Source organism: Burkholderia sp. WP42 (assembly GCF_000745665.1).
GTDB lineage: Bacteria > Pseudomonadota > Gammaproteobacteria > Burkholderiales > Burkholderiaceae > Burkholderia > Burkholderia vietnamiensis.
In genome coordinates, this window is sequence record NZ_JQJT01000011.1 from 167,323 (window position 1) to 223,144 (window position 55,822).

The 55,822-nt window shown below is 68.6% G+C and carries 54 protein-coding genes and 1 riboswitch (2 of these 55 running past the window's edge); of the genes, 32 read left to right on the plus strand and 22 right to left on the minus strand.

What is annotated here, in order from left to right; translation table 11 throughout:
• Positions 1 to 611: the 5' portion of a precorrin-8X methylmutase gene (locus EX20_RS07495; protein WP_014723034.1), read on the minus strand. Its footprint begins 16 nt before the window's first position; only the first 611 of its 627 coding nucleotides appear in the window; its start codon is at positions 609 to 611; its stop codon lies beyond the left edge, outside the window.
• The gene (gene cobG / locus EX20_RS07500; RefSeq protein ID WP_081350640.1) at positions 604 to 2,004 is read right to left on the minus strand and encodes a precorrin-3B synthase; all 1,401 of its coding nucleotides are present in this window, start codon (positions 2,002 to 2,004) and stop codon (positions 604 to 606) included. Before cobG ends, EX20_RS07495 begins: the two co-directional genes overlap by 8 nt.
• A gap of 106 nt (positions 2,005 to 2,110) precedes the next feature.
• Positions 2,111 to 2,299, minus strand: a riboswitch (cobalamin riboswitch).
• Positions 2,300 to 2,505: 206 nt separating this feature from the next.
• On the opposite strand from cobG, the gene EX20_RS07505 reads away from it, so the two are divergent.
• From EX20_RS07505 to EX20_RS07525, 5 genes are all read left to right on the plus strand, one after another.
• Positions 2,506 to 3,723: a bifunctional cobalt-precorrin-7 (C(5))-methyltransferase/cobalt-precorrin-6B (C(15))-methyltransferase gene (locus EX20_RS07505; RefSeq protein ID WP_011884847.1), complete on the plus strand. Its 1,218-nt coding sequence runs from the start codon at positions 2,506 to 2,508 to the stop codon at positions 3,721 to 3,723.
• Positions 3,723 to 4,811, plus strand: a complete 1,089-nt coding sequence (locus EX20_RS07510) for a cobalt-precorrin-5B (C(1))-methyltransferase (protein WP_011884849.1) — start codon at positions 3,723 to 3,725, stop codon at positions 4,809 to 4,811. Before EX20_RS07505 ends, EX20_RS07510 begins: the two co-directional genes overlap by 1 nt.
• Positions 4,808 to 5,566: a cobalt-precorrin-6A reductase gene (locus tag EX20_RS07515; RefSeq protein WP_034193130.1), complete on the plus strand. Its 759-nt coding sequence runs from the start codon at positions 4,808 to 4,810 to the stop codon at positions 5,564 to 5,566. Before EX20_RS07510 ends, EX20_RS07515 begins: the two co-directional genes overlap by 4 nt.
• Positions 5,567 to 5,579: 13 nt before the next feature.
• Positions 5,580 to 6,308 (plus strand): precorrin-4 C(11)-methyltransferase, encoded by a 729-nt coding sequence (gene cobM, locus EX20_RS07520; protein WP_034193131.1) that lies wholly within the window; start codon positions 5,580 to 5,582, stop codon positions 6,306 to 6,308.
• Between the two features lie 61 nt (positions 6,309 to 6,369).
• Entirely contained in the window at positions 6,370 to 7,230 is an 861-nt protein-coding gene (locus EX20_RS07525; RefSeq protein ID WP_034193132.1) for a hypothetical protein, read from the plus strand.
• Positions 7,231 to 7,307: 77 nt separating this feature from the next.
• Here the strand turns inward: EX20_RS07525 and EX20_RS07530 are convergent, their stop codons facing one another.
• A complete protein-coding gene (locus tag EX20_RS07530; protein ID WP_014723039.1) occupies positions 7,308 to 8,492 on the minus strand; it encodes an MFS transporter in 1,185 nt (394 codons plus the stop codon).
• 131 nt (positions 8,493 to 8,623) lie between these two features.
• Between EX20_RS07530 and EX20_RS07535 the strand changes: the two genes are divergently transcribed.
• Positions 8,624 to 9,136, plus strand: a complete 513-nt coding sequence (locus EX20_RS07535) for a MarR family winged helix-turn-helix transcriptional regulator (protein ID WP_034193133.1) — start codon at positions 8,624 to 8,626, stop codon at positions 9,134 to 9,136.
• Positions 9,137 to 9,316: 180 nt separating this feature from the next.
• Here the strand turns inward: EX20_RS07535 and EX20_RS07540 are convergent, their stop codons facing one another.
• Positions 9,317 to 10,021: a glutathione S-transferase N-terminal domain-containing protein gene (locus tag EX20_RS07540; RefSeq protein WP_014723040.1), complete on the minus strand. Its 705-nt coding sequence runs from the start codon at positions 10,019 to 10,021 to the stop codon at positions 9,317 to 9,319.
• A 412-nt stretch (positions 10,022 to 10,433) separates the two neighbouring features.
• Here EX20_RS07540 and EX20_RS07545 point away from each other — a divergent pair, with 412 nt between their 5' ends.
• Both EX20_RS07545 and EX20_RS07550 read left to right on the plus strand, forming a co-directional pair.
• Positions 10,434 to 10,871, plus strand: coding sequence for a hypothetical protein (locus EX20_RS07545; protein ID WP_034193134.1), 438 nt, complete (start codon positions 10,434 to 10,436; stop codon positions 10,869 to 10,871).
• Between the two features lie 120 nt (positions 10,872 to 10,991).
• Positions 10,992 to 11,204, plus strand: coding sequence for a hypothetical protein (locus EX20_RS07550; protein ID WP_011884867.1), 213 nt, complete (start codon positions 10,992 to 10,994; stop codon positions 11,202 to 11,204).
• 175 nt (positions 11,205 to 11,379) lie between these two features.
• Here the strand turns inward: EX20_RS07550 and EX20_RS07555 are convergent, their stop codons facing one another.
• On the minus strand, positions 11,380 to 12,528 hold the full coding sequence (locus EX20_RS07555; protein ID WP_034193196.1) for a hypothetical protein: 1,149 nt from the start codon (positions 12,526 to 12,528) through the stop codon (positions 11,380 to 11,382).
• A gap of 358 nt (positions 12,529 to 12,886) precedes the next feature.
• On the opposite strand from EX20_RS07555, the gene EX20_RS07560 reads away from it, so the two are divergent.
• Positions 12,887 to 13,987 carry an NAD(P)H-dependent flavin oxidoreductase gene (locus tag EX20_RS07560; protein ID WP_034193135.1) on the plus strand — a complete coding sequence of 367 codons (1,101 nt, stop codon included), beginning with the start codon at positions 12,887 to 12,889 and terminating at the stop codon, positions 13,985 to 13,987.
• A gap of 156 nt (positions 13,988 to 14,143) precedes the next feature.
• Positions 14,144 to 14,515: a GFA family protein gene (locus EX20_RS07565; RefSeq protein ID WP_011884872.1), complete on the plus strand. Its 372-nt coding sequence runs from the start codon at positions 14,144 to 14,146 to the stop codon at positions 14,513 to 14,515.
• Positions 14,516 to 14,599: 84 nt separating this feature from the next.
• On the opposite strand, the gene EX20_RS31775 is transcribed toward EX20_RS07565, so the two are convergent.
• The gene (locus tag EX20_RS31775; RefSeq protein ID WP_155121854.1) at positions 14,600 to 14,884 is read right to left on the minus strand and encodes a hypothetical protein; all 285 of its coding nucleotides are present in this window, start codon (positions 14,882 to 14,884) and stop codon (positions 14,600 to 14,602) included.
• A gap of 109 nt (positions 14,885 to 14,993) precedes the next feature.
• Positions 14,994 to 15,812, minus strand: coding sequence for a response regulator transcription factor (locus tag EX20_RS07570; protein WP_011884874.1), 819 nt, complete (start codon positions 15,810 to 15,812; stop codon positions 14,994 to 14,996).
• Positions 15,813 to 15,980: 168 nt separating this feature from the next.
• Here EX20_RS07570 and EX20_RS07575 point away from each other — a divergent pair, with 168 nt between their 5' ends.
• Together EX20_RS07575 and EX20_RS07580 are read left to right on the plus strand one after the other, a co-directional pair.
• Positions 15,981 to 16,826, plus strand: coding sequence for a carbon-nitrogen hydrolase family protein (locus tag EX20_RS07575; RefSeq protein WP_034193136.1), 846 nt, complete (start codon positions 15,981 to 15,983; stop codon positions 16,824 to 16,826).
• 136 nt (positions 16,827 to 16,962) lie between these two features.
• Positions 16,963 to 18,303: an APC family permease gene (locus tag EX20_RS07580; protein ID WP_011884877.1), complete on the plus strand. Its 1,341-nt coding sequence runs from the start codon at positions 16,963 to 16,965 to the stop codon at positions 18,301 to 18,303.
• A 503-nt stretch (positions 18,304 to 18,806) separates the two neighbouring features.
• Here the strand turns inward: EX20_RS07580 and EX20_RS07585 are convergent.
• A complete protein-coding gene (locus EX20_RS07585; protein WP_011884880.1) occupies positions 18,807 to 19,733 on the minus strand; it encodes a LysR family transcriptional regulator in 927 nt (308 codons plus the stop codon).
• 297 nt (positions 19,734 to 20,030) lie between these two features.
• Between EX20_RS07585 and EX20_RS07590 the strand changes: the two genes are divergently transcribed.
• From EX20_RS07590 to EX20_RS07635, 10 genes are read left to right on the plus strand one after another with little or no spacing between them, the layout of a single operon-like run.
• Positions 20,031 to 20,945: a SphA family protein gene (locus EX20_RS07590; protein ID WP_011884882.1), complete on the plus strand. Its 915-nt coding sequence runs from the start codon at positions 20,031 to 20,033 to the stop codon at positions 20,943 to 20,945.
• Positions 20,946 to 20,996: 51 nt separating this feature from the next.
• A complete protein-coding gene (locus EX20_RS07595) occupies positions 20,997 to 22,160 on the plus strand; it encodes an alpha/beta hydrolase family protein (RefSeq protein ID WP_034193137.1) in 1,164 nt (387 codons plus the stop codon).
• A 26-nt stretch (positions 22,161 to 22,186) separates the two neighbouring features.
• Positions 22,187 to 23,137, plus strand: coding sequence for a VOC family protein (locus EX20_RS07600; protein ID WP_034193138.1), 951 nt, complete (start codon positions 22,187 to 22,189; stop codon positions 23,135 to 23,137).
• Between the two features lie 12 nt (positions 23,138 to 23,149).
• Positions 23,150 to 23,521 carry a Rieske (2Fe-2S) protein gene (locus EX20_RS07605; RefSeq protein ID WP_034193139.1) on the plus strand — a complete coding sequence of 124 codons (372 nt, stop codon included), beginning with the start codon at positions 23,150 to 23,152 and terminating at the stop codon, positions 23,519 to 23,521.
• A 19-nt stretch (positions 23,522 to 23,540) separates the two neighbouring features.
• Positions 23,541 to 24,671 carry an FAD-dependent oxidoreductase gene (locus EX20_RS07610; protein WP_034193140.1) on the plus strand — a complete coding sequence of 377 codons (1,131 nt, stop codon included), beginning with the start codon at positions 23,541 to 23,543 and terminating at the stop codon, positions 24,669 to 24,671.
• A 14-nt stretch (positions 24,672 to 24,685) separates the two neighbouring features.
• Complete coding sequence (locus EX20_RS07615; RefSeq protein ID WP_034193141.1) at positions 24,686 to 25,912, plus strand: MFS transporter; 1,227 nt, start codon at positions 24,686 to 24,688, stop codon at positions 25,910 to 25,912.
• On the plus strand, positions 25,909 to 26,724 hold the full coding sequence (locus EX20_RS07620) for a cyclase family protein (RefSeq protein WP_034193142.1): 816 nt from the start codon (positions 25,909 to 25,911) through the stop codon (positions 26,722 to 26,724). The genes EX20_RS07615 and EX20_RS07620 overlap by 4 nt, the downstream gene beginning before the upstream one ends.
• The gene (locus EX20_RS07625) at positions 26,721 to 27,317 is read left to right on the plus strand and encodes a cupin domain-containing protein (protein ID WP_034193143.1); all 597 of its coding nucleotides are present in this window, start codon (positions 26,721 to 26,723) and stop codon (positions 27,315 to 27,317) included. Before EX20_RS07620 ends, EX20_RS07625 begins: the two co-directional genes overlap by 4 nt.
• Positions 27,314 to 28,354 carry a fumarylacetoacetate hydrolase family protein gene (locus tag EX20_RS07630; RefSeq protein WP_034193144.1) on the plus strand — a complete coding sequence of 347 codons (1,041 nt, stop codon included), beginning with the start codon at positions 27,314 to 27,316 and terminating at the stop codon, positions 28,352 to 28,354. The genes EX20_RS07625 and EX20_RS07630 overlap by 4 nt, the downstream gene beginning before the upstream one ends.
• Positions 28,351 to 29,313: an NAD-dependent epimerase/dehydratase family protein gene (locus tag EX20_RS07635; protein WP_034193145.1), complete on the plus strand. Its 963-nt coding sequence runs from the start codon at positions 28,351 to 28,353 to the stop codon at positions 29,311 to 29,313. The genes EX20_RS07630 and EX20_RS07635 overlap by 4 nt, the downstream gene beginning before the upstream one ends.
• Positions 29,314 to 29,598: 285 nt before the next feature.
• Here EX20_RS07635 and EX20_RS07640 read toward each other — a convergent pair whose 3' ends face one another.
• Together EX20_RS07640 and EX20_RS07645 are read right to left on the minus strand one after the other, a co-directional pair.
• Positions 29,599 to 31,092: an ISNCY family transposase gene (locus EX20_RS07640; protein WP_231572247.1), complete on the minus strand. Its 1,494-nt coding sequence runs from the start codon at positions 31,090 to 31,092 to the stop codon at positions 29,599 to 29,601.
• Positions 31,093 to 31,399: 307 nt separating this feature from the next.
• The gene (locus EX20_RS07645) at positions 31,400 to 31,888 is read right to left on the minus strand and encodes an aminoacyl-tRNA deacylase (RefSeq protein WP_011884894.1); all 489 of its coding nucleotides are present in this window, start codon (positions 31,886 to 31,888) and stop codon (positions 31,400 to 31,402) included.
• Between the two features lie 459 nt (positions 31,889 to 32,347).
• On the opposite strand from EX20_RS07645, the gene EX20_RS07650 reads away from it, so the two are divergent.
• On the plus strand, positions 32,348 to 32,635 hold the full coding sequence (locus EX20_RS07650; protein WP_011884895.1) for a YciI-like protein: 288 nt from the start codon (positions 32,348 to 32,350) through the stop codon (positions 32,633 to 32,635).
• 8 nt (positions 32,636 to 32,643) lie between these two features.
• Here the strand turns inward: EX20_RS07650 and corA are convergent, their stop codons facing one another.
• A complete protein-coding gene (gene corA / locus EX20_RS07655) occupies positions 32,644 to 33,621 on the minus strand; it encodes a magnesium/cobalt transporter CorA (protein WP_034193146.1) in 978 nt (325 codons plus the stop codon).
• Between the two features lie 181 nt (positions 33,622 to 33,802).
• Here corA and cydX point away from each other — a divergent pair, with 181 nt between their 5' ends.
• Together cydX and EX20_RS07665 are read left to right on the plus strand one after the other, a co-directional pair.
• Positions 33,803 to 33,949: a cytochrome bd-I oxidase subunit CydX gene (gene cydX, locus EX20_RS30440; RefSeq protein WP_014723062.1), complete on the plus strand. Its 147-nt coding sequence runs from the start codon at positions 33,803 to 33,805 to the stop codon at positions 33,947 to 33,949.
• On the plus strand, positions 33,946 to 34,563 hold the full coding sequence (locus EX20_RS07665; RefSeq protein ID WP_011884897.1) for a P-loop nucleotide/nucleoside kinase family protein: 618 nt from the start codon (positions 33,946 to 33,948) through the stop codon (positions 34,561 to 34,563). Before cydX ends, EX20_RS07665 begins: the two co-directional genes overlap by 4 nt.
• Positions 34,564 to 34,679: 116 nt before the next feature.
• Here the strand turns inward: EX20_RS07665 and EX20_RS07670 are convergent, their stop codons facing one another.
• Both EX20_RS07670 and EX20_RS07680 read right to left on the minus strand, forming a co-directional pair.
• Entirely contained in the window at positions 34,680 to 35,780 is a 1,101-nt protein-coding gene (locus tag EX20_RS07670; protein ID WP_011884898.1) for a saccharopine dehydrogenase family protein, read from the minus strand.
• A gap of 787 nt (positions 35,781 to 36,567) precedes the next feature.
• Positions 36,568 to 37,032, minus strand: a complete 465-nt coding sequence (locus EX20_RS07680; RefSeq protein WP_034193148.1) for an Lrp/AsnC family transcriptional regulator — start codon at positions 37,030 to 37,032, stop codon at positions 36,568 to 36,570.
• 349 nt (positions 37,033 to 37,381) lie between these two features.
• Between EX20_RS07680 and EX20_RS07685 the strand changes: the two genes are divergently transcribed.
• Together EX20_RS07685 and EX20_RS07690 are read left to right on the plus strand one after the other, a co-directional pair.
• On the plus strand, positions 37,382 to 37,912 hold the full coding sequence (locus EX20_RS07685) for a Spy/CpxP family protein refolding chaperone (protein ID WP_011884900.1): 531 nt from the start codon (positions 37,382 to 37,384) through the stop codon (positions 37,910 to 37,912).
• Positions 37,913 to 38,042: 130 nt separating this feature from the next.
• Entirely contained in the window at positions 38,043 to 38,474 is a 432-nt protein-coding gene (locus EX20_RS07690; protein WP_034193149.1) for a PGDYG domain-containing protein, read from the plus strand.
• A 58-nt stretch (positions 38,475 to 38,532) separates the two neighbouring features.
• Here the strand turns inward: EX20_RS07690 and EX20_RS07695 are convergent, their stop codons facing one another.
• The 8 genes from EX20_RS07695 to EX20_RS07730 form a co-directional block, all read right to left on the minus strand.
• Positions 38,533 to 38,895, minus strand: coding sequence for a DUF3022 domain-containing protein (locus tag EX20_RS07695; protein WP_011884902.1), 363 nt, complete (start codon positions 38,893 to 38,895; stop codon positions 38,533 to 38,535).
• A gap of 13 nt (positions 38,896 to 38,908) precedes the next feature.
• Positions 38,909 to 39,697: a YhfC family intramembrane metalloprotease gene (locus EX20_RS07700; RefSeq protein WP_034193150.1), complete on the minus strand. Its 789-nt coding sequence runs from the start codon at positions 39,695 to 39,697 to the stop codon at positions 38,909 to 38,911.
• A 53-nt stretch (positions 39,698 to 39,750) separates the two neighbouring features.
• A complete protein-coding gene (locus tag EX20_RS07705) occupies positions 39,751 to 40,794 on the minus strand; it encodes a LacI family DNA-binding transcriptional regulator (protein WP_011884904.1) in 1,044 nt (347 codons plus the stop codon).
• Between the two features lie 301 nt (positions 40,795 to 41,095).
• Positions 41,096 to 42,061, minus strand: coding sequence for a bifunctional glyoxylate/hydroxypyruvate reductase B (locus EX20_RS07710; protein WP_014723068.1), 966 nt, complete (start codon positions 42,059 to 42,061; stop codon positions 41,096 to 41,098).
• A gap of 5 nt (positions 42,062 to 42,066) precedes the next feature.
• Positions 42,067 to 43,347 (minus strand): MFS transporter, encoded by a 1,281-nt coding sequence (locus tag EX20_RS07715; protein WP_011884906.1) that lies wholly within the window; start codon positions 43,345 to 43,347, stop codon positions 42,067 to 42,069.
• A gap of 163 nt (positions 43,348 to 43,510) precedes the next feature.
• On the minus strand, positions 43,511 to 44,512 hold the full coding sequence (locus EX20_RS07720) for a sugar kinase (protein ID WP_011884907.1): 1,002 nt from the start codon (positions 44,510 to 44,512) through the stop codon (positions 43,511 to 43,513).
• A gap of 28 nt (positions 44,513 to 44,540) precedes the next feature.
• The gene (locus EX20_RS07725; RefSeq protein WP_034193151.1) at positions 44,541 to 45,305 is read right to left on the minus strand and encodes a xylose isomerase; all 765 of its coding nucleotides are present in this window, start codon (positions 45,303 to 45,305) and stop codon (positions 44,541 to 44,543) included.
• Between the two features lie 254 nt (positions 45,306 to 45,559).
• Positions 45,560 to 46,453 carry a LysR family transcriptional regulator gene (locus tag EX20_RS07730; RefSeq protein ID WP_011884909.1) on the minus strand — a complete coding sequence of 298 codons (894 nt, stop codon included), beginning with the start codon at positions 46,451 to 46,453 and terminating at the stop codon, positions 45,560 to 45,562.
• 110 nt (positions 46,454 to 46,563) lie between these two features.
• On the opposite strand from EX20_RS07730, the gene EX20_RS07735 reads away from it, so the two are divergent.
• Complete coding sequence (locus EX20_RS07735) at positions 46,564 to 47,637, plus strand: YeiH family protein (RefSeq protein WP_051974406.1); 1,074 nt, start codon at positions 46,564 to 46,566, stop codon at positions 47,635 to 47,637.
• Between the two features lie 115 nt (positions 47,638 to 47,752).
• A complete protein-coding gene (locus EX20_RS07740) occupies positions 47,753 to 49,486 on the plus strand; it encodes a ClcB-like voltage-gated chloride channel protein (protein WP_034193153.1) in 1,734 nt (577 codons plus the stop codon).
• A gap of 169 nt (positions 49,487 to 49,655) precedes the next feature.
• Here the strand turns inward: EX20_RS07740 and EX20_RS07745 are convergent, their stop codons facing one another.
• Positions 49,656 to 50,276 carry a TetR/AcrR family transcriptional regulator gene (locus EX20_RS07745; protein ID WP_011884912.1) on the minus strand — a complete coding sequence of 207 codons (621 nt, stop codon included), beginning with the start codon at positions 50,274 to 50,276 and terminating at the stop codon, positions 49,656 to 49,658.
• A gap of 190 nt (positions 50,277 to 50,466) precedes the next feature.
• On the opposite strand from EX20_RS07745, the gene EX20_RS07750 reads away from it, so the two are divergent.
• The 3 genes in view from EX20_RS07750 to EX20_RS07760 are tightly spaced (at most 2 nt apart) and all read left to right on the plus strand, a layout consistent with a single transcriptional unit that may run on beyond the window.
• On the plus strand, positions 50,467 to 51,576 hold the full coding sequence (locus tag EX20_RS07750; protein WP_011884913.1) for an efflux RND transporter periplasmic adaptor subunit: 1,110 nt from the start codon (positions 50,467 to 50,469) through the stop codon (positions 51,574 to 51,576).
• A complete protein-coding gene (locus EX20_RS07755; RefSeq protein WP_011884914.1) occupies positions 51,573 to 54,722 on the plus strand; it encodes an efflux RND transporter permease subunit in 3,150 nt (1,049 codons plus the stop codon). The genes EX20_RS07750 and EX20_RS07755 overlap by 4 nt, the downstream gene beginning before the upstream one ends.
• 2 nt (positions 54,723 to 54,724) lie before the next feature.
• Positions 54,725 to 55,822, plus strand: the 5' portion of a protein-coding gene (locus EX20_RS07760) for an efflux transporter outer membrane subunit (protein WP_034193154.1). The gene runs 486 nt beyond the window's last position; only the first 1,098 of its 1,584 coding nucleotides appear in the window; it begins with the start codon at positions 54,725 to 54,727; the stop codon falls past the right edge of the window.

The window sequence follows — 55,822 nt, forward strand, 5'->3', positions numbered from 1 at the left end:
GCCAGCGCGTTGACCGCGGCCGCGGCCATCGCGCTGCCGCCGCGCCGGCCGAGCAGCGCGACGTACGGCACGCCGCGGCTGTCGGCGTCGAGCAGCGCCTTCGATTCGGCCGCGCCGATGAAGCCGACCGGAAAGCCGAGGATCAGCGCCGGGCGCGGCGCGCCGGCGTCGAGCATGTCGAGCAGATGAAACAGCGCGGTCGGCGCGTTGCCGATCACGACCACGCTGCCGGCCAGATGCGGGCGCCACAGTTCGAGCGCCGCGGCCGAGCGCGTGTTGCCGAGCTCGCGTGCGAGCGCGGGCACTTCCGGCTCGCCGAGCGTGCAGATCACGCGATTGCCGGCCGGCAGCCGCGCGCGCGTGATGCCTTCGGCGACCATTTTCGCGTCGCACAGGATCGGCGCGCCGGCCGCGAGCGCGCTGCGGCCCGCGTGGCCCGCGCCCGCGGAAAAACGCAGGTCGTACACGATGTCGATCATCCCGCACGCGTGGATCACGCGTACCGCGAGTTTCTCGAGATCGGGCGGAATCCGCGTCAGATCGGCCTCGGCGCGGATCGTCGCGAACGACTGGCGGTAGATCTCCTGCCCGTCGCGAATGTAGTCAAGCATCGGTGGTGTCCTGGCTGTGCCGCGCGCCCGTCAGTCGGGCTGCGGCCTGGTCAATCGTCAGATGGCGCGCGAGCGGGGCGCCGGGGCCCACGGTCGTATCGCGCCGGTAAAGGTCGTAGCGTGCGGGCGCCACCGCGATCAGCGTGTAGGCCGCGGGATGCGGCAGCGCGCAATGGCGCTCGCAGCCGCTCAGATGCACGTCGAGCGGCCGGCCGACGCGCGCGGCGAGCGCGAGCGCATCGCCTTTGGTATCCGCGCGCGCCTTCGCGCAGCCCGCGCTGCCGGTGCACGCGACCAGCGTCGCGAGCGGGTCGAGCGGCGTGCAGACGAGGCCCAGCGACGCGAGCGCGGCCAGCACGGCCGGCGCGCGCGCGACGCGCACGCCGTGCACGAAGACGCCTTGCCACGGCGTCATCGACAGCGTGCCGTCGCCGTCGGCGTCGGCCAGTGCGGCGAGCCGCTCCAGCAGCGCGGCATCGAGCCGGCCGAGCACGAACTGCGCGCCGACGCTGCAGCGATCGGCGTCGCGCGTCGGCCGTGCGCCGAAGCGCAGCGCGGCGTCGGCCGGCGGACGCCGCCAGCCGGCGAGCGCCGGATCGGCCGCGAGCGGGAACGGCGCGTAGTGCTGCGCGCGCGCGACGAGCGCGCGTTCACCGCCGTCGGCGAGCAGCGCCCGCATGCGCGTGACGCCGGCCGGTGCCAGATCGAGGAACGCGAGCAGCAACGCGCGCACCAGTTCGACGGCCTGGTGCGGCGCGACGTCGAACGATGCGGGCCGGTCGCCGGGCGCGACCGGCGGACAGCCGGCGAGGCCCGCGGCGATGCGCGGCGCGCCGTCGTCGCGCCGCCATGCGGCGAGCCAGATGTCGTGCGGATGATCGAGCGCCGCGACCGCTTCGCCGCCGTCCAGCTGGATCGAGAATTTCGGCGACAGCTCACCGCGGCGCGGCTCGTGCGTCAGCATGTCGAGCAGCGGGCGCGCGAGCGCGCGGCTGTCGACGAGCGCGGCGCGATCGAGCCCGGCGAGCGGGCTCAGCAGCAGGTTGCGCACGTCGTCGCTCGCGGCGAGCGCGGCGCGGGCGTCGTCGGCGTCGCTTGCACCGACCGCATCCGCGCCGGAGCGCGCACCGGAGTACGCGGCCGAGTTGGGGCCGAGGCCCGCGTCGAGCAGGGCGCCGGCGAGCGGCGCGGCCGCGCCGTCGCGAATGCCGCGCAGTTGCAGGTTCGCGCGGTTGGTCGCGTCGATCAGGCCGGAGCCGTACCGGCGCGCGGCGTCGGCGATCGCGCGCGCCTGCGCGGCGGCGAGCCGGCCGCCGGGCAGCTTGATCCGGCACAGGCCGCCGTCTGCGGCCGCGACGACGCGCATGAGCCCCGGGCACGCCGACGGGCGCACGACGGGCAACGCAGGATTCGAATCGGGGGCGGAACTCAACGGGATAGCGGGCAGTGTGGCGCCGCGGCCAACGCATCGGTACACCCCGCCCGACGCCGACTGGCACGCACGCACTTTCTGGCCGGCAGGTCTCCTGGCTGACAGGTCGGCGCCGGCTCCCGGCCTTCCCGGTGAAACCAGTGGCATGTGGCGGAGCGCGGCTCGCTGTCTACAGTTGCGGGGGCAGCCACAGCGGCGCGGCGCGCCCTGTGTTCCCTCTTCGGCCCCGAAGGGCACCGGCGAACGAACGGCCGTAGGATACCCGATTTCACCGCCGCTTCGCGACCGCCGAACGGCGGTGTGGGCCGACGCGAAAACGCTGCGCGGCGGCGCGGCCGGCGGATGGAAACGCGCGGTGGAACACGCTACCATGCCGTCTTTCGCAATGCGGATCGCCGCACCGGCGCGCGCGTGTGCGCCGCGCGCGGCGACTCGATGGAACCGGACGATGGGGAAGGGTGGATGACGGCGTGGCTGACGGTAGTGGGCATCGGCGACGACGGCTACGCGGGGCTCGGGCGCAGCGCGCGGCGCGCGCTGCTCGACGCGACGCGGATCGTCGGCGCGCGGCGGCACCTCGACATGCTGCCGGCGCGGCTGACGGCCGCGCGCGAAGCGTGGCCGTCGCCGTTCGATCTGTCGGGCCTGCTCGCGACGCGCGGCGCGCCCGTCTGCGTGCTCGCGAGCGGCGACCCGATGCTGTTCGGGGTCGGCGCGACGCTCGCGCGTGAGCTGGGCGCCGACGAATGGCGCGTGCTGCCCGCGCCGTCGTCGCTGTCGCTTGCGGCCGCGCGCCTCGGCTGGGCGTTGCAGGACGTCGGCGCCGTGTCGCTCGTCGGCCGGCCGCTCGCGACACTCGCGCGCCACCTGCTGCCGGGCCGGCGCCTGTTCGTGTTGAGCGCGGACGGCCGCACACCGGCCACGGTCGCCGCCGAACTGACGGCACGCGGCTTCGGGCCGACCCGCATCAGCGTGTTCGAGCACCTCGGCGGCCCGCTGGAGCGGCGCATCGACGGCCTCGCGCACGACTGGCGGATCGACGAAACCGCGGCGCTCAATCTCGTCGCGCTCGACTGCGTGGCCGGCGCCGATGCGCCGCGCCGCGCGCTCACACCGGGCCTGCCCGACGACGCATACCGGCACGACGGCCAGCTCACCAAGCGCGACATGCGCGCGCTGACGCTCGGGCGTCTCGCGCCCGCGCCGGGCGAGCTGCTGTGGGACGTGGGCGCGGGCAGCGGCTCGATCGGCATCGAATGGATGCGGGCGCATCCGTCGTGTCACGCCATCGCGATCGAGTCGCACGCGGAACGGCAGCGTTACATCGAACACAACCGCGACGCGCTCGGCGTGCCGGGCCTGCAACTCGTCGCCGGGCGCGCGCCCGCTGCGCTCATGGGGCTGGCGCCGCCCGACGCGATCTTCATCGGCGGCGGCGCGACCGGGGCCGGCGTGCTCGACGCGTGCTGGGCCGCGCTGAAGCCGGGCGGGCGGCTCGTCGCGAACGCGGTGACGCTGCAGGGCGAGCTCGCGCTCGCCGCGTGGCGCGACGCACACGGCGGCACGCTCACGCGCGTGTCGCTCGCGCATGCCGAGCCGCTCGGCCGCTTCGACACGTGGCGGCAGCCGCTGCCGGTCACGCTGTACGACGTGCGCAAGCCCGACGCGGGCGCTGCATGATGCGCGACGAAACGCCCGAACAGCCGGCGCCGCTGCGGTTCGGCTACACGACCGGCAGCTGCGCCACCGCGACGTCGCTCGCGGCCGCGCGCCTGCTGCTCGGCGGCCGTGCCGACGATGCGGTCGAGATCGTGTTGCCGAAGGGCCAGCGCGTGATGATGCGGCTCGAATTCTGCCGGACCACGGCGGCCGGCGCCGAAGCCGGCACGATCAAGGACGCCGGCGACGATCCCGACGTCACGCACGGCGCGCTGGTGTTTGCGCGCGTCGCGCTGTCGGCCGCGCCGGGCGTGCGCTTCCATGCGGGGCCGGGCGTCGGCACGGTGACGCGCGCGGGGCTCACGCTGCCGATCGGCGAGCCGGCGATCAACCCGGTGCCGCGCCAGATGATGACGACGCACCTCGACGCGCTCGCGGCCGAGCACGGCTATACGGGCGGATTCGACGTGACGATCGGCGTCGAGGGCGGCGAGGCGCTCGCACTGAAGACGATGAACCCGCGGCTCGGCATCGTCGGCGGCCTGTCGATCCTCGGCACGACCGGCATCGTGCGGCCGTTCTCCTGTGCGGCGTACATCGCATCGATCCATCAGGGCATCGACGTCGCGCGCGCGAACGGCATCGCGCACATCGCCGCGTGCACCGGCAACGCGAGCGAGGACGCGATGCGCGCGCACTACGGGCTACCCGACATCGCGCTGATCGAGATGGGCGATTTCGCGGGCGCGGTGCTCAAGCATCTGCGCCGGGCGCCGCTCGCGCGCGTGTCGATGTGCGGCGGTTTCGGCAAGCTCAGCAAGCTCGCGGCCGGCCATCTCGACCTGCACAGCCGCCATTCGAGCATCGACCTGCCGCTGCTCGCGCAGTGGGCGGCCGACGCCGGCGCGAGCGACGCGCTGCAGGCCGCGATGCGCGCGGCCAACACGAGCCAGGAAGCGCTGAAGCTCGCGCTCGCCGACGGCGTGCCGCTCGGCGACATCGTCTGTGCACATGCGCTGCGCGTCGCGCGCGACATCGTGCCGGCCTCGGTCGCGGTCGAGATGTTCGCGATCGATCGGCAAGGGCGCTTCGTCGGGAGTGCGCGATGAGTGCGCGCATCCTGCTGCTCGGCGGCACCGGCGACGCGTTGAAGATCGCGCGCGCCCTCGGCCCGCGACACGTGTACAGCCTCGCGGGCCTCGGCAAGGTGCCCGACGATCTGCGCTGCGCGGTGCGGGTCGGCGGCTTCGGCGGCGCGGCCGGGCTCGCCGCGTATCTGCGCGATGCCGGCATCGGCCGCGTGATCGACGCGACGCATCCGTATGCCGCGCAAATCAGCGCGAACGCGGCCGCCGCCGCGCGCGACGCGCACGTGCCGCTGTGGGCGCTGCGCCGCGCGCCGTGGACGCCCCAGCCGGGCGACGACTGGCGCATGGTCGGCGACTGGGCCGGCATCGAGGCGGCGCTCGCGCCGTTTCGGCGGCCGCTGTTCACGCTCGGCCGCGAGCCGCTCGCGCACCTCGACGCGATCCCGCCGCACCAGTTCTGGGTGGTGCGCTGTCTCGATCCGCATCCGGGCAACGCGCGCGCGCAGATCGTCGCCGCGCGCGGGCCGTACACGCTCGAAGGCGAACGCGCGCTGTTCGCGCTCGCCGGGATCGACGTCGTCGTCAGCAAGAACAGCGGCGGCGCCGCGACCGAGGCGAAGCTCGACGTCGCCCGCGAGCGGCGGCTGCCCGTCGTGATGCTCGAACGTCCGCCGCTGCCCGCCGCCGATCGCATCTTCGACTCGGTCGCCGCGCTGCTCGACGCACTCGATCCGGCCGCGCGCGCGAGACGCGCGCGCGGCCACTCAATGAATTGACGGAGAATTTTCGATGACGGTGTATTTCATCGGCGCGGGCCCCGGCGACCCGGAGCTGATCACGGTGAAGGGCCAGCGCCTCGTGCGCACGTGCCCGGTGATCCTGTACGCAGGCTCGCTCGTGCCGCCCGCCGTGCTCGACGGCCATCGCGCGGAGCAGGTCGTCAATACCGCCGACCTCGATCTCGACGCGATCGTCGCATTGCTCGCCGACGCGCATGCGAAAGGGCAGGACGTCGCGCGCGTGCATTCGGGCGATCCGTCGTTGTACGGCGCGATCGGCGAGCAGATCCGCCGGCTCGACGCGCTCGGGATCCCGTATCAAATCGTGCCGGGCGTGACGGCGACGGCCGCATGCGCTGCGACGCTCGGCGTCGAGCTGACGCTGCCCGGCGTCGCGCAGACGGTGATCCTCACGCGCTTCGCGGGCAAGACGACGATGCCGGAAGGCGAAGCGCTCGGCGCGCTCGCCGCGCATCGCGCGACGCTCGCGATCCATCTGGGCGTGCGTCACCTCGCACGCATCGTCGACGAAGTGCTGCCGCACTACGGGCCCGATTGCCCGGTCGCGGTGATCTATCGCGCGAGCTGGCCCGACGAGGAGCGCGTGACCGGCACGCTGGCCGACATCGTCGCGAAGGTCGACCGCACGGCCATCGAGCGCACCGCGCTGATCCTGATCGGCCGCGTGCTCGACGCGCACGGATTCGCCGACTCGACGCTCTATGCGAGCGCGCGGTGAGCCGCCGCGCGGCAACGCGCGGGGCGGGCGTCGCGACCGGCCGGCCACGGGACAACCTGACATGAGCATCCGAATCCGGCCGCGCGTCGTACGTTTTGCGACCGAGCTTGCAGCCGCGCTCGTCACCGTAATCGCCGCCGCGCCCGTGCTTGCCGCTGCGCCGTCGGACGAAGCCCGTGCGGTGCCGTTCGTCGAAGTCGCGAAAACCGCGGCGCCCGATCGTGACTGGCAGCGCAACCTATGCGCGCTCGTTTCGGCGAAGTGCGACGCCGATGCCGATGCGAAGCCGTCGCTGTATCGCATCAAAGGCGACGGGCCGGCCGACTACTACGCGATCCTGCCGGGCCCGCAATTGCTGAAGCTCGGCTACGCGGCAGGCTGGAAGGTGCTGCAGCGCTGGGATTTCTCCGATTACGCGCCGGCCGAGCGCGAACTCGGCGACGGCACCGCGCCGCCGCTCGATATCTATCCGGCGCTGTATCCGCTCGGCGGCGATCGCGTCGTGGTCGCGGTGCTCGCCGGTTGGTCCGAGATGTATTCGGGCGGCGGCGGTAGCTGGCAAGACGCGGACTTCGTCGAGTTGCTGCCGAACGGCGCGCATGCGAGCCGGCCACGGATCGCGACGCTGCCGTTCAGCTGCAGTAAGACGATTCGTGCGTGTTTCTCGGAGCGCGAGTACAAGCATGCGCCGCATTGCAGCGAGGACTTCGACGGGACGCTGCGGCTGCGCTTCGTGCCCGGTGCGCGGCGCGGCGAGCTCGACTGGATCGCGACCTGGAAGGAGACGCATTGGCCAGGGCTCAAGCCGCGGAGTGCGACCGAGCGCACGTCGGTGTCGGTCACGTTGCCGGCCGGGCAGGACCCGGTGGTCGCCGGCCGCGAATTGCGCGATCGGGTGTCGTTTTGCGAACCGCTCAATTGAGCTTCGCACGCCGCGCTGCATCACAGTGGCGCCGCCGCGGTGCAGGAACGGCGCGGCAAGCGAGCGCCTGACGCGCATCACGCACGCGCGACGCGCCGCGCGACCTGCGGCGCAAAACCGGCCGCGAGCGCGAACAGCACGACGCAAAGGCACGCCATCGCGACCCACGCGGGCGACAGATCGGCCAGATGCTCGCGCACGACGCCGGCCGCGAACGGAAACAGCGCGGCAATCAGATAGCCGATCCCCTGCACGAAGCCGGTCAGCGCTGCCGCGTCGGCCGGCGTCGGCGCATGGTCGACGGTCACGATCAACGACAGCGGAAACAGCGCGCCGATGCCCGCGCCGAGCAGCAGCGCGGCCGGCAGCGCCAGCGTGAGCGGCGCGGCGAGCATCACGAGCAGCCCCGCGAGCAGCGCCGCGATCGCCGCGTACAGCGCCGGACGCCGATCGGGCAGCCGATCGATCGTCGCCGACACCGCGAGCCCCGCGACGACTTCCGCAAGCGTCACGCCGCCGAGCAGACTGCCGGCCGCCGTCGGCGACCAGCCGAGCCGCATGTAGTACGGCGGCAGCCACGCGAGCACGAGCGTATACGCGCCCGTCGCGATCCCGAAGAACAGCGCGAGCCGCCACGCGCGCGGCGAGCGCGACGGCTGCAGCTGCGCGGCGTGCGGCAAACCCGTGGCGGCGCCGCGAACGTCGCCGCCACGGCTGGCGAGCGGCCAAACGAGCGCGGCAACCGCGGCCGGCAGCGCCCAGCCCGCGAGCGCCATCGGCCAATCCCAGCGCGCGGCGGCGAGCGGCGCCACCACGCTCGCCAGCACCGCGCCTCCCATGATCGACGTCGAATAGATGCCCATCGCGCCGCCGATCCGGGTCGGGAAATGCGTCTTCACGAACGCGGGCAGCAAGGCCTGCACCATCGCGATGCCGAGCCCCGCGCAGCCCGCGCTCGCCAGCAGCAGCCACGCGTGCTGCGCGCCGATGCGCGACGCGCATGCGAGCGCGATCAGCACGACGCCGAGCCACACGCCGGCCGCGCAGCCCACGGCACGCTGCAACGGCCGCGCGCCGAGCGCGCCCGCGCCCATCAGCAGGATCGGGATCGTGGTCAACAGGCTCGCCGCGCCGTCGGCGATGCCGGTCGCCCGCTGGATCATGTCGAGCAGCGGGCCGATCGCGGCCAGCGCCGGGCGCAGGTTCAGCCCGACCAGGACGATGGCGGCCAGCCGCCATCCGGGGGAAGTGAAACGATTCATCGAACGGCCCTCGAGCGTGGTGCACTGCGCAGGCGTCGGCGCGCGGTGCGTTTTCAGGTAAAGTGTCTCGACATCAAGATAAATGGCAATTTATCTCGACGTCAAGATAACTGCCGACCCGAGGAGGGTTAATGGATCGAGCCGCGCATGCGCTCGCGCAATGGCGCGCCGAGCGTCCGGATCTGGATGCAACGTCGATGCTGGTGATGGGGCGGCTGCAGGAAGCCGCGCTCGTGATCGCGCGCGACGGGCTGAATCCGCTGTTTGCACGCTACGGCCTTCAGCCGGGCGAATTCGACGTGCTGGCGACGCTGCGCCGCAGCGGCGCGCCGTTCGCGCTGACGCCGACGGCGCTGTACGACGCGCTGATGATGTCGTCGGGCGGCATGACCGCGCGCATCGATCGCCTGCAGAAGGCCGGCTGGGTCGAACGCCGGCCGAATCCGGCCGACGGCCGCGGCACGCTCGTCGCGCTGACCGACGCCGGCCGGGCGCTGATCGACGAAGCGGTGGGCGCGCACGTCGACAATCAGCGCGCGATGCTCGCCGCGTTGTCGGACGCGGAGCAGGCGCAACTGGCGGCGTTGCTGGAAAAGCTGCTGGCGGGACTCGGGGAGGGAAGTTCGGGGTCCGACGGGCAATAGCGGTCGGAAAGCGGGGGCCGAATACGACGCGGCGGCAGGTGTTCGGGTGTGCAGGTATGCAGGGGTGTACGACCGACCGCGACCCATGCACGAACCGCCACGTGAACACCCACCGCACACCGCGGCGGGCGCAATAGCCGGCAGCCGGCGGTTCCCGCCGGCGCCGGCCCGTGCCGCGCGTCAGTCGCGTGCCGGGATATTGAGCCCGCGCGCGACGGCCGGCCGCGCGACGAATGCGTCGAGCGCGCGCGCGACGTGGCGGAATTCGCCGAAGCCGACCAGGTCGCCCGCCTCGTAGAAACCGACCAGGTTCCGCACCCACGGGAAGATCGCGATGTCGGCGATCGTGTACGTATCGCCCATCATCCACGTGCGGTTCGCGAGATGCGCGTCGAGTACGCCGAGCAGGCGCTTGGACTCGGCGACGTAACGGTCGCGCGGACGCTTGTCGTCGTAGTCGCGGCCGGCGAATTTGTGGAAGAAGCCGACCTGGCCGAACATCGGCCCGATGCCGCCCATCTGGAACATCACCCACTGGATCGTCTCGTAGCGGCCCGCTGCGTCCTTCGGGATCAGCTGGCCGGTCTTGTCGGCGAGATAGAGCAGGATCGCGCCGGACTCGAACAGCGCCAGCGGCCGGCCGTCGGGGCCGTTCGGATCGATGATCGCCGGAATCTTGTTGTTCGGGTTCAGCGACAGGAACTCGGGCGACAACTGGTCGTTCGTGTCGAAGCGCACGAGATGCGGCTCGTACGGCAGGTCGGTTTCCTCGAGCATGATCGACACCTTGACGCCGTTCGGCGTGGGCAGCGAGTACAGCTGGAGGCGGTCCGGGTGCCGGGCCGGCCATTTTTTCGTGATCGGGAAGGCGGACAGATCGGGCATGGCGTTTCGCTCGTCAACGTTGAGAATCGCGCTCCGGCCGGCCGCCGCGCATCCTTGCCGCGGCGACATGGACGCGACGAACGCATCGAGAGGCGGGCGGGGCGCGCCGAAAGGAGGCCCACTGTAGCCGATCGCCGCGATCCGTGCAGACCGTGCCCGCGGCGCGCGCGTTCGTGCGCCCGGGCCCCGAGTCAGAAGTTGTGCCGCAGGCCGACCATCGCGGCCGTCGTGCCAACGCCGGGCGCGACCGCCGTTGTCGTCGACGCCGGTCGGCATTCCGACCGGCGCAATTGGTTACAAATCGACACCGTGCCCGATGCGCGGACGTTGCAGACTACGCGGCGTACCGGCTCGGCGACGCGCTCACGCGCGGCGCCGCATGCCGCCGACGGACCTCGACTCACGGACCCCGATGAAGTTTCCCACGCTCCTGATGCTCGGCTGCGGCGCCACGCTGCTGGCCGCCTGCCACCTGCTCCGCGATGGCCCGAGCGCCGCCGACGTCGACGCCGCGGTGCGCCGCGCGCTCGAAGCGGAAAACCACGGCGGCCTCAATGCGCTGTTCGGCCAGCCGCTGCCGGTGTCGGCCGACGTGATCTCGGCGAAGCCCGACGGCGACTGCAGAAAGGCCGGCGAACGCACGTATGCCTGCGACGTCGTGGTCACGTGGCGCAATACCGATTACGCGCCGTCGCGCGCGAACCTGACGTTCGTGCAGGCCGCCGACGGTTCGTGGCAAACCTCGGGCGTCGATGCGGCGATCGCGACGGGCGCCGCCAAGTCGCTGATCGACCGGATCGGCAAGGCGTGGCCAGGGAGTTCCGCGAGCGCGGCGACCGCGCGGCAATGACGGGACGAAGGGCGCTACGGGCACGCGTCCCTTCGTCGCACCATCATCCGTATTCGGGTCTGGATATAGGGAAAACCCTTAATTCGAGATATAATCGGCGGCCAGAAGAAAGGTCGAACCATGCCCGAACGTTTCCATTCCCTCGAAAAATTCGTGTTCTCGCTCGTCGTGCTGTCCGCAGTCGTCTGCTCGGCATTCCTCGCGTACGAGCGTCATCCTGAAATCAAGATCGCACTGCACGAAGGCGAAGCGCTGATGCGCGAAAGCGCGAAGTATTCGGTCGTCTGCTCGCCGTCGAAGTACGATCCTTGCGCCGAGATGTCGGCTTACTGATCGAAGTTATGGGGTAGATCGCGGAAAATCGAGCGGTCGCCCGCCATCGCGGCCCGGGCCGTCGCTCAGATTTCCCCCGGCGATTCGGCAGCACGCCGCCCGAACCACCGGGCGCGGCGACACCCTGAACAACGTGAACAACGGCCCCGCATCGAGCCATCGAGCGGGGCCGTCGTCATTGCGACGCGCACGAATCGTCGTCGACGGCCGCCGCCGATGCACCGGTGGCGGCTTCGGCCCGTGCCTGCCGCACCGTATCCGACGCCACTGCCTGCAGCCGTTGCGCGAGCTGCGGTGTAATGCCGAGCTGCGCAGCCGCTTGCTCGCGCGCGCCGAGCGTGCGCACATCGACGCCAGCGATCTGCTGGAACAGCACGAGCGCGCTCAGATAGGCGCCGGTCACGCCCGGATGCAGATAGTCGGGCCGCGAGATCGGCGGGTCGTTGTCCGCGCGGATTCCGTACCACAGCAGCGGCGCGCCGGAGCGCGCATACGGGTCGGGATCGGCGACGCCGGTCGCCCAGGCACGCAGCCATGCGCGTCCGACCGGCGCGACCGCGACGATTGCCGGGTCGCTCCGGCGCGCACGCGCGAATGCGTCGCGATACGCGGCGACGAGCTCGGTCAGCCGGGCGAGGTAGCGGCCATGAAAACCGGCGCTGCCCGGCTCGCCGGCCAGCGCTCGCGCGAGCTCGGCGCGCGGCCAGGTTTCATATAGATAGACGCGCGCGCGCGGCGCGACCGCCCGGATGCCGCGCGCGAGTTGCGCGACGCTTGCGCAGAACCGGGCCGGATCGCTCGCGGCCGCGTGCGTGAGCGCAAACGGCAACGGCTTCGCGCTCAGTTCCTGCAGCACGACCGCGTCCCAGGTCGGGCAGTCGATCACGTCCGATGCGACACGGCCGTGCTTCGCGAGACTCGTCGCGGACATCGCCTCCAGGTGAACGTCGTAGTCGAGCCCGGCTTCGGCGGCAAAGCGCGCGAAGATGCCCGGAATGCCACCCCACGGACCGCGCTCGCGTTCCGCTCGCGCGCCGGTCTGCCCGAAGTTCTCGTCGACGACGCGCGCGGTGCCGTCGACTTCCCGGCCGCCCGCGTCCATTGCACCGTACGAACGCACCGGTTCGTAGCGGCCGTGCGTGAGGCTGTCGCCGACGAACAGAATATGCAGCGGCGCTCGCTCGCGCGGCACGGCTGGCGTGCCGGGCGCGTCGCCGCCCGACGCAGCGGCGGCAGGACCGGCGATCAGCCACAGCGCGACGCACGTCAGCGCGCGATGCGCGACGCGGCGACAGGAGCATGGCACGGCGGATCGTTCGGTCATTGCGGCGTTCCGGAAAGACGCGTCGCCGCAGTATTTCATGAAGCGACGCGACCGCACAGGCCGCGCCGCGCGTGCGGTAGACTGCCCGCTGGCTACCGCGCGTGTGCACCGCCCATCACGCATCCATCACCCACCGCCTCGGCCCACATGGACCGCATCGATGCGATGAAAGCGTTCATCGTCACGCCGGCGCGGGCCATCGCGTTCGACTTTCGCCGGCCGCGGATGCGGATAGCCGCGCGACCGTTTTTCGAGGCGCACACGAGCACCGCGCTGCCGCACCGGACCACGCGGACGATCCGGCTGAGCGCGACCCCGCCGCAGCACTCCGATCCAGGACATCGCAGGAGACAAGGACATGATTCGACCGACCGACAACCGGACGCTGTTGCGCACGCTCGGCGTGCGTATCCCGATCATCCAGGCGCCGATGGCCGGCGTCGGCACGCCGGCGCTGGCGGCCGCCGTGTCGAATGCGGGCGGGCTCGGCTCGCTCGGCGTCGGCGCGACGAACGCCGAAGGCGCGCGCAAGATGATCCGCGACACGCGCGCGCTCACCGAGCGGCCGTTCAACGTCAACCTGTTCTGCCACCAGCCGGCCCGCGCCGATGCCGCCGTCGAACGCGCGTGGCTCGACTGGCTCGCGCCGGCGTTCCGCGAGCAGCGCGCGGCGCCGCCCGCATCGCTCGCCGAAATCTACACGAGCTTCGTCGCCGACGATGCGATGCTCGAGATGCTGCTCGACGAAAAGCCGGCCGTCGTCAGCTTTCATTTCGGCTTGCCGTCCGATGAAGCCATCGCCGTGCTCAAGCGCGCGGGCATCACGCTGTTCGCCACCGCGACCCATCCCGACGAAGCCGCGCAGATCGCCGCGGCCGGCATCGACGCGATCGTCGCGCAGGGCATCGAGGCCGGCGGGCACCGCGGCGTATTCGACTCGACCGAACGCGATGACGGGCTCGGCACGTTCGCGCTCACGCGCCTGCTCGTGCGCGAATGCGCGGTGCCGGTGATCGCGGCGGGCGGCATCATGGACGGCGAAGGCATCGCCGCGGTGCTCGCGCTCGGCGCGCAGGCCGCCCAGCTCGGCACCGCGTTCGTCGCGTGTCCGGAGACGTCGATCGACGACGGCTATCGCCGCGCGATCGTCGGCGACGCGGCGCGCCGCACGACCTTCACGACGGCGATTTCGGGGCGCGTCGCGCGCGGCATCGCGAACCGGCTGACCGCCCTCGGCGACGATCCACACGCACCGCCGACGCCTGCCTATCCGATCGCGTACGACGCGGGCAAGGCGCTGCATGCGGCCGCGAAGGCCAACGGCGAATTCGGCTACGGCGCGCAGTGGGCCGGGCAGGCCGCGGCGCTGATCCGGCCGTTGCCGGCGGCGGAACTCGTCGCGGTGCTCGAGCGCGAGACGCGTGACGCCGTCGCACGGTTGCAGCACGCGCTGGACTGATCACACCGGCCGCTCGGCGCGGCGCGTGCCATGGGGCACCCGCACCGGGCGCCGAATTGCAACGTCATGTATCGGCGCGCCGCGCGGATACAGTGAGATACAACGCGTCGGCCGCCGCACGCTATAACGCACACGTGATCGAACGAGGAGTGCGACATGAGTGCCACGTGGTTCAACGGATCGTGCCATTGCGGCGCGGTGAAATTCGCGGTGCGGACCGCGCTCGAGCCGGCCGCTCGCTGCAACTGCAGCCTGTGCCGCCGCCGCGGCGCGCTGATGAGCCCGATGTTCGCCGCGGCCGACCTGAAGATCGTCGAAGGCGAGGACGTGCTGACGCTCTACCGCTTCAACACGCACACGGCGCGCCATTATTTCTGCAGCCGTTGCGGCGTCTATCCGTTCCATCAAACGCGCCGGGATCCGGCATGCTGGCGCGTCAATCTCGGTTGCCTCGACGGCGTCGATCCGTATGCGCTGCCCGCGACCGTCGCCAACGGCGCGAGCCTTTCCGTCGTGGAGGACGCATGAAGCGCTGGCTGATGATCCTGTTGTTCGCCGCAGGCGGCGTCGCGACCGAAGTTGCGCATCCGGTGCAATGCTCGCTGCTGCCGGTCAGCCGGCAGCGTAGCGGCAATCGGCGCGTTCGCGGCGACGGCCGCAGCGTGTGAGCGTGTCGACCGGTTCCGCGCCGATGCCTTGCGATGCGCCGGTGACGACTTTGGAGTTGCTCACGATGTGCGTCGACAGGTAATGGGTTTTCGGCTTGAGCGCCGCCCGGATCGATGGATCCGATGAATCGATGGACGCCACTCTAGGCGCGTCGAGCCGGCGTTCGAACACCCACCGTGGACGAACAGTCTTGCGTCGAAGGGCGGAGAAGGGCGGCGGCGCGGTCATGGCAACACTTCGGCGCATGCACCGATTCCATCGACGAGCCGCGCGACGGCCAGCATCGAACCGGCCGCCGGAGAAGGAAAGCGCACGCAACATCGCGCCACCACGAACCTCAACCGCGCTCGCCCGTGCGCTCGCGGTCGTAGAACGTCGCGAACAGCTCGGATTGCGATCCGACGCCGAGCTTCGCGTAGATATGCTTCTTGTGCGCCCGCACGGTCTCGAACGAAATCGACAGCTTCTCCGCGATTGCACGCGACGAAAATCCACTCAACGACAGCATCGCGACTTCGATCTCGCGCGTGGTCAGCGCGCCGCGCCCGTTTTTTCCGGTGAGCATCCCGAAGCGCGCATGCGGATCGGGCGCCGCGTGCGGTGCCGCCCGAGGCGCGGCGGTCGCGACGAACGTTTCGAAGCGCACGCGCTGCTGCATCAGCGACAGCACCCACGGCGTGTACAGCGTCAGCAGCGCGGTCTCGCGCTCGTCGTACCTGCTCGTCTTGCCGAGCGAGAATCCCAGCGTGTGGTCGCGATCGATCACGACGTTGAAATGCACTTCGTCGCCGACGATGTTCTTCTTGAAGTAGCGCTGGTAGTACTCGGTCGTACGGAAGTTGTCAGGCGCGACGTCGGCGAGCGTGTAGAAGCCCGACGCATGCGTTTCGAAGGCGGCCAGATAGAACGGATCGAGCTGATAGAGCGCGGCGAGATAGTCCTGGAACATCAGGTCGATCTTGCCGTCGGGCAGCGCCTGTTCGGCGAGCACCAGCGGCGCCGCATCGCGCGCGAACAGCAGCGCGACCCAGTTGTCGAAAGCGACGTGCCGCTCGAGGACACGCGTGAGGCGCGCCCAGAAATGCGGGCCATCGAGCGCCTCGATGGCCGAGCCGATCTCCCGATGAAAGGCGAGATCTCGCCATTCGAAGTCCATCGTGTGCTCCGGTGGGGGTAACCCTGGCGGGGAATTTGAGGTCAAAAATAATACCCCGATAATCGCTTCCGGTTCGTTGTGCCGCGGCGCATGCGGCCCGTGCGGCGCACCAGACGCACCAGACGCGCCAGACGCGCCAACGAAAGCCAATTGGAAGGAGAAGGTTTGATGCAGGTAGAACTCGCGCAATTGACGCTCGTCGACGCCGACGTCGCGCACAACACGCGCAAGGTGCTCGACACGATCGAGCGCGCCGATACGGCGGCGGGCACCCGGCTGATCGCGTTCCCCGAAACGACGCTGTCGGGTTTTCCGACGCGCGAGAACGTCGCCGACGTCGCTCAGACGCTCGACGGCCCCGCGTTGTCGGCGGTGCGCGACGCGGCGCGGCGCAAGGGCGTTGCGGTCGCGGTCGGCCTTGCCGAGCGTGACGGCGAGCGCTTCTACAACACGACGGTGCTCGTCGACGAGCAGGGCGACATCGTGCTGCACTATCGCAAGACGCACCTGTGGGCGTCCGACGTCGGCGTGTTCACACCGGGCGAGCGCTTCGCGACCTGCGTGTGGAACGGGCTGACCGTGGGGCTGCTGATCTGCTACGACATCGAGTTTCCGGAAACGGCACGCGCGATCGGCACGCTCGACGCCGATCTGCTGATCGTGACGAACGGCAACATGGACCCGTTCGGCCCCGTGCATCGCCGCGCGATCGTCGCGCGCGCGATGGAGAACCAGATGTTCGCGCTGATGGTGAACCGCTGCGGCAGCGGCGACGACGACCTCACGTTCGCCGGCCTTTCCGCGCTCGTCGATCCGTTCGGCGACACCGTGCTGGAGCTCGGCCGCGACGAAGCGATCGTGCAGGCGCGCATCGATCCGACGCGCCTCGAAGCGAGCCGCGAGCACTACAACTATCTGCACGACGCGCGCGTGGCGCTCGGCCTGACACGCATCGAACAGGTCGACGGACAACGCACGCGCACCATCGAGCCGCCGCGCCGGCGCGGCGAGTAACCGAAAGCACCGCAAGCCGCAGTCCATTCATCGCATGGAGCAGGGCGCGACGCCCGGCCCGTGCGTGCTCGTTCCATTGCGTTGCCGGCCGGACGGCAGACAGATTCGTATTGGCCGCGAAGGCCCGGGAGATAACATGCAAGCCTCGTCAACCCATGAACCGCTGCAGCTGAAGCGCACGCTCGGCCTGCCGTCCGTGCTGCTGTTCGGGCTCGCCTATATGGCGCCGTTGATCGTGTACGGCACGTACGGCGTGCTGGCCAAGGCCAGCGGCGACACGGCCGCGCTCGCCTATCTGCTGGCGCTGGTCGCGATCGCGTTCACCGCGCTCAGCTACGGCAAGCTCGCGCGGCTCTATCCGACCGCCGGCTCGGCCTATACGTACACGCGCAAGACGTTCAATCCGCATCTCGGCTTCATGATCGGATGGGCAACGCTGCTCGATTACTTCTTCCTGCCGATGGTGATCTGGCTGATCGGCGCCGCGTACCTGAATGCGGCATTTCCACACGTGCCGACCTGGATCTGGATCGTCGCGTTCATCGTGTTGACGAGCGGCCTGAACATCGTCGGCATCGAGCTGGCCGCGCGCTTCAACATCGTGCTGATGGTCGTGCAGCTCGCGATCGTCGCGATGTTCGTCGTGCTGTGCTGGCACTATGCGTCGGCAGCGGCGGGCGCGGGCGGCATCGCGATGGCGGAGCCGTTCTTCAAGCCGCACGTACCGTTCGGCGCAACGATGGCCGGCGCGGCGATCGCCGCGTATTCGTATCTCGGCTTCGATGCGGTGTCGACGCTCACCGAAGAAACGATCGATCCGAAACGCAACATGCCGCGCGCGATCCTGCTGATTGCGCTGATCGGCGGCGCAATCTTCGTGATCGCGGCATATGCGATGCAGCTCGCGCATCCGGGCGTGGAATTCAAGGACACGGATTCGGCGGCCTTCGAAGTGGCGAAGATGATCGGCGGCGATCTGTTCGTGACGGTGTTCCTCGCCGGGCTGATCCTCGCGCAGTTCGCGTCCGGCATCTCGGCGCAAGCGAGCGTCGGCCGGTTGCTGTATGCAATGGGCCGCGACGAGATCCTGCCGAAGCGCATCTTCGGGGTCATTCATCCGCGGTTCAAGACGCCGGCCGTGAATATCGCGCTGGCCGGCATCGTCGGGCTGATCGCGTTGAAGCTCGATGTCGCCACCTCGACGTCGTTCATCAACTTCGGCGCGTTCCTTGCATTCACGGCCGTCAATCTGTGCGTGATTCGCCTGTACCTGTCGGGCCGTCATGGCGAGCGCCGGATCGGCGTGTTCGGCGGGCTCGTGTTCCCGGCGATCGGCGCGGTGGCCGACCTCTGGCTGCTGGCGAGCCTCGAGAAAACCGCAATCGTGCTGGGCCTCGTGTGGTTCGGGCTCGGGCTCGTGTATCTGTGCTGGATTACGCGGCTGTTTCGGCAGGCGCCGCCTGAAGTGGCGATTTGAGTTGGGTCGGCGACGCTTGCCGGCGTTGGGCGGCGTCGCGGATGTCAATCATCGCGCCGCCCTGTGGTCGGGCGGTGTCGTCAATGCGGGCGTCAGCGGTTGCGCCGGGCACCACGGCTCGAGTTTGCGATCGGTACGTCGTGGGCCGGGCTAACTGACGATGCTAGTGTCGAGCGCAGCCTTCCCGGCTGACGCGAAGATCGAAGCGCTCGACGTATCGAGTGGCGCACTGCCGGCAGTGCGCCACTAACCTTTCGGTGGGCATCGTTCCGAGCCCGCCAAACCCGCACCGCATTCGATTCGGCGGAACGAGCCTTCGGCGCGTCGCGGTTCGAGTTGCCTGATGTTGCGGCTCATCATCCACTGCGGCATATCGAGCGTCCCCGCAGCCATGCTGCTGACTACCCGCGACCAACACCCGCACGAACACGACCGAGCCCGCAGCGACGATCGTCGACCAATCCAGCACAGCGGGTCATCCCCGATACCCCGACCGCGACGATCTAGCCGCCGCCAAGACGTGCGCGGTCCATCGCCGCGACGGCCTCTTTCAGCAGTGCGCGCAGCCACATGAGGCCCTGGTCCGACGTGCGATGCTTGTGCCATTGAACGGACTGCTCCATCGTGGGCACGGTGAGCGGCACGTCGCGCAACACGAGCGGCAGGTCGCGCGCAGCCGCTTCGGCGAGCCGCCGGTGCATCGTGGCAATCCGATTCGTGCCGACGAGCAGATGCGCGGGCGAGAGGAAACTGTACGTGCTCGCCTCCACGCGCCTCACGACGCCGAGCCGCTGCATGAACCAGGCTTCGAGCGCGGTCTGCCCTTCGCCGACCTGCACGACGATGTGCCCGGCGCCCATGTAGCGCTCTTTGGTCAGCTCGCCCTTTGCGAGCGGACTGTGCTCCCATAAAACGCAGCAGAACGTTTCCTCCAGCAGCACCTCGGCCGGATGCTCGGTCGAGCAATATTCCTTGGGGATGATGAGCAGGTCCGCTTCGCCGCGCTCCAGCACCCGGTGCGGATAGGCGACCTGCGGGCGCAGATCGAAACCGATGCCGGGCGCCTGCGCGTAGGCGAGCCTGAACAGGTGCGGAATCAGCGTCGTCATCGTGTAGTCGGACACGAACAGCCGGAACAGGCGACACGCCTGCGCGGGCACGAATTCGGGCTGGGCCGTCACCGTGGCATCCACACGGACGAGGATGTCTCGCACGGCGTCCTTCAGAGCCTCGGCACGCGGCGTGGGCTCCATCTTGCGACCAACCTGCACGAGCAGTTCGTCGTCGAAGTATTCGCGTAGCCGCGCAAGCGCGTTGCTCGTCGCTGACTGGCTCAGGTGGATTTTCTCGGCGGCGCGGCTGATGTTCTGTTCGCTCAAGAGCGCGTCGAGCGCGACGAGCAGATTGAGGTCGAGCTTGTTGAACCGCATGCGGGGCGTCTCCGTGCTTCTCATTCTTGTCGCGGTGTGAGCGCGGCATACAGGGTTACACCTGAGTGTATTCACACCATCGATAGCGCGTATGGATTGAATCCATTTCTGCAATACGTCGGCCTATCTTAACCTATGTCACATCCCGCTGCGATCACGCATGCATCGCGTCGGGAGGCCAGCGTCAGCGCACTTTCAGCGTGCACGTACGACTCGTGCGTGCGCCGCGCACGCCACGCTTTCCACTACTAAAGAGACGCCGCGCGGCACGAACGCCGTCCAGGTTGAGGAGACAGCATGTTGAAAAAATCGGCCGCAATGGCCATCGGCTGCGCAGTATCGGTAGCCGTTTCGATGAACCCGGCACAGGCATTCGAAGGCGGGGTTTCGCCGTATCCCGCGGGCGCGGTGGGCACGAATTTCGCCAATCTTCCGCCGATTCCGGGCCTGTTCGCGCTGCAGCAGTTCAACTACAGCTTTTCGAACGGCCTCTATGGCAACGACGGCAAGAAGCTGCCCATCCCGTTTCATTCGTCGGTGTTCTCCGAGACGACGCGTCTGCTGCTGGCCTATCCGTTTCATCTGCTGGGCGCGAACGTCTATACGCAGCTCGTCATTCCGGTGGTGTCGCTGCATACGAGCGTAGCGGGGCAGTCGGGCACGCAGAACGGCCTTGCCAACATCACGCTGACACCCGTGTTGCTGCAATGGCGCCTGTCGCAGAACCTTGCGATCGCGTCGGGCATCGACGTCGCGTTCGAGAACGGTTCCTACAGCCCCGTGAAGGCGAGCGTCGCGGTGGGCTACACGTCGGTGCAGCCGGTGTTCTCGATTCGCTACAACGCGCCCAACGGCCTCGACGTCGGCATCGCCAACCGCCTGCTGCTCAACGCGAAGAACGGCACGACGAACTATCGCTCGGGCAATGGCTATGTCGGCGAGTTCGAGGCCGGCTGGAACTTCGGCCCCTGGAAGCTCGGCGTGGTGGGCGAGTATCTCAACCAGTTCAGCGACGACAAGGCCAACGGCGCGAACGTGGGCAATCGCATGCGGACCTTCGGCATCGGCCCGTCGCTCGTCTACGACGCGAGAAGCTGGAACATCAACCTCAACTATCAGCAGGGCGTGTATGCCGCGAATACATCGAAGAGCAACAACGTGTGGCTGAACATCGCCATTCCGCTGTGGCCCGGCTTCGGGCGCAAGGGCTAGCGCTTACGCGCGCATCGCAAGCAATACGTCATTTCAACGAAGGCAATCAGTATGTTTCGCTACTTTCCTACCAACTACGTCTGGAACCTGTCCGTCGATCTCGCCATTGAAATGGGCGCGCGCATGGGCGAAATCGAGGACATGTGCGCGCCGCTAATGGAGGCGTCGCGCCAGCCCGATGCGGAAGGCACCCGTGCGTTTCGCGAAGCCTGGGTCAAGACGGCCGACCGCCTGTGCGACCTCGCAGGCGAAGATGAAGCGCAAGGACGGCTGCTCTCCGCGGGTGAGAAACACCGGCGTGCCGCCATGTATCTCATCACGGCCGAACGCATGCTTGCGCACGATGCGCCCGGGCGCATCGATCTATACCGCCGTTCGCTCGATACGTTCGACCGGGCCATCGCGCTGACCGGCGAAAACTGCGAGCGCGTGACCATTCCCTACGGCGATGGGCACTTGTCCGGCCTGCTCGTGAAGGCGCAGCAGACCGGCGGCGCGCGCAGCCCGCTGCTCGTGCAGGTGAACGGGCTCGATTCGACCAAGGAAATGAAGTACTTCGTCGGCTTGCCGGCATGGCTCGCACAGCGCGGCGTGTCGTCGCTGATCGTCGATCAGCCCGGCACCGGCGAAGCGCTGCGGCTGCATGGCATGCACGCGGTCTACAACACCGAGGTCTGGGCGAGCCGTATCGTGGACTGGCTCGAAACGCGCGACGACGTGGACGCAAAGCGGATCGGCATGGAGGGCGTCTCGCTCGGCGGCTACTACTGTCCGCGCGCGGTCGCCTTCGAGCCGCGTTTCGCGTGCGGCGTCGTATGGGGCGCGAATCACGACTGGCGCGACGTGCAGAAAAAGCGCCTGCAGCGCGAGGGCAACTTCCCGGTGCCGCATTACTGGAAGCACGTCTGCTGGGTCTGGGGCGCCAAAGACATCGACGACTTCATGCGCATCGCGGAAGACGTGCATCTCGACGGCGTGGTCGAACGCATCAAGGTGCCGTTCCTCGTCACGCACGGCTCGAAGGACTCGCAGATTCCCGTGGCCTGGGCGCATCGCACCTACGAGCAGCTCGTGAACAGCCCGAAGCGCGAACTGAAGATTTTCACCGAACGCGAAGGCGGCGTGCAGCACTCGAGCTTCGACAACTCCATCAACGCGGGGCACTTCATCGCCGACTGGGTCGCCGAAACCCTCGGCGGACGCACCGCACGCTGATCCACCTTTTCTTGGAACGCAATCTTATGAACATCATCGGACTCGATACGCTGGCCTTCGGCGTGGACGACGTCGCCGCGTGCGGCCAGTATCTGATCGACTATGGCCTGGTGCCGGTGCGCCGCGACGACACCGGCGGGCGCTTCGAAGCGCTCGACGGCACGGGCATCGAAATCGCGCATCGCGACGACGCGCGCCTCGCACCTTCACTCGGCACGGCGAGCATGCTGCGCAAGACCGTCTACGGCGTGGCCGACGCCGCGGCGCTCGATGCGATTGCCGGCGAGCTGCATCGCGACCGCGAAGTGCGCACGCTCGCCGACGGGTCGATCGAATCGGTGGACGACATGGGCTTTGCCATCGGCTTTCAGCTCACGAAGCGCCGGCCGCTTTCGCTGCCCGCCGAGCCGGTGAACGCGCCCGGCGCGCCGGCGCAACGCGCACCGAACGTGGTCGGCGCACGAGACGATGCCGCGCTCACGCCGCGCACGCTTTCGCACGTCGTCTACTTCGTGCCGGACGCCGCGCGCGCCGAGGCGTTCTACGTGGAGCGGCTCGGCTTTCGCTGCACGGACCGCTTCACGGGCGTCGGCCCGTTCCTGCAGCCGGCCGGCACGCTCGACCATCACACGCTGTTCATGATCGAGACGCCACCGTTCATGAAGGGCTGCGAACACTTCACGTTCCATATGGGCGGTCCGAGCGAGGTGCTTCAGGCAGGCACGCGGTTCGTCGCGAAGGGCTACCAGTCGTTCTGGGGGCCGGGGCGTCACCGCTTCGGCTCCAACTGGTTCTGGTACTTCAACAGCCCGTTCGGCTGCCACGTGGAGTACGACGCCGACATGGACCTGCACGATACGGACTGGACCGCGCGCGAGGCCGCGCTGGGCGCGGACACATCGCAGCTGTTCCTGTTCCAGCATCGCGAGAACTGGGCGCCGGGCGCGGCGCCGCCGGCCGGCGTCAAGGCGGACTGACCGCGCACGACCATGTCCGAGCCATTGCTTCGAGTACGCCTGGCAAGCGTCGCGGATCTGCCCGATCCCGGCGCGCGCGGCTTCGATCCCGACGGAGCGGGGCGCGACACGATCTTCGTCGTGCGGCGCGGCGAGCAGCTTCATGCGTGGCGCGACGCCTGCCCGCATTTCGGCGACACGCCGATGGCCTGGCGCAAGGACGCCTATCTGAACGGCGACGCCACGCGCATCGTCTGTCACGCGCACGGCGCGCAGTTCGACATGGCGAGCGGCGTGTGCCTGCTCGGGCCGTGCCTCGGCCAGCGGCTGATCGCGGTTCCCATCGAAGTGACGGAAGACGGCTACGTCGTGCTGGTCCGGCACGACACACGATCGATCACATAAAGCACCAGGAGACACCCCTATGACATCCTCCCTTCAGCGCATCCTCGTCATCGGCGGAGGGTTCGCCGGCATGACGACCGCGATCCAGTGCGCGAAGCTCGGCCTGAGCGTCGATCTCGTGGAAATCGACACGGGCTGGCGTTCGTATGGCGCGGGCATCAGCATCGGCGGCCCGACGCTGCGCGCCCTGCGCACCGTGGGCGTGCTCGACGCCTTCTTCGAACACGGCCACGGCGGCGACGGCGTGAACCTCTTCACCGCCGCGGGCCATCCGATCGGCACGTTGCCGACGCCGCGCGTAGCGGGCGACGACGTGCCCGGCGGCGGAGCCATCATGCGCCCCGCGCTGGCCGGAATTCTGGCGGATGCGACGCGTGCGGCCGGCGTGCACGTGCGGCTCGGCTGCACGTTCTCGCAGATCGCGCAGCGCGACGACGGCGTGGACGTGACGTTCACGGACGGCACGCACGGCCGCTACGATCTCGTGGTGGGCGCCGACGGCCTGTACTCGAAAGTGCGCGATGCCGTGTTCCCGAATGCGGCCAAGCCGCGCTACACCGGTCAGGGCGTGTGGCGTGCGGTCGTGCCGCGGCCGGCGGAGATCGCCTGCGCCACGATGTGGTTGGGGCAGAAGGTGAAGGTCGGCGTCAATCCTGTTTCGCAGGAAAAAATGTACGTCTTCGTCACGGAAGACCGGCCGACGAACGAGCGCGTCGATCCCGCGCACTGGCCGCGCATGCTCGCGGATCTGCTGGCGCCGTTCGGCGCGCCGCTGGTGCAATCCATTCGCGCGCAGGTGGGACCGCAGTCGCACTGCATCTATCGTCCGCTGGAAAGCCTGCTGCTGCCGCAGCCCTGGTTCAGCGCGCGCGTGGTGCTGGTGGGCGACGCCGTGCACGCCACCACGCCGCATATGGCCGCGGGCGCGGGCATCGGCATAGAAGACGGCATCGTGCTGGCCGAGGAGCTGGGACGCGGCGCGACGGTGCAGGCGGCGTTGCAGGCTTTCCAGGCGCGGCGCTGGGAGCGCTGCCGCATGGTGGTGGAAAACTCCGGGCGCCTCGGCGAGATCGAGATCAGCGGCGGCGACAAGGCTGAACACACCCGCATCATGCACGAGACGCACCAGCGGCTCGCGCAGCAGATCTGACGACCGGAGCCACGATGGAAACGAACCTTTCTGCGGCACACGCGGCGCATGCCGCGCACGTCGACCTGCCGGGCGGCGCCGATGCGGACGCGGATGCGGGCACCCGCCTGCGCGCATCCGGCATCGCGGTCCTGCTGATCTCGCACTGTGCCGGCATGGTCGATCTGGTCGCCTTGCCGGTATGGGTGGGCACCCTGATCGGCGCGTACCGGCTCGACCCACAGCAGGCCGGCCTGCTCGCCACGCTGTTTCTGGCGGGGGCCGTCGTCGGCAGCCTGTTCTTCTCGCCGCGCCTGAACCGTCTGCCGGCACGCGTCATGGCGACGCTCGGTTTCGGCACGGCGACGCTCGCGTTCGTCGGCATCGCGTCGATTGACGGCTATGCAGCGATGGCGGTGCTGCATGCGTTGGCCGGTATCGCCGTGGGCTGCGGGCTGAGCTTCGCACACGGCACGATCGGACGCAGCCGCCATCCGCATCGCCTGTTCGCCGGCGCGGGGCTCGCGCTCGGCATCTTCGCAATCGCGTTTCTGGGCGGCACGCCTGCGTTGATCGCGCAACACGGCGGCGCCATGCTGTTTCGCGTGTTCGCGGGGATCATGGCTACGGCGGCGATTGCCTGCGCCCTGGCATTCCCGTCGATTCGCGCGCAACGCAGCACGGCGTCGGTCGCCGAGCCGCGCTTCGCGCGCGCGGTCTGGTTCGGCATGGCAGGCGTGGGATGCATGGGGCTCACGCAGTCGATGCTCTTCAGCTTCGTGCAGCGCATCGGGCTCGACCACGGTTTCGGCTTCGGCGCCGTGACGGGCACGCTGATCGCGCTCGGCTTCGTCAACCTGTTTCCCGCACCGGTGGCGGGGCTGCTCGAACGGCGCATCGCGGGGCGCAGGGTGGTGCAGGGCGGTCCCATCTTACAGGCGGCGCTTGCGTTGATCATCACGCACAGCGCGACCGTCGGGCCGTATGCCGCGGCCACCGCCGTCTTTGCCGCCGTGATGATCTTCACCCATACCTTCGCGTTCGGCATGCTCGCCCGCATCGACCGTACCGGACGCGCCGTTGCCGCGACGCCCGCCATGCTGATGACGGGCGCCGCAATCGGGCCGCTCCTCGGCGGCACGCTCGTCAAGCATTCGGGCTACGGCAGCCTGGGCATTGCGGCGGCCATGATCGCGGTGGCGGCGGTGTTCTGCTTTTCGCGGCTCGAGGGCCGTCCTGATACGCAAGGAGTCAACGCATGAAGCCCGTTCGCCGGTTTGTCGATCTCTCCATTTATCTGGAGAACGACGTGCTGTCCGATCCGCCGCCGCTCGCGCCGAAGATCACCTACCAGAAGCACGCAGACACGTTGCCCGAATTCATGGCCATGCTGCCGGGCACGAAAGCCGACGATTATCCCGACGGCGAGGCTGCCGCCGCGGAATGGGTCACGCTCACGACGCACAGCGGCACGCATCTGGACGCGCCCTGGCATTTCCATTCGACCATGGACGCACGGCTCGGCGAGGCGCGGCCGTCCATCACGATCGACGAGGTGCCGCTGGAGTGGTGTTTCCAGCCCGGCGTGAAGCTCGATTTCCGCCATTTCCCCGATGGCTACGTCGCGAGCGCCGCCGATGTCGAGGCCGAACTGGCGCGTATCGGCCACGCGTTGCAGCCGCTCGACATCGTCGTCGTGAACACGCGGGCCGGCTCGCGCTATGGGCACGGCGATTACGTGAACGCAGGCTGCGGGATGGGCTACGAGGCCACCATGTATCTGCTGGAGCGCGGCGTGCGCCTGACGGGCACCGACGCCTGGAGTTGGGACGCGCCGTTTTCCTACACCGCGACGAAGATCGCGCAGACGGGCGATACGTCGCTGATCTGGGAAGGGCACAAGGCCGGGCGCGACATCGGCTACTGCCATCTGGAGAAACTGCACAACCTCGAAGCGTTGCCGTCCGCCGGCTTCACGATCAGTTGCTTCCCGCACAAGATCCGCGGCGCTTCCGCCGGCTGGACGCGCGCCGTCGCGATTCTCGAACAACCCGATGCGGAGCGCGCAGCATGAGCTTTTCCACCATTCGTCGCGTCGTGACCGGCCATGACGCCAACGGCCGGGCGATCGTCATGTCCGATGGTCCGTTGTCCACCGTCGCGGAAATTGCCGCGATTCCCGGCACGGTATTCCACGAAGTCTGGAGCACGTCGGAAAGCCCCGCGGTGGTGAACAACGGCTCCGATCCCACCATCGGCGAGCTCATGTTGCCGCCGCCGAGATACGGCACGCGCGTGCGCTTCGTCGACATTCCGCCCGACACGCCGGAGTTTCTCGCGCACGGCGCCGCGGCCATGCATGCGGCGTTCAGCCAGATCGGCGACGCCGATGCATCGACCGTCCAGGCCGACTCGCCGCATCCGCTCATGCATCGCACGGAGTCGATCGACTATGGCGTCGTGATCGAAGGCGAGATGACGTTGATACTCGACGGCGCCGAGGTCGTGCTGAAGCAGGGCGACGTGGTGATTCAACGGGGGACCAACCATGCGTGGGCGAATCGCTCGGGACGCGTGTGCCGGATGCTGTTCGTGTTGATCGACGGCGTCTACGACCCGGCGATTGCCGCCGCGCTCGCGAGCCGGACGGAAAGGGAGGCACGATGAAATTCAGTTCGTTGCCGGACGGCGCCGACGGCCGCCTGCTGCTCGTGTCGCGCGACCTTCGTTATGCCGTGGACGCCGCACCGATCGCGCCGACGTTGCTCGATGCGCTGCAACGTTGGGACGCAGTCGCGCCGCTACTCGCGGCACGTTACGACGCGCTGAATGCGGGCGCGTTGCCCGAGGCACGCCCGTTCGATCCGCGCGCTTGCGCTGCCCCATTGCCACGCAGTCCGCAGTGGTGCGACGGCTCGGCGTTCCTGAATCACGGTCGCCTCATGGAACAGGCGTTCAATACGCCGCCGATCCCCGAGTTCGACACGGTGCCTGTGATGTACCAGGGCGCAAGCGATGATTTTCTCGGCCCGCACCACGACGTGCCCTTGCCGGACGAACACGACGGCATCGACTTCGAAGGCGAGTTCGGCGTGGTGGTGGCAAACGTGCCGATGGGTGTGTCGCCCGGCGATGCGGTCCGGCGCGTGCGCCTCATCGTGCAGCTCAACGACTGGAGCCTGCGCGCGTTCGGGCCGCGCGAGATGAAGACCGGCTTCGGGTTTCTGCAGGCCAAGCCCTCCACGAGCTTTGCGCCCGTCGCGGTCACGCCGGACGAACTGGGCGAGCATTGGCGCGACGGTCGCGTGCATCTGCGTTTGCACGTGGACTGGAATGAGCGCTGGTTCGGGCATCCGCATGGCGGGGAAATGAGCTTCGGGTTCGGCGAGCTCATCGCACATGCGGCGCGTACGCGCAGGCTGTCGGCGGGGACGATCGTCGGTTCCGGCACGGTGTCGAACGTGGACCGCGGCGCCGGATCCGCGTGCATTGCCGAGCGGCGCGTGATCGAGATGATCGATGAAGGAAAGGCACACACACCGTTCATGCAGTTTGGCGACCGCGTTCGCATGACGGCTCGCGACGACGCGGGCGGCACGCCGTTCGGGTCGATCGACCAGCAGGTCGTGCGCGCGTCTCGCGACGCAGAGCAGGTCAGGGATGAGGTCATAAGCGAGGTCACAAGCGAGGCGCTGCGATCATGAGAGTGCTCGTCACAGGAGCGGGAGGATTCGTTGGGAGGGCGCTTGTCGAGCGCTTGCTGCACGATGGCATCACGCAGTCCGGCGATGTGTCGGAACTCGTGCTGATCGATCGACGAGTGGAGCGCGCGCCAGGTGACACGCGCGTCACGGCGGTGGCCGGCGATTTCGGCCGCCCCGAGATTCTCGAGCCGCTACTCGCGAGACCAGTGGACGTCGTCTTTCATCTGGCAAGCATGCCCGGCGCGCAAGCGGAAGCCGAGCCGGCTGCGGGCGACAGCGTCAATCTGTGGGGCATGCTCACGCTGTTCGAACTTCTCGCCAACCACGCCTTGCAGCACGACGGCCACACGGCACGCGTGGTCTACGCGAGCAGCGTTGCGGCGTTGGGCGAACCGTTGCCGAGCTTTGTCGATGAGCACACGGCGTCGCACCCGGCCACGAGCTACGGCACCCACAAGCTGGTCGGCGAACTGATCCTTGCGAACTGGACGCGTCGCGGCGTGCTGGACGGCCGCGCGCTGCGGCTGCCCGGCATCGTGGCGCGGCCGGAGTTGTCGTCGGGACATGGGTCGGCGTTCATGAGCCAGCTCTTTCGCATGGCACAGCGCGGCGAGGCTTATACGTGCCCCGTGTCGCGCGACGCTACCGCATGGTGGATGTCGCGAAGATGCTGCGTGGACAACCTGCTGCACGCCGCGCGCATGCCGGCGGCGTCGTTGCACGCGGGCCGCGTGTGGACGCCGCCCGTCTTGCATCTTTCCGTGGGAGAGATCGTCGATGCGTTGCGCCGGCGCTTCGGCGCGTTCACGATCGGCTACGCGCCCGTGGATCAGATCGAGCAACGTTTTGGACGGCAACCGCCGCTCGTGGATAGGCGAGCGCTCGAGGCCGGGTTTCGGCACGATGACACTATTGAAAGGCTGGTGGAGGCGGCGCTCGAGGGCGGCACGGACGCGTGACGTGAAACGCAGGTTGTCTCGATGCGGCAAGTGCGTGATGGCAATCTGCGCTTGAGACGTTTCCTTGCGTCAATCTGGTTCGTGGGATGTCAGGTGTCCGCAGCACGGCCCCAAACATCGCAGAAGCAATCCGTGCTCGAGTCGGTCGTGGCCGAGCGGCGAATCTGCCGCGTCGTCAATTCCAGCCGGTTGGCCGTTTGAGCCGACACCTGGCTACAGCCTCGATTATTTAGCGGAAACGCGACATTACTACTTTGCTCTTACAATCGTTTGTCAAAGCCAGATTCAAATGTCCGGGTTTCGGCTAGATAGAAATGTCCGGTTTTGACGTCGTTTTTGCCTTGGTTCCGTTTGTGTTTTTGGGGTGGGGCGGCGCAGCCACCTCCGTTCCCTCACTTCTTTTGCGCTGATATCGAGAACGGCCTGGTTCAGGTCGGCGACCTCGATGGCACGCTGCTTCTTCAGCCCGACGAGCGCCTTCTTCGCACGGACCGCTTCACCGATATGCGTGCGGGAAGGCGAGCCCGCCGCGCGCCGGTCATCACGTATCGCCTGAACCTGCCGCACCACTTCCAGCGCGCTCGCGAGCCGCTTGTTGTCGATTTCCGCGCCCTGGTCGATCTTCGTGATGCGGTCATATTCGGTGTGCGGCAACACCGTGCGGTCGGCCTGCACCTCGATCACGCCATCGGGATACTCGACGACCTCCACGTACTCATGGATCAGGCGGCGATTGACCGCCGTGTCTTCCAGCAGGTACATCACACGGTCGTACTGCACCGTGAGTGAATTCGTTACCTTGCGCGGCACGCGATAGGCCAGGATCTGCCGCAGGTCCTCGTCATCGCGCAGTGGCCGGTGCGCGTTGTAATCGCTCGCCGGCGGCTTCGCGAAACGCCGGTTGAAGTCCACGATGAAGGAGGGCGCGTACGCATTGGCGGCTTCCCGCGTGCTGATGCCGCGCAGCCGAAGCTCCTTCACGAGCCGGTCCTGCAGCGTACCGTTGGCGCGCTCGACGCGCCCCTTCGCCTGGCTCGAGTTCGCACAGAACGTCTCGATGTTGAGTTCGTACAGCGCCCGCCCGAACTGCGTGACGCCTTTGCCCGCGGTCTCCGAGCGCTTCTTCACGTAAAAAACGCTGGCCTTGTCGCTGTAGAACGCCACCGGCTTGCCGTGCGAATCCAGATACTTGGACAGCGCCTCAAAATAGCTGAAGGTCGATTCGGTGGCCGTGAAGTGCAGCGCCATCAGCCGGCTGGTCGCGTCGTCGACGAACACCAGTAGCGTGCACGCTGGCGCCCGCTTCTCGAACCAGTGATGGTCACTGCCATCGATCTGGATCAGCTCCCCGTAGCACGCGCGACGGTTGCGCGGCTGGTACACCTTCGGCGGACGCTGCGCGCGCGGCACCCAGAGCCCGGCATCGTACATCCATTGCCGCAACGTCTCCTTGGCCAGCAGGATGCCGTGACACTCGTGAAGCTTCTCGCGCGCAAGCGTCGGCCCGAAATCGGCATAGCGCTCGCGGATGATGGCGATCACGCGAGCCCGCACGTCCACTGGCAGTTGTCTGTTGCTCGGCCTGCCACGTTTGGCCGAAACCAGACCCGCAGCCCCCAACGCCTCGAAGCGGCGTCTCAGGCGCGAAACCTGACGCTCGCTTAGTCCCAACTGATCGGCAGCACGCACGCCGCTGAGCCGTCCTTCGAGAACCGCCTCGATGATCTTGACACGCTGCAGTTCGTTCATGCTGATCGTCATCAGTCCGGGTTCGTTCATCACAGGCTCCGTCGTGTGCGCGCGCCACAGCATGCGCCTCGCGGAGTCCCAAACCGGACATTTCTAACTGGCTCAAACCGGACATTACTAAATGGCCGTTACATCGTTCCGACTGATAATAATGATTATGTCAAATCAAGGATTCCACCAACGACCAACAGACCCCGTCCCCGCAGTTCGCCCCGAACGGTAGCCGTCTATCACCCCCCAGTGGACCGCGTCCAAACTCGCGACCGCAGCCCGCACGGCGCCGTTCCCGATCTTCCCGGCGAGCCACGAACTGCGAATCGCAAGCACCACACACCCGTCAGGACACCCACATCCCGAGCATCTTGTGCGAAAAATGCGCGCGTTCGGCGGTTTCCATCAGCGCGAGAAATTCGTCTTGCGTCATATGGATCAGCGCCTCGTGATCGCCGGCCTCGAAATAAACTTCCGGCTGCTGCGCGAGTTGCTCCTCGAGGAACGTCTTCATCCCGTACGCCATGCATATCGGCGGCAACGCGCCCATCTCGCAATCCTTGAACAGTTGGCGCAGTTCGATTTCCTTGGCAAGAACGAGATGGCGGCCGGTCTTGATCCACAGGTCGGAGAACCGGATCGCATGCGACGTCGGCAGCACCACGGCGACGTAGCCCTGATCGTCCTCGAGCAGAACTGTCTTGGCGAGCCGTTCGCCGGGGATATGCGCGGCTGCGGCCGTCTCCATGCTGGTATGGCTATACGGGTGGTACACGACTTCGTACCGGGATGACTTCTCGCGCAGGCAGTCCTGCAGCGTCGCGGAAACAGGCATCGCACACCTCGTCTGGACGAATCGAGCGAACGAAGTTCGCTCCGGATTCGTTCAGCATAGGTCGCATTCCGGTCAATGAAAACGGCCTCGGATCGTCTCGAGACCAGCGGCGATCGTCGCTTTCGGCCCCCTTTCCCGATATGCCGTTCGACCATGTTGACGGCATGAAAAACGAATCTGGAATATGCGAAAAACGAGCGGTGAACCACCGCGCTGAAGACGGTTTTGAAGAAGCACATTCAGGCGCAGCAACGCGCGTCAATAGGATGGAAGCCGGGAAAAAGACCGTTAGTTGCAAATAATGGGGAGACACAATGCCGCTCGATCATATCGTCCGCATCGGCCCGAATCACCCACGCAGCCCGAGCCGCAAACCAGCGCGCCGACCCACGAACCGCACCCTATACTGAGCCAAGACAACCCGCCGACCGTGAGGCAACCGACTTCCCCGGAGCGACCATGCACTACCAGCTGATCTACGAACTCGTCGACGATTACCTGTCCCGGCGCGAGCAATACCGTGCCGAGCATCTCGCGCTGGCGCGCGCGGCCACGGAACGCGGCGAACTCGTGCTCGCCGGCGCATTGCAGGATCCGGCCGATCAGGCCGTGCTCGTGTTCGAAAGCGATTCGCCGGCCGTCGCTGAATCGTTCGCGCGCGCCGATCCGTACGTGCAGAACGGGCTCGTCAAGTCGTGGCGCGTGCGGCCGTGGCGGGTCGTCGTCGGCCGGCACGCACCGGGCTAGGCTACGGCCTACAACCACCCCGCCCGCTTGAAGCGCCACCACAGCGCGAGGTCGGCCACGGCCATCGCGGCGATACAGCCGTAGAAGCCATATTTCAGGTGCAGTTCGGGCATGTTGGCGAAGTTCATCCCGTAGATGCCCGCGATCATCGTCGGGATCGCGAACAGCGCGGCGAACGACCCGAGCCGCTTGGTCACCTCGTTTTCGGCCAGCGAGATCATCCCGAGGTTCACCTGGATCGCGGTCACGACCATTTCGCGCCGCCCTTCGATCGTCTTCACGATGCGTTGCAGGTGGTCGTACACGTCGCGAAAGTAATGTTGCATCCCGCTGCAGACCTGCGGGATACGCCCGCCCGTGAGCTTCGCGAGCGGCTCCATCAGCGGCGCCGTGTGCTGATACAAGGTCACGAGCCGGCGCTTGAGCGAATAGAGATCCTCGATGATCGCGCGCGACGCAGCAGGCGTCGCCTTCGCGAAGATCCGGTCCTCGAGCTCCTCGAGCTCGGCGCCGAGCGTTTCCAGAATCGGAAAATAGCGGTCGACGACCTGATCCATCAGCGCATAGAACACGAACGCCGAACCTTCGCGCAGCAGATGCGGCTCGCGCTCGCAGCGCTTGCGCACGTCGCGAAAGTCCTGTTCGGTATGGTTGCGGATCGACAGCACGTAGTTCGGGCCAACGAACACATTCAGTTCGCCGACCTTGAATTCGCCGTCGTCGTCCAGCTCGACGGTATGCAGCACGGCGAACAGCGAGTCGCCGTACTCCTCGATCTTCGGCCGCTGGTGCCCCTTGCGGGCATCCTCGAGCGCAAGCTCGTGCAGCCCGAATTCCTCGCCCATCAGGTCGATTTCGTCGGGCGTCGGCTCCTTCAGCGCGACCCAGACGAAACATTCGGGCTTCGATACGTAGTCGCTGATGGCGTCGATATCGATGTCGGCCAGCTTGCGGCCGTCCTGGTATGCAGCACAGTTGATCAGCATGGTGTCCGTGGCGTTGCAGTTTTCGCACCAGTTTACCGGTTTGACTCGCAATCGGCCCGGCTTGCGCCGCTCGCCGATATTGGTCATGATCGGGCTGCATGCGCCGTGGGCGCATGCGTCGGCATCGCTTCGACACACGCGCGGCAGCCCCGCGCGGCCCAACCTTCAAGGAGACGAACCCATGTGGTATTTCTCGTGGATACTCGGCATCGGCGTGGCGCTCGGTTTCGGCGTCATCAACGCGATGTGGCTCGAGGCCGAAGTGTTTTCGCGCGGCAACAAGGGCTCCGACGCGTCGCCTGCCGATTCGGGGAGCCGGTATTCGTGACGCATCTGGTGTTCTTCTGCGGTCATGCCGGCACCGGCAAGACCACGCTCGCAAAGCGGCTGATCGGGCCGCTGATGCGAGCCACCGGCGAAGCCTTCTGCCTGCTCGACAAGGACACGCTGTACGGCCGCTACAGCTCGGCCGCGATGGGCGCCCTCACCGCCGACCCGAACGATCGCGACAGCCCGCTCTACCTGAAACATCTGCGTGACCCCGAATACCAGGGCCTGCTCGACACGGCCCGCGAGAATCTCGCGCTCGGCATCGGCGTGCTGGTGGTCGCCCCGCTGTCGCGCGAAGTGCGTGACGGGCGCATTCTCGACCGCGACTGGCTCGGCATCGGGCCTGACATCTCGCTGACGGTCGTCTGGGTCCACACCGCCGAAGACGTCGCGCACCAGCGGATCGTCGCGCGCGGCAATCCGAACGATGCGTACAAGCTCGCCCACTGGGACGAATACCGGCAGCGCCGCTTCGTGCCGACCGGTGACGAATGCGACGGCATCGTGATGTTCGACAACACCGCACCGTCCGACGCGGACATCGACGCGCTGCTGCACCGCCTCGCGCAGCCGCACGAGCAACCGGCCGCCGGCGCGTCGCGGTCGGCCTGAACGCTCCCCTGCCCGCCTGACGCCGCGCGACGCGGCGCCCTGCGTCGAAACGACAACGCCGGAAGCGCTGTTGCGCTCCCGGCGTCGCCTTTACCCTCGTACCAAAGACGCGTGCGTCACGCCAGTGCGTGCACGCGCTCCATCGTTCCGCCTTCGTACAGCTTGCCGAAGCGGTTCGCGAGGAACGCCTTCAGCGAGACCTTCTCCTGCGGGATGAAACCGCTCTGCGGCAGCTTCTTTTCGCGGAACAGATCCAGCACCGCGCACATCGCGCCAGCCGTCGTGATCTGGATCGCGCTCATGTGCATCCCGCATACGTCCTTCGCGAAAATCTTGCGCGTGAATACGTCCTGCACGAGCTGGCCGTCCTTCACGCCCGTCACCGTGACGAACACGAGCACGACGTCCTGCTTCGTCGACGGCACCGCGCGGCGCATGATCGCCTTCAGCGTGTCGCGGTCGCTCGACAGGCGCAGGTCCTCGAGCAGGAACTGCACCAGCGCGCGGTGGCCCGGATAGCGGACGGACTTGTAGTCCAGCGACTCGACCTTGCCCGACAGCGTTTCGCACAGCGTGCCGAGGCCGCCCGACGTGTTGAACGCCTCGTATTCGGTGCCGTCGAGCGAGAAGTGCTCGAGGCCTTCGAGCGGCTGCACCCACTGCTTGCGGCCGTCGCGGATCGCTTCGCACGGCTGGCAGTATTCGTTGATCAGCCCGTCGACGCTCCAGGTCAGGTTGTACTTCAGCGCGTTCGTCGGATACTCGGGCAGCGCGCCGACGCGCATCTTCACGTCGCGCACTTCGCTGAAACCGTTCACGAGCTCGTGTGCGGCGATGCCGATGAAGCCCGGCGCCAGCCCGCATTGCGGCATGAACGCGTGGTCGGAGCCGTCGGCGAGTTCGCGGATCGCGTGGGTTGCGCGCACGTCCTCGGTCAGGTCGAAATAGTGCACGCCGGCCGCCTTCGCCGCCGCGGCGACGTTCACCGCGAGGTAGTACGGCAGCGCATTGACGAGCGCATCGAAGCCCTTCACGGCTTCGCGAATCGCATTGGCGTCGGCCGAATCGACCCGCTGCGTCGCGATGCCTTCACGCGAGAGCTTGGCAAGCGCATCGGCGTCGCGGTCGAATGCCACGACCTCGTAGTCGCCCGTTTCACGCAGCATGTGAGCAATGGTGTGACCGATCAGACCTGCGCCGACAATGGCGATTTTCATGCGCTTATCTCCTGATGATGGGTTTGGTGTTCGTGTACGGCGTCGAGCCATGAACACAGTTTAGGGACGCGCAAAATCAGTTCCAAGACGAAGAATGATGCGAAACGACCGATAAATTCGACTAATTGACGAATGGTTTCGCCGTTTCGACGAGATCGTATAAAAATCGCAGATATGTCGCCGGGCAAGCGGCTGGCGCGGGCGTTTGAAGCGAATGGGGGCGGGCTGAAGCCGCAATGCGGGACAGAGGCGAGACATCATGACGCGCGCCGACACGCGTTCGCCGCACCGATGCATGCGCGAAGAGGCCTGACATGACGCGACGCAATGCGCTCGTTGCGCGGGCGTCACGGAGAGAAACCGAGGAATAGCCGACGCAGCTCGACGTGACGCGTCGGTCCTGGCGTCGGTAGAGAGAATGAAGAAACATCGGGCACGGCCCGACATCACGCGCCGCAGCCGGCGTTACCGGCGAGAAACGAAGATACGGCCAGCACGACGGCGTACCGCGCCGCAGCCAGCGTCACCGGACCAAAGCGAAGAAACAGCCGGCACGAGCCGACGTAACACGCCGCAGCCGACGCCGCCGGCGAGAAACGAAGAAACAGCGAGCGCGACCCGACGTTACGCGCCGCGACAGACGCCATCCGAGACAAGCGAAGAAACGGCCAACGCGCCCCGACCTCCCCCCGCCGCGGCCCGCGTCACCAGAGGGAAACGAAGAAACACCCGGCGCAACGACCCACATCGCGCCACGGCGTCACGCATGAAGCACGCATGCGCCGCATCATCCACCGATGGTGCCGCGATCGATCTTGCGCGACAGGATGATCGACGTCGTCGTGCGCTCGACACCTTCGAGCGAGCCGATCTGGTCAAGCAGGTCGTTGAGCCGCTCCGGCGAATCGGCGCGCAGCCACGCGACATAGTCGTATTCGCCGCTCACCGCGCACAGCAGTTGCACTTCGGGCATCCGGTCCAGCTTGCGCAGCACGTCCTTGCCGAACTTCGGCGTGAGGATGATGCCGACGTACGCGTAGATGCTCGCGTCCAGCACGTCCTGCCCGAGCCGCACGCTGTAACCGGCGATCACGTTGCTGCGCTCGAGCCGCGCGATGCGCGCGACGACGGTCGTGCGGGCGACGTCGAGCTGTCGCGCGAGATCGGCGACGCTCGCGCGCGCATCGGCTTGCAGCAGCGCGACGAGTTGCCGGTCGAGATCGTCGAGTTGGTCGAGGCGAGGTGGACGCATGAGGCTGGGCCGGCGTGCAGCGCGCCGGCGAAATGGAACGTGACGCGATGATAGCGCCGAACCCGCGACCCGCCCACACGGCATGGCGCGGGAGCGGCTTCCCGATGTCGCACGCCGGCATGACGCGGCCGGCCCATCGCAGGTGTCGCAGGCAGCGCGATATGGCACGACGCCCCAACCGAACGCCCCCCGCCCCACCGTGCGCCCCACCAACATCGATTTCGACAAGTATCCGATGTAAGCAAGTGTCGCTTTCACTGCCGGGTTGCAGCCGACGTGCTACTAATATCGGGCGATGCGAGATGCGCGCCCGCGCCCGCTCGCACGACACCACCCCGGAGAGCCCATCATGAAGAAAATCTCGCTCACCCTTGCGATGCTCGCCGCGGCCGCCGGCGCCTTCGCGCAAAGCCAGCCGCAACCGGCCTCGATGCCCGCCGCGTCGGCGCCCAGCGCCGAACAGCGCGCCGCGCGCCACGAAGCACGCGTCGAGCAACGCATCAAGTACCTGCACGACCAGCTGAAGATCACCTCGGCGCAGGAGCCGCAATGGAAAACCTTCGCCGACACGATGCGCGAGAACGGCGACACGATGGGTCGCCTGTATCGCGAACGGATGGAAAGCCGCGACGTATCGGCGGTCGACGACATGAAGCAGTACGCGGCGCTCGCGCAAGCGAACGCGGACGGCGCGAAAAAGCTCGCCGACGCCTTCGCGCCGCTCTACGAGTCGTTCCCGGCCGACCAGAAGGCGCTGGCCGACACCACGTTCCGCAGTTGGCTGCACCACGGCGGCGCGCATCGCGGCAAGGGCAAGGCCGCGCCCCGGGAAGGCAAGGCAGCCGCCGCGCCGGCCGCCAGCGCGCCCGCGCAGCCTTGACACCCATCGCCACCGCGCGGCAGGCGCACGGCTGAACGGCCGCGCGCCTGCCGCTGCCGCCGGAACCGGCGCGTCACACGGCGCGCCGAATTCGGGATAAGCTCCCGGCTTTTCCCGCACTTCCCCCGCCATGCTCGAACTCAAGCACATCGATCTGCGTACCGACCCGCAGGCCCGTCGCGTCGTCAAGGACGAAACCGTCACGGTCGCATTCGCGCAGGCCGACGGCGAACTGATGAGCCTCGAAGGTCCGAACCGCTATGTCGCGGGCGACGCGCTGGTCACCGGCTCGACCGGCGACCGCTGGGTCGTGTCGCGCGAACGCTTCGACGTGAAGTATCTGCCCGCCGATCCGGCGCTCGCGCACGGCGCGCCCGGTGCATACCGCAACCGCCCGGCCGTCGTGCTGGCCCGCCGCATGGACGAGCCGTTCACGATCGCGCGCTCCGAAAACGGCGACACGCTGCGCGGCACCGCCGGCGACTGGGTCATGCAATACGCGCCCGGCGACTACGGCGTCGTGCAGGCACAGCGCTTCGCCCAGGTCTACCGCGACGCGTAACGCGTAACGCCCGACGCCGCACACTGGCTCCGCGCCGGCACGCCCGCGGCGTCCACCTTCACGCAAAGTCCTCGTCGAGTTCGAGTTCCGCATTGCGCTCGATCGCCTCGCCCGCCGCATGGCGTTCCTCGAGCGAACCGAGCATCGCTTCCGTGTACGCATGCAGCACCGCGTGGCTGCGCGCGCGCTGCATCGGCCTGAGCGCCAGATAGCGCGCCAGCGCGGCCGGCACGATGCGGATGTCGAGCGTCATGCGTTTCGGCGTCGAACCGAAGCGCATCGCGAGCCACTGCACGGACAAAAAGCGCCCGCGCTCGTCGCTGCTTTCGGTAAAGCGCGTCTGCTCGGGAAAAAGCTCGCAGATCACGCGCGCGAGCGCATCGAATTCGGCGCTCTGGCATTCGATCAGATAGTCGTCCATTCGCTCTCCCCCGTCAGGCCGCCGCACGCGGCGGCCGGCACGTTTTCATCAGCACGGCGACCAGCATCGCGGCCAGCACGAAATACACGGCCTCGAGCCAGCCGGCCGGCAGCGCCCGCACCTGGTACAGCAGCGCCGGCGCGAGCGCCAGCGCATGCAGCACGATCGCGAGCGGCAGCACGGTCGCACGCCCGGCGCGCACGCCGCGCCATACCAGCACCGACAGCGCCAGTTGCACGACGAACGCCGCGCAGCGCTCGAGCAGCAACAGCAGGATCGACTGGGCCGACAGCGTCGCGAGCATCACGTGCAGCCGCACGACGGTATCGCCCGGCAGGTCCGCGAGCTGCGTTTCGAGCTGTCCGCGGCTCGCCAGCCACGCGAGATACGACCACTGGCCCCACACGAGCACGCCGACGAACCACGCTTCGGCGCCGGCATGGCCGAGCCCGTAGCCGATGCCGCGTCCGTCGCCGGCCGACGCCCCATAGCGGCGGCTCAGGAAGCGCATCCCGACGTAGCGGCCGACCTCCTCGAACACGGCGCTCGAGAGCGCACCGTACGCGACGAACGCAAGCGGCTGCGTGAGCCAGCCGCCGTCGGGCGTGCGGCTCAGCACGAGGCCATGGAAGGCGCGTTCGACGATCATCGCGAACAGCGTGAAGACGGCGACGCCGACGATCGTGTCGCGGCGGTCGAGCGCAAGCGGCTTGCGCAGCATACGAAACAGCACGAACGGCAGCAGCGCGATGATCAGCGTGGCGGCGATCAGCAGCGCCAGCGTGACGGGGGCGACAGTCATGTATTTCCTTGTTCGGAGCAGCGCACCCGCTGCGCCGCGTGCCCGAATGATACTCAGCTTGCGGTCGACGCGCGCACGACCAGCTCGCCGCGCAGCAGCGCGACACGCGCGTCGCCGCCCGCGCCGTCGATGCGCTCGTGCACGAATTCGACGGCCTTGTAGCCGATCTCGTAGGTCGGCTGGCGAATCGTCGTGATGCCGATCAGCTCGGCCCACTCCGGGTCGTCGATCGACAGGAGCGCGGCCTTCTCCTGCCATGCCGGGCCGAAGCGCGCGCGCAGATGGCGCGCGATCGCGAGCGCGACCGGGCCGTTCGCCGCGAACAGCGCCGCGCGCGCACCGCGCCGCAATGCGTCGTCGACGCGCGCGTCGAGGTCGGCGAGCGCCGCCGCCGCGGTCGCGGGCTCGTTGAGGTCGAGCACGATCGTCGGCGGCACCGGCAGCCCGCGCGCGTCGAGCGCCGCGCGGAACGCGGCCTCGCGCAGACGCCGCGAGCTGACGCGCTCGAACGGCTGCACGATGAAATGGATCGCCTCGAAGCCGCGCGCGATCAGGTGCGCGAGCGCCGTCTCGATCGCGTCGGTGTTGTCGAGGCCGATCAGGTCGGCCTCGAAGCCCTCGACCGTCCGATCGACCAGCACGGCCGGGATGCCGCCGCCGCGCAGCGGGCGCAGCGCGTCTTCCTCGGCGCCCAGCGCGTTGACGATCAGCCCTTCGACGCGGTAGGTCGTGAGCAGCTGCAGGAAGCGCCGCTCCATCTCGACTTCATTCGCGGCGTGGCAGATCAGCGGCATGTAGCCGAGCGCGTGGCACGCGGCCTCGACGCCCTGCAGCACTTCGACGGTATACGGATTGGTGAGGTCGGCCGCGAGCATGCCGAGCAGCCGGTTGCGGCCGCGTTTCAGCCCGCGCGCCATCTGGTTCGGCCGGTAGTTCAGGCGGGCGATCGCCGCCTCGATCCGCTGGCGCAGATCGGCGGACAGCACGTGCGTCTCGCCGTTCAGATAGCGCGAAACGCTGGTCTTGCCCGTGCCGGCCTCGCGGGCGACGTCGCTGATCGTCGCCGGACGCTGCGTGGAAGGTTGCGAATCGCTCAAGTCGTGCCTCGCGACGTACGATCCGCGCCGCTTCGTCTGCGGACGGACCTTTGTTGTTGGATACGAAAGCCGCCCGGCCCGCGTCGCCGCGATCGTGCTGCGCGCTCGCCCGCTGCGGCCACCTGAACCGGATGGCGCCGGCCGCACCGGACCCGGCACGGATGCCCGTCGCACCACGCCGCCGGCCGCGCGGCCGGTTCGTCGATGCGACGAGCGGGCGATCATAACGCAGCCTGCCCTCCCGCACCAAGACCGCCGCCTCTATCCGCCCCCGCCGCCCCCGCCGGTCACGCGCCGGCGCTCACGCATGCGCGAGCGCGTCCGGATTGACGAGATTCGTACGCAGCGTGCCGGCCAGCGCGCCGACCAGGTTTTGCGCCGCGCAGCGCGCCATCGCATGACGCGTCTCGTGCGTCGCCGAGCCGATATGCGGCAGCGCGACGACGTTGCTCATCCGCAGCAGCGGCGAGTCGGCCGACAACGGCTCCTTCTCGAACACGTCGAGCCCCGCGCCGCGGATCGTACCCGCGCGCAGCGCGTCGATCAGCGCGGCCTCGTCGACCACCGGGCCGCGCGACGCGTTGATCAGGATCGCACCGCGCTTCATCTTCGCGAATTCGGCCGCGCCGATCAGATGATGCGTCTGCGGCGACAGCGGCACCTGCAGGCACACGAAATCCGCCTGTGCGAGCAGTTCGTCGAGCGTGACGCGCCGCGCGCCGTACTGCTGTTCCGCTTCGGCGTGCGCCGAACGGTTGGTGTACAGCACCTGCATCCGGAAGCCGAGCGCGGCGCGGCGTGCGACCGCGCCGCCGATGCGCCCGAGCCCGACGATGCCGAGCGTCTTGCCCTGCACGTCGGTGCCGTACAGTTCGGGGCCGATGCTGCGCTGCCAGTGCCCGGCCTTGACCCATTCCGCCAGCTCGACCACCCGGCGCGAGGACGCGAGGATCAGCGAGAACACGGTGTCGGCGGTCGATTCGGTCAGCACGTCGGGCGTGTGCGCGAGCACGATGCCGCGCCGCGTGAGATCGGCGACGTCGAAGTTGTCGTAGCCGACCGAGATCGTCGACCACGCCTTCAGCCGCGGCGCGCGATCGAGCATCTGCGGCGTGATCTTCAGGCTCGCGCCGATCGCGCCGTCCGCCTCGCCGAGTGCGTCGGCGAGCGCGTCGGCGCCGTCGGCCCGGATCACCTCGGCGTGCTCGCGCAGATACACGAGTACGTCATCGGGCAGCGGCTTGTACGCGACGATACGGGGCTTCATCGTTTTCATTTTCCTTGCAACGGCGTCGCGAGCGGATGCGCGTCGCGCGCCTGGGGTTTGACGGACAGCGTGAGGATCACCGCGGCGACCAGCGCGACGCTCATGAACGCATACGACGCGAGGGGCGAGCCGGTCGCGCCGTTCAGATAGCCGACGAAGTACGAGCCGACGAACGAGCCGAGCGCGCCCATGCTGTTGATCAGCGCCATCGCGCCGCCGGCGACGTTCTTCGGCAGCAGCTCCGGCACGATCGCGAAGAACGGGCCGTACGGCGCGTACATCGCGGCGCCGGCGACGACCAGCAGCGCGTACGAGATCCAGAAATGCGACGAGCCGAGCGCGTACGACGCGGCGAACGCGGCGGCCCCGACCAGCAGGAACGGCCAGACGAAGCCGCGCCGCGAGCCGACCTTGTCGGACGCCCACGATGCGACCAGCATCGCGATCGTCGCCGCGAGATACGGCAGCGCCGACAGCCAGCCGGTCGCGACCATCCCGAGCTCGGAACCGTTCTTGACGATCGACGGCAGCCACAGCACGAAGCCGTACACGCCGATGCTCCAGCAGAAATACTGCGCGCACAGCTTGATCACGGCCGGCGAGCGGAACGCTTCGCCGTAGTTGCGCACGGGCTTGATGGCCGCCTGCTCGGCCGCGAGCACCGCGGCGAGGTCGCGCTTTTCCTGCGCGCTGAGCCACGGCGAATCGGCCGGCTTGTCCTGCACGAGGAACCACCAGCACACGGCCCAGACGATCGCCGGCACGCCTTCGGCGATGAACATGTGGCGCCAGCCGAACTCGTGGACGAGATAACCGGACACGATCGACATCCACAGCACGGTCACCGGATTGCCGAGGATCAGGAAGGTGTTCGCGCGGGAGCGCTCGTTCTTCGTGAACCAGTTGCTGATGTAGATCAGCATCGCCGGCATCACCGCGGCCTCGACGACGCCGAGCACGAAGCGGATCGCCATCAGCGACGGGATGTTCGTGACCACGCCGGTGAGCGCCGCGCACGCGCCCCACAGCACGAGGCTCGCGAACACGAGCTTCTTCACGCTGCGGCGTTCCGCGTAGATCGCACCGGGAATCTGGAAGAAGAAATAGCCGAGGAAGAACAGCGCGCCGATCAGCGACGACAAGCCCTTGCTGACGCCGAGATCCTGGTTGATGCCGGCCGCTGCCGCGAACCCGTAGTTCGCGCGGTCGAGGTAAGCGAGGCTGTAGGTGATGAAGACGATCGGCATGATCGTCCACCAGCGTCGGACTGCAAGGTTGGCTGCCATCTGAGTGTCTCCTGGGGTGACCGGAGCGGGCCGGTCGCATACCGGCTCCGCTCCCGTCGTTCGGAAATCGACCGGCGTCGGCGCGGCGGCGCCGGGTCCAGCCTCATTCAAAACCGTGCTCTTGGCACGAAGTGGTTCCGCGGATCGGGCCGTGGCCGGCCTCTCATTGCGCGGTGACGGTTTCTTCCTGACGCTCGGCGTGCGCGGCGCCAGCGTCGGCGCCTTCGAGCCGATCGAGCGCCGCGCGGGTCGGCAAGCCTTCCGAGTCGCCGATCACCTGGATCGCCAGCGCGCCGATTCGGTTGCCGCGTGCGACCGCCTGCTCGATCGGCTTGCCCTCCAGCAGCGCGCTGACCACGCCGACCGCGAAGCCGTCGCCGGCGCCGACCGTATCGACGACGTTCGCGACGCGCTCGCCGGCCACCGTGCCCTCGCGGCCGTCGGCCGTGCGAAAGTATGCGCCGTCGGGGCCGAGCTTGATCACGACGCCGCGGGCGCCCTGCGCCAGATAGAAGCCGGCGATGTCGGCCGGCGCGTCGCGGCCGGTGAGCTGCTGCCCTTCGGCGAGGCCCGGCAGCACCCAGTCGGCGAGCGCGGCGAGCGCGTTCAGCGTGGTCGCCATCGCTTCCGCCGACGGCCACAGCGTCGGGCGCAGGTTCGGGTCGAACGAAATCGTCTTGCCGGCCGCCCGCATCTCGCGCGCGAGCTTGAACGCGAGCTCGCACGACGTCGCCGAGATCGCCGGCGCGACGCCAGTCAGATGCAGGTGCCGCGCGCCGAGCACGTAGTCGGCCACGTAGTCGTCGCAGCACAGATGGCTCGCGGCCGAGCCCTTGCGGAAATACTCGACGGTCGGGTCGCTGCCGTCGTCGTTGCGCGACTTCAGCTGGAAACCGGTCGGATACTGCGGATCGACGGTCACGCACGACGCGTCGATGCCTTCGCGCGCGAGCGTGTCGAGCACGTAGCCGCCGAACGAGTCGCGGCCCACGCGGCTCATCCAGCCGACGCGAAAGCCGAGCCGCGACAGCCCGATCGCGACGTTCAGGTCCGCCCCGGCGACGCGTTTCGTGAATTGCGTCGCGTGGGCGAGGTGGCCGGGCTCGGTGGCGACGAACATCGCCATCGCTTCGCCGTAGGTCACGACATCGAGTGCTGCTTTCATGAGTGAACTCCTCCGTATCCTGGCGGCGTCAGGCGGCCGCGAGCCACGCGACGCGCCGGCCGGCGTCGGCCGCCAGATCCGCCGCGTCGAACGGGAACTCGATGCCGCGCGGCGCGGTGTGCGGCAGCGCGGCCAGCACGTCCGCGACCAGCGCATCGCCGGGCGCCGGCGCCACTGCGAAGCGGCGCGCGCCTGCGCCGGCCACGGCCTTGCAATGAATGTATTCCACGTGCGGCGCGAGCGCATGCGCGCACGCGAGCGGCGCTTCGCCCGGCCACTGCCAGTTGCCGATGTCGAACGTCATGCCGAGCGCATCGGGCATGCCCGCGCCGCTCAGCGCAGCGAACAGCGCGCGGAACTGCGCGAGCGCGCCGCCCACCGGCAATTGGCCGTTCTCGACCACCACGCGGGCACGCGCGCCGTGCGACAGGGCAACGATGTCGGCCGCGTGCGCGTCGCCCGCGAAGCCGCCGAGCTGGAACTTGACGAAGCGCGCGCCGAGCGCGTCCGCTTCGACCAGCGTGTCGCGCAACGCGGCGGCATCGAGCGCACCGCTTTCCGTATACAGCGTGGCCGGCGTCGAGTAGACCGACCACAGCCCGTGCGCGGCCACCGCCACGCCGAGCTCGGCCAGCGCGTCGGGCGTCGCGTCCTCGTCCGCTACGAACAGCTCGCGGCGCACCTCGAAACCGCTCGCGCCGGACGCCGCCGCCGTCGCGATGAATGCCCGGTGGCCCTCGGTACGCACGCGGTCCATCCCGAATGCGCTCGCCACGATCACGATGTCTGCCATTTCTAACCTTTCAGCCCTTTTAAACCGGAATGGAACCGGTTCCATTTGCTTGAGACGGATGGTGCGCTTCGCTTCTCATGCACGCCATAGAGGAAATCCCTAAGCAACGGCTGCCGCGCGAAAGCGCGGTTCTGGACACGCATCGGGCGTTCCCGGAGAGCGTCCGGAGGCTGTTCGACCGGCTGGTCGCGCGCCTATCCGAGTGCCTATCCGAGTGCCTATCCGAGTGCCTGTCCGAACGCCCATCCCGACGCCTACCCGCCCGCCTCCCCGATGCACATCTCGAGAAACCGGCCGGCCACGCGCGACGGCGCGGCGCCGTGCGGCACCAGGATCGAGAAATGCCGCGTGAGCGGCGCGGGCGCGAGTGAGCGCGGCACCAGCGCCGCATCCTCGTGCCGCAACGACATCGCGGAGACGAAGCCGACGCCCATTCCCGCGCGCACGGCCTCCTTGACGGCCTCGACGCCCGCGATCTCGAACGCGACGCGCATCGGCGCGCCGCTTTGCGCGAACGCGCGTTCGACCAGTTGCCGCACGCCCGAGCCCTCCTCGCGCAGCACGAGCGGATGGGCGGCGAGCGCCGCGAGCGGCACGCCATCGTCGTACGCGGCGGCCGCCAGCGGATGACCGGCCGGCACCACCGCGACGATCTCGTCCTCCTGCCACGCGTGCATGGCGGTGCCGGGCGGCAGCGCGTCGCCGGGCGGCCCCTCGATCATCGCGATGTCGAGCGACGCGAGCGCGGCCACCACGTCCGCCGTGTTGCCGCTCATCGTGTGGATCGCGACGCGCGGCGCGCGCGGCTGGAACGCGGCGATCAGATACGGCAGCAGATAGCTCGCGGGCGTCGTGCTCGCGCCGATGCGCAGCGTGCCGGCGTCGAGCCCGCGCACCGCGTCGCGAAACGCGCGCGCCTGCGCGAACGTGTCGCGCTGCGCGTTCGCGTACTGCGCGAGCTGCTCGCCCACCGGCGTCAGGCGGATGCCGCGGCCGTCGCGCTGGTACAGCGGCTCGCCGAATTCGTCCTGCAGCACGCGCAACTGCCCCGACACCGCAGGCTGCGACAGATGCAGCGCGACGGCCGCGCGGCTGATGTTCAGATGCTCGGCGACGGCCGCGAAAGTTATCAGTTGATCCGGGGTCATGGACGTGAATTATCGGCTCTCCAGATAGTTTATGTCACAAATCACAATTTTTCATATCGATATAACCAAACTAGGATTAGGCCATCGCAATCAGTTGCTGCCGGTGCCTCATGTCGACTGCCACGCATTCCCCTGTGTCCCCCGCCGCGCCGACGATGCGCGGCCAGTTGAACGGCGTGCTGTTCGTCGCGCTGTTCGCCGCCGCCGTCACGAGCCTCGCCGAACTGCCGACGATCGCGTCGCTCGGCCTGTCGCCGCTGATCGTCGGCATCGTCGCCGGTGCCCTGTATGGCAACGCGCTGCGCGACGGCATGCCCGCGAGCTGGGCGGCCGGCGTCAATTTTTCCGCGCGCAAGCTGCTGCGCATCGCGGTCGCGTTCTTCGGCCTGCGCGTGAGCCTGCAGGAAATCGCGCAGGTCGGCCTGCCGGGGCTGACGGTGTCGGTGCTGGTCGTCGTCAGCACGCTCGCGATCGGCACCTGGGTCGGCATGAAGGTGATGAAGCTCGATCGCGACGCCGCGCTGCTGACCGCCGCCGGCAGCGCGATCTGCGGCGCGGCCGCGGTGCTCGCGTTCGAATCGACGCTGCAGTCGAAGCCGCACCAGAGCGCGATGGCCGTCGGCAGCGTCGTGCTGTTCGGCACGCTGTCGATGTTCCTGTACCCGCTCGCGTACCACGCCGGCTTGCTGAACCTCGACCCGGCCGGCCTCGGCCTGTTCTTCGGCGGCACGATCCACGAGGTCGCGCAGGTGGTCGGCGCGGCCAGCGACATCAGCCCGGAAGTCACGCACGTCGCGACCATCGTCAAGATGACCCGCGTGATGCTGCTGGTGCCCGTGCTGCTCGCGCTCGGCTGGTGGCTGGCCCGCTCGGCACGTTCGGCCCGCGCGAGCGACGGCGCCCACGGCAAGCGCAAGGTGGCCGTGCCGTGGTTCGCGCTCGGCTTCCTCGGCTTCGTGATCGTCAACTCGCTGAACGTGCTGCCCGCGAGCGCCACCCACACGCTGAACGTGCTCGACACCTTCGCGCTGACGATGGCGATGACCGCGCTCGGCATCGAGACGCGCGTGTCGCAGATTCGCGAGGCCGGCCCGCGGGCGCTGACCACCGGCCTGATCCTCTACGTGTGGCTGATCGTCGGCGGTTACGGCATCACGTGGGCCGTGCAGCACTGGCTTGGCTGATCCGCGTCCACGCCGCCGCGCACTGCGCCGCGCCCGCCGGGGGAACCCGCGGGCGCGGCGCAGTGCTATGCTTCGCGTCGTTTTCCTTCCTCCTCTTCCTCTCCGTCTTTCAGCCGTGCTCTCGTTCCTGCTGAAACTGCGCACGCGCGCGCAGAAGCTGTTTCGCCTGTCCGACGCTCATACGATGCTGATCTGGTCGGCCATCGTCGGCGTCGGCGGCGCATTTGCGACGATGGCCTTCCGCGAAGGCATCGACCTGATGCAACGCTTGATCGCCGGGCACAGCGGCAGCTTCGTGCAGATGGCACGCAGCCTGCCGTGGTACGTGCGTTTCTGGATGCCGGCGGCGGGCGGCTTCCTCGCCGGCTGCGTGCTGCTGCTCGCGACGCGCAGCGACCGCAAGGCCGGCAACACCGACTACATGGAGGCCGTCGCGCTCGGCGACGGCGTCGTGCCGGTGCGCCAGAGCCTGTGGCGCAGCGTGTCGTCGCTGCTGACGATCGGCAGCGGCGGCTCGATCGGCCGCGAAGGCCCGATGGTGCAGCTCGCCGCGCTCGCCGCGTCGCTGGTCGGCCGCTTCGTGCACTTCGACCCGCCGCGCCTGCGCCTGCTGGTCGCCTGCGGCGCGGCGGCCGGCATCACGTCCGCATACAATGCGCCGATCGCCGGCGCGTTCTTCATCTCCGAAATCGTGCTCGGCACGATCGCGATGGAGAGCTTCGGGCCGATGGTGGTCGCCTCGGTGGTCGCGAACATCGTGATGCGCGAATTCGCCGGCTACCGGCCGCCGTACGAGATGCCGGTGTTCCCGGCCGTGACCGGCCCCGAGGTGCTGCTGTTCGTGGTGCTCGGCTCGCTGTGCGGCGTGCTCGCGCCGCAGTTCCTGCATCTGCTCGACGCGTCGAAGCGCCAGTTCAAGCGGATGCCCGTGCCGCTGCCGGTGCGGCTCGCGCTCGGCGGGCTCGTGGTCGGCGTGATCTCGGTGTGGATTCCCGACGTGTGGGGCAACGGCTACAGCGTCGTGAACCACATCCTCCATTCGCCGTGGACCTGGCAGGCGCTCGTCGCGGTGCTGGTGTTCAAGGTGGTCGCGACGGCCGCGACCGCCGGCTCGGGCGCGGTCGGCGGCGTGTTCACGCCGACGCTGTTCGTCGGCGCGGTGTTCGGCTCGCTGTTCGGGCTCGCGATGAACGGGCTGTGGCCGGGCCACACGTCCGCGTATTTCGCCTATGCGATGGTCGGCATGGGCGCGTTCCTGGCCGGCGCGACGCAGGCGCCGCTGATGGCGATCCTGATGATCTTCGAGATGACGCTGAGCTATCAGGTCGTGCTGCCGCTGCTGGTGTCGTGCGTGTTCGCCTACTTCGTCGCGCGCGCGACCGGCACGACGTCGATGTACGAAATCACGCTGCGCCATCATCAGGACGCGCAGGAACGGCTGCGGCTGCGCACCACGCAGATGCGCGAGCTGATCCAGCCCGCGCAGACGGTCGTGCCGCTCACCGCGAGCGTCGCCGACATGACGCGCGTGTTCCTCGAATATCCGGTGAAGTACCTGTACGTGACCGACGACGCCGGGCGCTTTCGCGGCGCGGTCGCGCTGAAGGACATCACGTCCGACCTGCTCGAGAAGCGCGACACGACCGACAAGACGGCCGCCCACTACGCGCATACGCCGTTTCCGCTGCTCACGCCGGACATGCCGCTCGCGACGGCGCTCGAACGCTTCATGGCGTTCAAGGGCGAACGGTTGCCGGTGATCGAGAGCGAGGCCGAGCCGCTGCTTGCCGGGGTGGTCTACAAGACGTCGCTGCTCGACGCGTACCGGCGGATGACCGGCGAGCGCTGACCGGCGCGGCGGTGCGCGCCGCGCGAGCCATCCGGGTTATCCGCGCTGTCCAGCAGCCCGCTCGAGCCCTTCACGCCGGCCTGCCGCTCGAGCCGTGACTCGAACGGATCGCCGAAGCCTCGAAGCACATCAAGCCAGATCCCGCCCCAGCGAGCCGCCTCCGGCCCCATCAGTCCGGCGCGCGCCCCAGCACGACTCTCGCGAAGAAGCCGCCCAGCACAGCTTCGGCCGCATCGGCCGACACGTGCTGCGGATCGGCCGTGTAATACGACTGCACGCCGTCGCACAGACACATCAGCCCGAACGCGAGCGTCTCGGCGGGCAGCAGCAGCGGCGTGCCCGCGCGCTCGGCGAAGCGCTGGATGAATTCGGCCATCTGCAGCCGCTTGCCGTGCAGGAACTGGTTGAAGCGCACGCGAAACTTCGCGTCGCGCGCCGCCTGCAGCTTCGCCTCGCCCCACAGCAGCGAATACTCGTCGTCGCGAAAGAGCGTCCGGTAGTACGCGAGCGCCATCGATTCCATCTGCTCGCGCGGCCCGCCTTCGTCGAAGATCGCCTCGAAATCGGCGCGCACCGAATCGTGATCGCGTTCGAGCAACTCGAGCAGCAGATCCGACTTGCTGCGGAAATTCGAATAGAACGCGCCGCGCGTGTAGCCGGCCGCCGCCGCGATGTCCTCGACGCTCGCGGCGACATAGCCTTTCTTCTGAAAAATCCGGTGCGCGGCAGTCAGCAGACGCTCGCGCGTCTGATCCCTGCTCTGCTCGCGAGTTAAGCGCTGTGGTTTCATGGCGCGAAGTCTAGCACCAACCCCCGTTCGGATTCAGCTTTGCATTCAGATACAACTGTGTATTAGAATCCGCGACAGTCTCCGAACGACCTCGTTCGCCGTTGTCCGTGCGCGCCTATGCCGGCGCCACTCGGGGCAAGCGCGCCGCGCTTGCCGGCCTCGTTCCGCTGTCACCTGCTCTGGGGGTTTCGTGATTCGCTCCGGTTCCCGCGCCGCGCTGCTCGTCGGCGCCGCGCTCGTCCTCGCCGCCTGTCATCCAAAGGAAGCCGCCGCGCCCGCGCCGCGCCCGGTCGTCACGCTGACCGCGCACGCCGACGGCGCGGCCGTCGCCGCCACGCTGCCCGGCGAAATCCAGCCGCGCTATGCGACGCCGCTGTCGTTCCGCATCGCCGGCAAGATCATCGAGCGCAAGGTGCGGCTCGGCGATATGGTGAAGGCCGGCCAGATCGTCGCGCTGCTCGATCCGTCCGACGTCGAGAAGAACGTCGCCAGCGCGCAGGCGCAGCTCGATGCGGCGTCGCACACGTACGCGTTCGCGAAGCAGCAGCTCGACCGCGATCGCGCGCAGGCGCGCGAGAACCTGATCGCGACCGCGCAGCTCGAGCAGACCGAGAACAGCTATGCGTCGGCACTCGCGCAGCGCGATCAGGCGCAGCAGCAGCTCGCCCTCGCGAAGAACCAGCTGCGCTATGCGACGCTCGCCGCCGATCACGCGGGCACCATCACCGCCGAGCAGGCCGACACCGGCCAGAACGTGTCGGCCGGCCAGGCCGTCTACCAGCTCGCATGGTCGGGCGACGTCGACGTCGTCAGCGACGTGCCCGAAACCGCGCTCGCCTCGCTCGCACCGGGCCATGCGGCGAGCGTCACGCTGCCGTCGCTGCCCGGCCGCAGCTTCACCGCGAAGGTGCGCGAGATCGCGCCGGCCGCCGATCCGCAAAGCCGCACCTACCGCGTGAAGCTCACGCTGGCGTCGCCCGATCCGGCCGTGCGCCTCGGCATGACCGCGAACGTCGCGTTCGACGGCGCGCCGGCTGCCTCGGGCGCGCCGACCGTCACGCTGCCCGCGACCGCGCTGTTCCATGACGGCCCGCGGCCGGCCGTGTGGGTCGTGCGCAGCGGCAACGACACGCTCGAGCTGCGCCGCGTCGACGTCGCGCGCTTCGGCGAGCGCACCGTCACCGTGTCGCGCGGGCTGCAGCCGGGCGAGCGCGTCGTCGTGCAAGGCGTGCATACGGTCAGCGCCGGCGAGAAGGTGCGGCCGGTCGCGCCGCTGCACGCGGAGGACTTCGCATCATGAGCGGCCCTCGCGAAGAAGGCCGCTTCAACCTGTCGGCATGGGCGCTGCGCCATCAGGCGCTGGTGGTCTACCTGATCGCGCTCGCGACGCTCGCGGGCATCCTCGCCTACACGCGGCTCGCGCAATCGGAAGACCCGCCGTTCACGTTCCGCGTGATGGTGATCCGCACGTTCTGGCCCGGCGCGAGCGCGCGGCAGGTGCAGGAACAGGTGACCGACCGGATCGGCCGCAAGCTGCAGGAAACGCCGGCCATCGACTTCCTGCGCAGCTACTCGCGCCCCGGCGAATCGCTGCTGTTCTTCACGATGAAGGACTCGGCGCCCGTGAAGGACGTGCCCGAGACCTGGTACCAGATCCGCAAGAAGATCGGCGACATCGGCTATACGCTGCCGCCCGGCGTGCAGGGGCCGTTCTTCAACGACGAGTTCGGCGACGTCTACACCAACATCTGGACGCTCGAAGGCGACGGCTTCACGCCCGCGCAGCTGCACGACTATGCGGATCAGCTGCGCACCGTGCTGCTGCGCGTGCCGGGCGTCGGCAAGGTCGACTACTTCGGCGACCCGGACCAGCGCATCTTCATCGAGGTGAACAACGCGCAGCTCACGCGCCTGGGCATCTCGCCGCAGCAGCTCGGGCAGGCGCTCAACGCGCAGAACGACATCTCGTCGAGCGGCGTGCTGACGACCGCCGACGATCGCGTGTTCGTGCGTCCGAGCGGCCAGTTCGACAACGTCGCCGCGATCGCCGACACGCTGGTGCGCATCAACGGCCGCACGTTCCGCCTCGGCGATCTCGCGACCGTCACGCGCGGCTACGACGATCCGCAGGTCACGCAGATGCGCGCGAACGGCCGCGCGGTGCTCGGCATCGGCGTGACGATGCAGCCGGGCGGCGACGTGATCCGGCTCGGCCGCGCGCTCGACGCGGAATCTAAACAGTTGCAGGCGCAACTGCCCGCGGGGCTGAAGCTCACCGAGGTGTCGAGCATGCCGCAGGCGGTCTCGCATTCGGTCGACGACTTCCTCGAGGCCGTCGCCGAAGCCGTGGCGATCGTGCTGGTCGTGAGCCTCGTGTCGCTCGGGCTGCGCACCGGGATGGTCGTCGTGATCTCGATCCCGGTCGTGCTCGCGGTGACCGCGCTGTTCATGTACCTGTTCGACATCGGCCTGCACAAGGTGTCGCTCGGCACGCTCGTGCTCGCGCTCGGGCTGCTGGTCGACGACGCGATCATCGCGGTCGAGATGATGGCGGTGAAGCTCGAACAGGGCTACAGCCGCGCGCGCGCCGCCGCGTTCGCGTACACCAGCACCGCGTTTCCGATGCTGACGGGCACGCTCGTCACGGTGTCGGGCTTCCTGCCGATCGCGCTCGCGAAGTCGAGCACCGGCGAGTACACGCGCTCGATCTTCGAGGTGTCGGCGATCGCGCTGATCGCGTCGTGGTTCGCGGCCGTCGTGCTGATTCCGCTGCTCGGCTATCACCTGCTGCCCGAGCGCAAGAAGCACGCGCACGAAGCGCATCTGCCTGACGATCACGAGCACGACATCTACGACACGCGCTTCTACGCGCGGCTGCGCGGCTGGATCGACTGGTGCATCGAGCGGCGCTTCGTCGTGCTGCTGATCACCGGCGTGCTGTTCGTCGTCGCGCTGATGGGCTTCACGCTGGTGCCGCAGCAGTTCTTCCCGAGCTCCGATCGCCCCGAGCTGCTGATCGATCTGCGGCTGCCCGAAGGCGCGTCGTTCGCGGCGACGCTGCGCGAGACGCAGCGCCTCGAGAAGGTGCTCGACAAGCGGCCCGAGATCGACCATGCGGTGAACTTCGTCGGCAGCGGCGCGCCGCGCTTCTACCTGCCGCTCGACCAGCAGTTGCAGTTGCCGAACTTCGCGCAGTTCGTCGTCACCGCGAAATCGGTCGAGGCGCGCGAGAAGCTCGCGAACTGGCTCGAGACGACGCTGCGCGACCAGTTCCCGAGCGTGCGCTGGCGTCTGTCGCGCCTCGAGAACGGGCCGCCGGTCGGCTACCCGGTGCAGTTCCGCGTGAGCGGCAGCGACATCGCGACGGTGCGCGCGATCGCCGAGAAGGTCGCGGCGACGATGCGCGGCGACGCGCGCACGGTGCACGTGCAGTTCGACTGGGACGAGCCGGCCGAGCGCTCGGTGCGCTTCGAGCTCGACCAGAAGAAGGCGCGCGAGCTGAACGTGACGTCGCAGGACGTGTCGAGCTTCCTCGCGATGACGCTGTCCGGCACGACCGTCACGCAGTACCGCGAGCGCGACAAGCTGATCGCGGTCGACCTGCGCGCGCCGCGCGCCGATCGCGTCGATCCGGCGAAGCTCGCGGGCCTCGCGCTGCCGACCCCGAACGGCCCGGTGCCGCTCGGCTCGCTCGGCCGCTTCACGCCGACGCTCGAATACGGCGTGGTATGGGAGCGCGACCGCCAGCCGACCATCACCGTGCAGTCCGACGTGCAGGCCGGCGCCCAGGGCATCGACGTCACGCATGCGATCGACGGCAAGCTCGACGCGCTGCGCGCGCAATTGCCGGTCGGCTATCAGATCAACATCGGCGGCTCGGTCGAGGAAAGCGCGAAGGCGCAGAGCTCGATCAACGCGCAGATGCCGTTGATGGCGATCGCCGTGTTCACGCTGCTGATGATCCAGCTGCAGAGCTTCTCGCGCGTGCTGATGGTCGTGCTCACCGCGCCGCTCGGCTTGATCGGCGTGGTCGGCACGCTGCTGCTGTTCGGCCAGCCGTTCGGCTTCGTCGCGATGCTCGGCGTGATCGCGATGTTCGGGATCATCATGCGCAACTCGGTGATCCTGGTCGACCAGATCGAGCAGGACATCGCCGCCGGCCACGGACGCTTCGACGCGATCGTCGGCGCGACGGTGCGGCGCTTCCGCCCGATCACGCTGACGGCCGCCGCCGCCGTGCTCGCGCTGATCCCGCTGCTGCGCTCGAACTTCTTCGGGCCGATGGCGACCGCGCTGATGGGCGGCATCACGAGCGCGACCGTGCTGACGCTGTTCTACCTGCCCGCGCTGTATGCCACGTGGTTCCGCGTCAAGCGCGACGAACGCGACCCGCGCGACGGGCCGCCGCACGACGGCGGCGCCGCAGCCGCACCGTCGGGAGCCTGATCATGAAACCGTCGATGGATATGAAAACGACCCTCGCCCGCGCGCTGTCGGCCGCGGCCCTCGCCGGCCCGCTCGCCGGCTGCGCCTGGTTCGCGCCGAGCGGCGAGCCGCCCGCGATGCCGTCGCCCGCGCATTACGGCGCCGCACCGCAAGTGCAGCAGACGGTCGCCGCGCAGGGCGTCGCGCAACGCTTCGACGTCGGCGCGCAGCCCGTGCCCGACTGGTGGACGCAATACCGCTGCGCTGCGCTGAACGCGCTCGTCGACGAAGGGCTGCGCAACAGCCCCACGCTGAGCGCGGCCGCGCATTCGCTCGATGCCGCGCGCGAGCAGTTGCGCGCGCAGATCGGCAGCTCGATGCTGCCGTCGATCGATGCGGGCGGCCAGGCCGTGCGGCAGCGCGCGCTCGGCGTGCCGATCCCCGCGCTCGGCGCGCCGACGCTGCTGTACGACACCTTCGTCGGCCAGCTGCAGGCGAGCTATACGCTCGACCTGTTCGGCGCGGCGCGCTTCGCGAACCGCGCGCTCGCCAAGCGCGTGGACGTCAGCGCGTTCCAGCTCGAGTCGGCGCGCCGCGCGCTCGCCGCGAACATCGTCACCGCGTCGATCACGGTGTCGGTGCTCAACGCGCAGATCGCGACCACCGAACGGCTCGTCGCGCTCGCCAACGATCAGGCGCACGACGCGCAACGTCGTTACGCGCTCGGCTCGGCGTCGCGCAGCGATGCGCTGAACGCGCAGCAAAGCGCGGACACCTTCGCCGCGAGCCTGCCGGCCCTGCGCCAGCAACGCGACACGGCGCGCCATGCGCTCGCGGTGCTGATCGGCCGCACGCCCGATCAGCCGCCGGCCGACCTGACGCTCGCCGATCTGCATCTGCCCGACGAGGTGCCGGTGGTCGTGCCGTCGGGCCTGCTGCACAGCCGGCCCGACATCCAGGCCGCCGAAGCCGGGCTGCGGGCCGCCGCGGCCGAAGTCGGCGTCGCGACCGCGCAGCTGTTCCCGCAGCTGTCGCTGTCGGCGGCGATCGGCCAGGGCGGCTTCAGCTGGCCGGCGATGCTGTCGGGCGGCGGCGCGATCTGGAACGTCGGCGCATCGCTG

Coding starts and splice junctions, on each gene's coding strand:
- EX20_RS07710 (WP_014723068.1), bottom strand. CDS start 42,061: ATGAAGCCCCGTATCGTCGCGTACAAGCCGCTGCCCGATGACGTACTC.
- EX20_RS07650 (WP_011884895.1), top strand. CDS start 32,348: ATGCACTACCAGCTGATCTACGAACTCGTCGACGATTACCTGTCCCGG.
- EX20_RS07690 (WP_034193149.1), top strand. CDS start 38,043: ATGCTCGAACTCAAGCACATCGATCTGCGTACCGACCCGCAGGCCCGT.
- EX20_RS07680 (WP_034193148.1), bottom strand. CDS start 37,032: ATGCGTCCACCTCGCCTCGACCAACTCGACGATCTCGACCGGCAACTC.
- EX20_RS07510 (WP_011884849.1), top strand. CDS start 3,723: ATGCGCGACGAAACGCCCGAACAGCCGGCGCCGCTGCGGTTCGGCTAC.
- EX20_RS07585 (WP_011884880.1), bottom strand. CDS start 19,733: ATGCGGTTCAACAAGCTCGACCTCAATCTGCTCGTCGCGCTCGACGCG.
- EX20_RS07605 (WP_034193139.1), top strand. CDS start 23,150: ATGTCCGAGCCATTGCTTCGAGTACGCCTGGCAAGCGTCGCGGATCTG.
- EX20_RS07565 (WP_011884872.1), top strand. CDS start 14,144: ATGAGTGCCACGTGGTTCAACGGATCGTGCCATTGCGGCGCGGTGAAA.
- EX20_RS07695 (WP_011884902.1), bottom strand. CDS start 38,895: ATGGACGACTATCTGATCGAATGCCAGAGCGCCGAATTCGATGCGCTC.
- EX20_RS07615 (WP_034193141.1), top strand. CDS start 24,686: ATGGAAACGAACCTTTCTGCGGCACACGCGGCGCATGCCGCGCACGTC.
- EX20_RS07735 (WP_051974406.1), top strand. CDS start 46,564: ATGTCGACTGCCACGCATTCCCCTGTGTCCCCCGCCGCGCCGACGATG.
- cobM (WP_034193131.1), top strand. CDS start 5,580: ATGACGGTGTATTTCATCGGCGCGGGCCCCGGCGACCCGGAGCTGATC.
- EX20_RS07635 (WP_034193145.1), top strand. CDS start 28,351: ATGAGAGTGCTCGTCACAGGAGCGGGAGGATTCGTTGGGAGGGCGCTT.
- EX20_RS07620 (WP_034193142.1), top strand. CDS start 25,909: ATGAAGCCCGTTCGCCGGTTTGTCGATCTCTCCATTTATCTGGAGAAC.
- EX20_RS07685 (WP_011884900.1), top strand. CDS start 37,382: ATGAAGAAAATCTCGCTCACCCTTGCGATGCTCGCCGCGGCCGCCGGC.
- EX20_RS07560 (WP_034193135.1), top strand. CDS start 12,887: ATGATTCGACCGACCGACAACCGGACGCTGTTGCGCACGCTCGGCGTG.
- EX20_RS07525 (WP_034193132.1), top strand. CDS start 6,370: ATGAGCATCCGAATCCGGCCGCGCGTCGTACGTTTTGCGACCGAGCTT.
- EX20_RS07755 (WP_011884914.1), top strand. CDS start 51,573: ATGAGCGGCCCTCGCGAAGAAGGCCGCTTCAACCTGTCGGCATGGGCG.
- EX20_RS07535 (WP_034193133.1), top strand. CDS start 8,624: ATGGATCGAGCCGCGCATGCGCTCGCGCAATGGCGCGCCGAGCGTCCG.
- EX20_RS07540 (WP_014723040.1), bottom strand. CDS start 10,021: ATGCCCGATCTGTCCGCCTTCCCGATCACGAAAAAATGGCCGGCCCGG.
- EX20_RS07645 (WP_011884894.1), bottom strand. CDS start 31,888: ATGCCTGTTTCCGCGACGCTGCAGGACTGCCTGCGCGAGAAGTCATCC.
- corA (WP_034193146.1), bottom strand. CDS start 33,621: ATGCTGATCAACTGTGCTGCATACCAGGACGGCCGCAAGCTGGCCGAC.
- EX20_RS07555 (WP_034193196.1), bottom strand. CDS start 12,528: ATGACCGAACGATCCGCCGTGCCATGCTCCTGTCGCCGCGTCGCGCAT.
- cydX (WP_014723062.1), top strand. CDS start 33,803: ATGTGGTATTTCTCGTGGATACTCGGCATCGGCGTGGCGCTCGGTTTC.
- EX20_RS07625 (WP_034193143.1), top strand. CDS start 26,721: ATGAGCTTTTCCACCATTCGTCGCGTCGTGACCGGCCATGACGCCAAC.
- EX20_RS07530 (WP_014723039.1), bottom strand. CDS start 8,492: ATGAATCGTTTCACTTCCCCCGGATGGCGGCTGGCCGCCATCGTCCTG.
- EX20_RS07670 (WP_011884898.1), bottom strand. CDS start 35,780: ATGAAAATCGCCATTGTCGGCGCAGGTCTGATCGGTCACACCATTGCT.
- EX20_RS07570 (WP_011884874.1), bottom strand. CDS start 15,812: ATGGACTTCGAATGGCGAGATCTCGCCTTTCATCGGGAGATCGGCTCG.
- EX20_RS07600 (WP_034193138.1), top strand. CDS start 22,187: ATGAACATCATCGGACTCGATACGCTGGCCTTCGGCGTGGACGACGTC.
- EX20_RS07730 (WP_011884909.1), bottom strand. CDS start 46,453: ATGACCCCGGATCAACTGATAACTTTCGCGGCCGTCGCCGAGCATCTG.
- EX20_RS31775 (WP_155121854.1), bottom strand. CDS start 14,884: ATGACCGCGCCGCCGCCCTTCTCCGCCCTTCGACGCAAGACTGTTCGT.
- EX20_RS07745 (WP_011884912.1), bottom strand. CDS start 50,276: ATGAAACCACAGCGCTTAACTCGCGAGCAGAGCAGGGATCAGACGCGC.
- EX20_RS07715 (WP_011884906.1), bottom strand. CDS start 43,347: ATGGCAGCCAACCTTGCAGTCCGACGCTGGTGGACGATCATGCCGATC.
- EX20_RS07720 (WP_011884907.1), bottom strand. CDS start 44,512: ATGAAAGCAGCACTCGATGTCGTGACCTACGGCGAAGCGATGGCGATG.
- EX20_RS07580 (WP_011884877.1), top strand. CDS start 16,963: ATGCAAGCCTCGTCAACCCATGAACCGCTGCAGCTGAAGCGCACGCTC.
- EX20_RS07700 (WP_034193150.1), bottom strand. CDS start 39,697: ATGACTGTCGCCCCCGTCACGCTGGCGCTGCTGATCGCCGCCACGCTG.
- EX20_RS07515 (WP_034193130.1), top strand. CDS start 4,808: ATGAGTGCGCGCATCCTGCTGCTCGGCGGCACCGGCGACGCGTTGAAG.
- EX20_RS07505 (WP_011884847.1), top strand. CDS start 2,506: ATGACGGCGTGGCTGACGGTAGTGGGCATCGGCGACGACGGCTACGCG.
- EX20_RS07725 (WP_034193151.1), bottom strand. CDS start 45,305: ATGGCAGACATCGTGATCGTGGCGAGCGCATTCGGGATGGACCGCGTG.
- EX20_RS07640 (WP_231572247.1), bottom strand. CDS start 31,092: ATGAACGAACCCGGACTGATGACGATCAGCATGAACGAACTGCAGCGT.
- EX20_RS07545 (WP_034193134.1), top strand. CDS start 10,434: ATGAAGTTTCCCACGCTCCTGATGCTCGGCTGCGGCGCCACGCTGCTG.
- EX20_RS07610 (WP_034193140.1), top strand. CDS start 23,541: ATGACATCCTCCCTTCAGCGCATCCTCGTCATCGGCGGAGGGTTCGCC.
- EX20_RS07595 (WP_034193137.1), top strand. CDS start 20,997: ATGTTTCGCTACTTTCCTACCAACTACGTCTGGAACCTGTCCGTCGAT.
- EX20_RS07590 (WP_011884882.1), top strand. CDS start 20,031: ATGTTGAAAAAATCGGCCGCAATGGCCATCGGCTGCGCAGTATCGGTA.
- EX20_RS07550 (WP_011884867.1), top strand. CDS start 10,992: ATGCCCGAACGTTTCCATTCCCTCGAAAAATTCGTGTTCTCGCTCGTC.
- EX20_RS07575 (WP_034193136.1), top strand. CDS start 15,981: ATGCAGGTAGAACTCGCGCAATTGACGCTCGTCGACGCCGACGTCGCG.
- EX20_RS07630 (WP_034193144.1), top strand. CDS start 27,314: ATGAAATTCAGTTCGTTGCCGGACGGCGCCGACGGCCGCCTGCTGCTC.